This window comes from Cellulomonas gelida (assembly GCF_006538725.1).
Classification (GTDB): domain Bacteria; phylum Actinomycetota; class Actinomycetes; order Actinomycetales; family Cellulomonadaceae; genus Cellulomonas; species Cellulomonas gelida.
The window spans coordinates 1-57671 of sequence record NZ_BJLQ01000023.1; the positions used below are offsets into that span (position 1 = coordinate 1).

The window sequence follows — 57671 nt, forward strand, 5'->3', positions numbered from 1 at the left end:
GGGGTGCCGGAGGAGGAGCTCCGGCACCCCGCGCCCTGACTCGGGTCGGACCGCGACGCCCCGCGGGGCCGGGCGGTCCGGTCGGCTCAGGCCGTGGGCTTGAGCTTGGTCAGGATCAGCGCGGCCTGCGGGCCCGTGGGCTGCGGGTTCGCGTACGGGTCCTCGTCCGTGGGGAAGCCCGTGTAGTTCGCGGTCGAGTACTGCGCGACGGCCGGGCGCGACCAGATGACCAGGCCCGGGACGTCCTCGACGAAGCGCTTCTGCACGACCTGCAGCGCGGCCATGCGGTCCGCGTCGGTCGTGGCGGACTTGAACTCGGCGAGCGCGGCCGTGGCCTCGTCGTTCTGGTAGCGGCCGAAGTTCCAGTTCGCGGGCTGGCCGAGCTCGACGTACGACGCGCCGTCCATGATGTTCGAGTACAGGTTCCACGGCGTGGAACCGCCGTCGGTCCAGTGCAGCGACGCCTGGAAGTCGCCCAGGTTGATGACCTGGTTGAACCACGTGTCGGCGACGACGGGCTCAACGGTCGCCTCGGCACCCAGCTCCTTGGCACCCTCGGCGATGATCCCGAGCGCGTCGAGGTAGTCCGTCCAGCCCTGCGGGTTCGTCAGCGCGAAGGAGACCTTCTCGCCGTCCGGGTCGACGAGCGCGTCGCCGTCCCACGTGTAGCCCGCGTCGGTCAGCACCTGCTTGGCGCCGTCGACGTCGACCTCGAGCTCCTGGCCGGCGAACTCGTCGGAGATGAACGCGTCACCCGACGGCTGCGGCAGGCCGGTGACCGACGTGATCTGCGGCCACACGCCGTACCCCGCGGTCGCGGAGATGTCCGCGCGGTCGACGACCATGTTGAGCGCCTTGCGGAACGCGACGTCGTCGAACGGCTTCTTCTGGGTGTTGAGGTACAGCACGTCGACGCCGAAACCACCGCCCGCGACCTGGTGGAAGTGCTCCGGGTCCTGCGCGATGAACGTGTTCTCGAAGTCCGGGATGAACGTCCAGCCCCACTGCGCCTCACCCGACGTGAGCGCGGTCGTCAGGCCCGCGTTGTCCTTGAACGCGTCGTAGCGCAGCTCGCCGACGAGCGGCGCGTCGCCCCAGTACGTGTCGTTCGGGACGAGCGTGACGGCCTGCGGCGTGAAGCTCTTCAGCGTGAACGGGCCCGTCCCGATCATGGTGTCGGCCGTGTACGTGACCGGGTCCTCGTTCTCCCAGATGTGCTTGGGCACGATCAGGAGCCGGTAGAGCTTGGCGGCGTTGACGTACTGACCGGTCGTGAAGCCCACCGTGACCGTCGTGCCGTCCGTCGTGATCTCGCCGTACTGCTCCGGGAAGTCCACGTTGAGCTCGGGGTTGTCCTTGCGGATCTGGAGCGAGTAGGCGATGTCGTCGGCCGTGAACGGCTCGCCGTCGCTCCACGTGACCCCCGCACGCGGCGTGATGACCGCCTCGGTGTACGTGTCGTTCCACTCGACCTTCTCCGCGAGCCACGGCATGGGAGGGTCGGTGGGCTTGACGTCGTTGACCTGCATGAGCGACTCGTAGATCGCGTACGCGTAGCCGAACGAGGTGGAGCCCGAGCCGGGGGCGATCGGGTTCTGGTTCCCCGACGCCTCACCGTTGGGCATGCCCACGGTCAGGACCTTGTCGGAACGCTCGTCGCTCGTCGCCTGGGTCTGCCCCGAGGTCGGGTCGTCGCTGCCGTTGCCGCCGCCTGAGCAGGCGGTGGCGAGCAGCGCGACGACCGCCACGCTGGCTGCCGCCGTCGAGAGCTTGCGGATCCTCACGAGAGTGCCTCCTTGCACTGGGTGAACTGCGGGAGTGGTGGTGCTGGTCCTGCCGTGCTGGTCCTGCCGTGCTGGTCCGGCGGCACTGCGGAGGTCGCCGGGCCGGGGGCTCGGGGGTCGTCTGCGGGCAGGTCGACCCCCGGGCCGGTCTAGGTGCGGACGGTCACCTCGGTGCCCACCCGCAGGTCCTGCACCGAGCGGCCCGCGCGCAGCCGGTACGTGCCGAGGGGCACCACCCAGCCCGCGTCCCAGGTGCGCCACGTGCTCGCGGGCACCCGGACGGTCACGTCGCGCCGCTCGCCCGGGGCGAGCTCGGCGACGGCGAACCCCGCCAGCCAGCGCACGGGACGGTCCGACGAGGCCGCGGGCGGCTCGGCGTACACCTGGACCACCTCGCGACCCGCGCGGGGCCCGGTGTTGCGCAGCGTGACGACCAGGTCGTACGCGGCCGGCTCGTCGGCCACGGGCTCGGCGCGCACGCCGTCGTACGACCACGTGGTCCAGCCCAGCCCGTGGCCGAACGGCGCGGCGGGCGTGCGGCCCAGGCGCAGCCACGACCTGTACCCGACGTGGACGCCCTCGCGGTACTCGACGACGCCGTCGACGGGCACCGCGTCCGGGACGGGCACGTCGCTCTCGTGCGCGGGCAGCGTCCACGGCAGCCGGCCCGAGGGCTCTGTCACGCCCGTGAGCACGTCGCCCAGCGCCTCGGGCCACTCCTGGCCGCCGAGCCACGCCCAGAGCACGCACGGGACCTCGTCGAGCCACGGCAGCAGCACGGGCGCGCCCGCGTTGACGACCACGACCGTGCGCGGGTTGGCCGCGAGCACCGCCTTGACGAGCTGGTCCTGCGTGCCGGGCAGGGCGAGCGACGTGCGGTCGTACCCCTCGGACTCGACCTCCTCGTTGGTGCCGACGACGACGACCGCGAGATCCGCCGCCGCAGCAGCCGCGACCGCGTCGGCGAGCAGCTCGTCGGGAGACGTGCCGGGCGTGCGGTGCACGAGCTCGGCGCGCGCGAACGACGCGTAGCCGACGGGGTGCACGGCCTGGACGGTCGCGTCGAGCTCGATCGTCACCGGCTCCGCGTGGCCCGCGGCCGCGTGCGGCGTCTCGACGGCGAGCGTGACGGGCGTCGGCGCGTTCACCGACGAGTCGAGGATCACCTCGGCCCCCACCTCGTGCTCGCTCGTCGAGAGCACCTCGCCGCCCACGACGACGTGGTGCCGCCCGACCGTGCCCACGCCCACCTCGTGGCGTCCGGGCTCGTCGAGCGTGACGGTCGTGCGCAGCCGCACCGTGTGGGCGTCGGCGCGCACGTCCCGGAGCCAACCGGTCCACGCGGTGACGGTCCGCGCCTCGAGCACGGCGCCTGCCGCGTCCAGCACCTCGACGAGCACGCCGGGCTCTCCCGCGGGGCTGGTGCAGCGGTGCGCGAGGTCGAGCGCCGGGGGCAGCAGGCGGGAGACCGCGCCGGCGTGCACGGTGACCTCGGCGCCGGCGAACGCGTCGCGCACCGCGTCGTCGAGCTCGGCGCGCCGCTCGGGCCGCACGTACGCCGAGCCGCCGCCCTGCACGAACGGCGTCAGCGCGTTGGGCCCGACGAGCGCGACCCGGCGCACGTCGCCGCTCGCGAGCGGGAGCGCGTGCTCGTCGTCCTTGAGCACGACCATCGACCGCGCGACCAGGCGGCGCAGCGTGCCCCGCACGTCCACGTCGGCGACGCGGTCCCGCGACGCGCCCTCGGGAGCGAGTCCGTCGATCGCGCCGACCCGACGGGCGAGCAGCAGGATCCGCTCGACCTTCTCGTCGAGCGCGGCCTCGTCGACCTCCCCTGCGCGCACCGCGGCGAGCAGCCCGTCGCCCCAGACCCCGTCCGGGCCCGGCATCTGCAGGTCGAGACCGCCCTCGAACGCGCCGGCGACCGACCGCGTGGCGACCCAGTCGCTCACGACCACGCCGTCGAAGCCCCACTCGTCCTTGAGCACCCCGGTGAGCAGCGGCCGGTGCTCGAGCGCGGGTGCGGCCGTGGTGCCGTCGTCGATCCCCGAGTACGCGCCCATGACGGACCACGCGCGGGCCTCGTGCACGAGCTGCTCGAACGGCGCGAGATAGACCTCACGCAGCGTGCGCTCGTCGACACGCGAGAGGTACGTGGTGCGCTGCGTCTCGGAGTCGTTCGCGACGAAGTGCTTGACGCACATCCCGACGCCCCGCTCCTGCGCCGCGCGCACCACGTGCACGGCGATCCGGCCCGTGAGGGTCGGGTCCTCCGAGTAGCACTCGAAGTGTCGGCCGCCGACGGGCGTGCGCTGGAGGTTGACCTGCGGCGCGAGGACGACGTCGACGCCGTGCCGCCTGGCCTCCGCAGCGAACAGCGCGCCCAGCTCGTCGGCCAGGTCGACGTCCCAGGTCGCGGCGAGCGCACTCGGTGCGGGGAACGACGCGGAGGTCTCGGCCGCGTCCTCGGACACGCCGCGCACGCCCGCGGGACCGTCGGACACGTGGACGGCCCGCAGCCCGACGCGCGGGACCGCCGCGGTGGACCACAGGCCCGCGCCGACGAGCAGCGCGACCTTCTCCTCGAGCGTGAGACGCGCCCGCAGCGCGGCGATGGCGCGATCGGTGCTGCGTGCGGCCGGCGCGGCGGTGGCCGTGGCGCGCGGTCCGGCTGGTGCGGGCTGCGCGGGAGCGGGTTCGGTGGTGCCGAGAGACACGGTGGGGCTCTCCTCGTGGTCGACCTCGTCGTCGTGTGCGGTGATCGAACCACAATCCTTACTAACTTGTCAGTAAGTCCAATGATCACAGTATGGTTGCGGCCATGGACGACGACGCCAGCGGTGTGGACCGCCCCCGCACGGCCACGACGGCGGGGGCAGCGCTGCCCACGACGACCGCTCGCCGCCAGCGGCGCCCCCGCCAGGCCACCGCGGAGCGCCGCGCCGAGATCCTGCGCGCCGCCGCCCGCACGTTCGGCGCCAAGGGCTACAAGACGGGCTCGCTCGCCGAGGTCGCCGAGCAGGTCGGCATCACGCACGCCGGCGTGCTGCACCACTTCGGCTCCAAGGAGCAGCTGCTCGTCGAGGTGCTCGAGTTCCGCGACAAGGAGGACGTGCGCGAGCTCGAGGGCCAGCACATCCCCGACGGTCTCGAGCTGTTCCACCACCTCGTGCGCACCGCCCGCGCGAACGAGCTGCGCCCCGGGATCGTCCAGGGCTACACCGTGCTGACCGGCGAGTCCGTCACCGAGAACCACCCCGCGCGCACGTGGGTCACCGACCGGTTCCGGGTGCTGCGCGGCGAGATCGCCCACGCGGTCACGGTCGTCGGCGGCCCCGGCACCAGCGACGAGGCGGCCACGCGCGCGGCGAACGCCATCATCGGCGTCATGGACGGGCTGCAGGTCCAGTGGCTCCTCGACCCGTCGGCTGTCCAGCTCGCCGAGGGCACGCGCGTCGCGATCGAGGCGATCCTGACCGCCGCCTGCCCCGACACCACCATCCCCACCCTGGGCTGACCCCGCGGCTTTCCCAGCGATCTCCCAGGTCCGGCCCAGGCTGGTTCCAGCGGGCCCCGACAGCGTTGCGGCCATGACAGCCACGACCACCACTGCGACCGCCCCCGGGACGCTCGTCGTCGGCGACCTGCAGCTCGACGAGACGAGCGGCCAGGTCACGCGTGCGGGCGAGCCCATCCACCTCACACCCACCGAGCGGGACCTGCTCACGTACTTCATGCGCAACCCGCGCCGCGTCCTGTCGAAGCGGATGATCCTGGACCGCGTGTGGCGTGGCGACCGGGGCGGAGCCGACGGCGTCGTCGAGCTGTACGTCAGCTACCTGCGCCGCAAGATCGACAAGGGCCGCACCCCGATGCTCCACACCCAGCGCGGCCTGGGCTACGTCCTGCGCGCTTCCTGACGCCGCACCTCACACGCCGCCGACCCTGCGCAGGCCGACCGGCCGCCCGCACCTGCGGGTGGCCGGTCATGCTCGTGCGGGCTACAGCGGGAAGGCGCGGTACAGGTCGAGGAGGTCCTCGACCGGGGCCTCGATGCGGAACACCGCGGTGAGGTTGCGCCAGACGACGACGCCCGTGCCGTCCCCGAGCGCCACGGCCGTGTAGGTGCCGACCCGCTCGTCACCCACGCGCACCGCGCCGGTCTGCGGGAGCTTGTCGCGGCCCGACGCCGGGGCGCCGGCGCGGGTCGTGGCCGTCGCGTCGGCCGACGGCGTCGCGCCGAGCTCCTCGCTCGTGCCCTCGACGGCCGCCTCCGCGGTCGGCAGCTCGGCGACGAGCGCGTCGGTGAACGCGCGCGCCTCGTCCTGCGTGGCCCACTGGCCGGACAGGACCGTCGCGGTCAGGTCGCCACCGTCGGTGAACGACTCGGTGTAGGCCTCGAGCGCACCGGCGGTCACCCAGGTCGCCTCGGGGGCCGACGACGCGAGCGCGTACTGCAGCACCGACGAGGGCAGCGCGGTCGCGAACGGCGTCGTCGCCTCGCGCGCGACGGGCTCGATCGAGGGCGTCGGGGAGGGCAGGCGGATCGTCGTCGCGACGAGCGGCTCGGGCGACGCGGAGTCGTTGCCGCGGTTGGCCAGGACGATCCCGGCGGCCACCGCGCCGACGAGGAGCACGCCGCCGCCGATCGCGACGGGCAGCAGCCACTTCGGCCGCTTGTCACCGGACTCGGGCTCGGGGCCGCCCGTGCCCGGGCCGGAACCCTGACCCTCGCTCGTCGTCGGCTGCCCGGCGACGGGTGCACCCGTGGCCGCGAACGCCGCCGGGAAGGCGGGCGTCGCAGCGGCGGGGCTCGCGGGGACCGGGCTCGCGGGGACAGGGCCCGCGGGGACCGGGCCCGTGGGAGCGGCGGGACCGGCCGCGTGCGCGCCGTGGCCGCTGTGCGCGCCACCGGGTGCGCCGTACCCGCCAGGTGCTGCGTGGCCCTGCTGGCCGTACCCGCTCTGCGGCGGCCCGGCGTGCGCGCCGTGCGGGGCCGTCCCGCCGACGCGCGGCGTCACGGTCGGCGCGGCGGGCGGCGGCGTCGTGCGCCGCACGGGCAGCTGGCCCTGCTGGTCGCGGCGCGGCTCGACGGGCGGCCCGACCGGCGCCTGGGGCGCTGCCGAGCTCCCGGGCCAGCCGGGCTGGTCCTCGCGCGGCGTCCAGGCCGGACGCCGGTCCGGCGCGGGCTGGCGCGGCTCGTCAGGTCGTCCGGTGTCGCTCATCGATCCCCCTCGCCGTACGGTGCCCGTGGTCCGGGACGAGCCGCAGCCTACCCAGCGCGCACGGCGCCGAGCCCGCCGACCCGCGCGCCACCCCGCGAGGTCGCGCCGGCGCAGCCCGACCAGCCCGAGCGCGACGAGCAGACCCGCCACGAGGGTCACGAGCAGCACGTGCAGCCGGCTCATGGCCGCGGCCGCGGTCCGACGCGCAGAAGGGGTCGGGTGCCGGCCGTGTCGGACGCGGCGGATAGCGTGCGGGCCGTGGCGACCAAGAGCAGGACCCCCGTGCGCGCGGGCTTCCGGTGCACCGAGTGCGGGTGGACGACGAGCAAGTGGGTCGGCCGGTGCGGCGAGTGCCAGTCCTGGGGCTCGGTGGTCGAGGACGCGGGACCCGGTGGCGGCGCACCCAGGACCGCGGCTGCCGCACCCTCGCGCGGACCGGCGCGGCCGATCAGCGAGATCCCCAGCGAGACCGCGCAGGCCCGGCCGACGGGGGTCGACGAGCTCGACCGCGTGCTCGGCGGGGGTCTGGTGCCCGGTGCTGTCGTGCTGCTCGCGGGCGAGCCGGGCGTCGGCAAGTCGACCCTGCTGCTGGACGTGGCCGCACGCGCGGCCCGTGGCGGGCGGCGCGTGCTCTACGTGACGGGTGAGGAGTCGGTCGCGCAGGTCCGGCTGCGCGCGGACCGCATCCGCGCGCTCGACCCGAACCTGCTGCTGGCCGACGAGACCGACCTCGCGAGCGTGCTCGGGCACATCGAGCAGTCCGCGCCGGACCTGTTCGTCCTCGACTCGGTGCAGACCGTCGCGTCCACGCAGGTCGAGGGCTCGGCGGGCGGCGTCGCGCAGGTGCGCGAGGTCAGCTCCGCGGTGATCCAGGCCGCCAAGTCCCGCGACATGCCTGCCGTGCTCGTCGGGCACGTGACCAAGGACGGGTCGGTCGCGGGCCCGCGCACGCTCGAGCACCTCGTGGACGTGGTCTGCCAGTTCGAGGGTGAGCGGCACTCGCGCCTGCGGCTCCTGCGCGCGACCAAGAACCGCTACGGCCCCACGGACGAGGTCGGGTGCTTCGACCTGTCGGAGTCCGGCATCGTCGGCCTGCCCGACCCGTCCGGGCTGTTCGTCTCGCAGGCCCTGCACGCCGTGCCCGGCACGTGCCTGACCGTGACGCTCGAGGGCCGCCGCCCGCTCGCGGTCGAGGTCCAGGCGCTCGTCGCACCGTCGGCCTCCCCCAACCCGCGGCGCACGACGAGCGGCGTGGACTCCGCGCGGCTCGCGATGGTGCTCGCGGTGCTGCAGCGCCGCCTCGGCGCGCGGCTCGCGGACCAGGACGTCTACCTGTCCACGGTGGGCGGCGCGCGCGTCGTGGAGCCCGCGGGCGACCTCGCGCTGGCCCTCGCCGCGATCGGGTCGCGCGAGGACGTCGCGCTGCCGCGCGGGCTCGTCGCGCTCGGCGAGGTCGGGCTCGCGGGCGAGATCCGCGCGGTGCCCGGCGTGGGGCGGCGGCTCGCGGAGGCGGCCCGGTTGGGCTTCCGGCGGGCGATCGTTCCTGCCTCGTCGGTCGACGACCTGGTGCCCCCGGACGGCGTCCACGTGCTCGGTGCGACGGACCTCGCGCACGCCGTCCAGCTCGTCGGGGCCGTGGGTTCACCCGCGGCCGCCGGGCAGTCGGTCCGGGCCTGACCGGTCGCATCGTTACCATCGTCGCGTGGCCGCCTTGCACTCTCCCGACGACCTGCTGCGATCGACGCTCGCAGCGGTCGCGCCCGGCAGCGCCCTGCGCGACGGTCTTGAGCGCATCCTGCGGGGCCGCACGGGTGCGCTGATCGTGCTCGGCTTCGACAAGACGGTCGAGAGCATCTGCTCCGGCGGCTTCGTGCTCGACGTCGAGTTCTCGGCCACCCGCCTGCGCGAGCTGTGCAAGATGGACGGCGCCGTCGTGGTCGACCGCGACATCAGCCGCATCGTGCGCGCCGCGGTCCAGCTGCTGCCGGACGTCACGATCGAGACCTCCGAGTCCGGCACGCGGCACCGGACCGCCGAGCGGGTCGCGAAGCAGACCGGCCTGCCGGTGATCTCGGTGTCCGCGTCGATGCGGATCATCGCGCTCTACGTCGGCAACCAGCGCTACGTGCTCGAGGACTCGACCACGATCCTGTCCCGCGCCAACCAGGCGCTCGCGACGCTCGAGCGTTACAAGACCCGCCTCGACGAGGTGTCCGGCACGCTGTCCGCGCTCGAGATCGAGGACCTCGTGACGGTCCGCGACGTCTCCGCGGTGGTCCAGCGCCTCGAGATGGTCCGGCGCATCTCCGACGAGATCGAGAGCTACGTCGTCGAGCTCGGCACCGACGGTCGTCTGCTCGCGCTGCAGCACGACGAGCTCGTCGGGACGATCGGCTCCGACCGCGAGCTCGTCATCCGCGACTACCTCGACCAGTCCCGCGTCGGCCTCGACGCCGTGCTCAGCTCGCTGGCCGACCTCGACTCGACCGAGCTGCTCGACATCGCCCGGATCGCCCGCGTGCTCGGCCTGCCCGGGGGCGGTGACGCGCTCGACGCCGCGGTCGGGCCCCGCGGCTACCGCCTGCTCTCGCGCGTCCCGCGCCTGCCGGGGACGATCGTCGACCGGCTCGTCGCGCACTTCGGCGGCCTGCAGAAGCTGCTGGCCGCGGGCATCGACGACCTCATGGCGGTCGACGGCGTGGGCGAGCAGCGGGCGCGTGCGGTGCGCGAGGGCCTGTCCCGGCTCGCCGAGTCCAGCATCCTCGAACGCTACGTCTGACCCGTTCGCCTGACCCGCTCGCTCTGTCGGACGCGCGCCCGCGCCGGCCGCTCCGCGCCCGCGCCGTTCGCTCGGCGTCGGCTCAGCGCAGGTCGAAGACGGCCTTGCCGACGGTCTCGCCGCCGAGCCTGAGCTTCGCGGTGTACGTCCCGGCGCGCGGCGCGTCGCCGCCGGACGTGCACCCCTTCGCCGAGCGGACGCGCGGCCACGTGTAGACCTCGTCGCTGGGTGCACCGGGCCCGAGCAGGAGCGGGCGGCTCGCGGGCTCGGCGGGCAGGCAGTGGGAGCTCGACCAGACGAGGTCGTCGCCGGATGACACCGCCACGCGACGGTTGGCGTCGCCCGCCTCGAGCAGGCACGCCTCGTCGCCGGTGTTGGTCACGGTGATGCGGAACGCGGGCTTGTCCCCGCCCGAGTACGCGTCCGCGGTCGCCTCGAACTCGACGTCGAGGGTGTCGGGCACGCACACCGGCACGCCGGCCGCGCTGGCGGCCTCCTCGGCCGCGGACCGGACCTCGTCGTCCGACGTGGCGTCGTCGTCCTCGGACGAGCTCGCGCTGTTCCCCTTCGTCCCCTTGTCGGTCGCCTTCGTCGTGGCCTTCGTCGTCGCCTTCGCGGTGCTGGTCGCGGTGGTCTGCGCGCGTGAGGTCGTCCCGTCGGACGAGCTGCGGCCCAGGAACCACCAGACGACGAACGCGACGAGCACGAGCGGCACTGCGACGACGATCAGGCGGCGCACCACGTAGACGCGGCGCGGCAACGGCGCCCGCGGCGCACCGGGCCGTCGGCCTGCTCCACTGCCCTGAACCACGTCCTGCTCCTCGCCTGTGCCGTCGTCGTCGCCCACCGTACGAGTCGCGCCCACCCCCGCGGCGCCCCGGCCCCCGGCGCGCCGCGGATCGGACATCAGACTTTGGCAGGATGCGGGGATGACCCGCCCGGCCTCCTCGTCGTCGCGCGTCGGGGCGACCCTCGTCGCCACCGACGCGGGCACCGCAGCGGACCTCGTCGCGGACGTCGTCGGCTGGTACGACGAGCACGCGCGCGACCTGCCGTGGCGCGCACCCGACCGCACGCCGTGGGGCGTGCTGGTCAGCGAGGTCATGCTGCAGCAGACGCCCGTCGTCCGCGTCGAGCCCGCGTGGCGCGCGTGGATGGAGCGCTGGCCGACGCCGGCCGACCTCGCGGCCGCACCGACCGCGGACGTGCTGCGGGCCTGGGACCGGCTGGGCTACCCGCGCCGCGCGCTGCGCCTGGTGCAGTGCGCGCAGGCGGTCGTCGAGCGGCACGCGGGTCACGTCCCCGACGACGAGGATGCGCTCCTGGCCCTGCCCGGCGTCGGCGCGTACACCGCCGCGGCGGTGCGGTCGTTCGCGTTCGGCCGGCGTGCCGTGGTGCTGGACACCAACGTGCGCCGGGTCCTGGCGCGCGCGGTCGACGGTCACGCGCTCCCGGCCCCGACCCAGACGCGTGCGGAGGTCGCGCGTGCGGCGGCCCTGGTCCCCGCGGACGACGCGGGCGCCGCGCGCTGGGCGCAGGCGAGCATGGAGCTCGGCGCGCTCGTGTGCACCGCCAGGTCGCCGCGCTGCGAGGTCTGCCCGCTGGTCTCGTCGTGCGCGTGGGTCGCGGCCGGGCGGCCCGCCGACCAGCATGCGCACCGCCGCCGGACGCAGGCGTGGGCGGGCACGGACCGGCAGGTGCGCGGCCGGATCATGGCGCTGCTGCGCGAGTCGCCGGTGCACGTCCCGGAGCCGGTGCTGGACGAGGCGTGGCCCGCGACGCCGCAACGCGCGCGGGCACTGGCCGGCCTGCTCGCCGACGGGCTCGTGGTCGAGTCCCAGCCGTCGCCCGACGAGCCTCCGCTCTACGCCCTGCCCGCCTGAGCGCGCCGCGGGGCTACAGGTCGACGATCATCCGCGTGTTGCCCAGGGTGTTGGGCTTCACGCGGGCCAGGTCGAGGAACTCGGCGACGCCGTCGTCGTGCGAGCGCAGGAGCTCGGCGTACACCGTCGCGTCGACGGCCTGGCCCTCGACCGGGCGGAAGCCGTGCTGCGTGAAGAACTCGACCTCGAACGTGAGGCAGAACAGCCGCTGCAGCCCGAGCGCGCGGGCCCGCTCCATGAGCGCGGTGAGCAGCGCGTGCCCCACGCGGCGACCGCGGAACTGCCGCGAGACCGCGAGCGTGCGGATCTCGGCCAGGTCCTCCCACATGACGTGCAGCGCGCCGCACCCGACGACCTCGCCGGCGGTGTCCGGCTCGTCGGACACCGCGACGGCGAACTCCTGCACCGACTCGTAGTAGCCGACCCACTCCTTGGCGAGCAGGATCCGCTCGTCGGCGTACGGCTGCACGAGGGATCGGATGACCCGGACGTCAGCAGGGAGCGCTGGACGGACGTGCACAGGTGCGGCGGTCACGGGGACAACCTAGACCGCGCGGCTACGCGCTCGCCGCGCCCGTCCGCGCCCTGCCGCGCCGCAGGGGCGTGGGTTCGGCGGCCTCGAGGAGCGCCCCGGCGGTGACCTCGTCGACGACGAGGTCGGTGACGACTCCCGCGCGCAGCGCCGCGAGCAGGGGCGCGACCTTGTTGTCGCCGGCGACCACGCACACGCGGCGCGGCAGGCGCTGCAGCTCGGTCGGGGTGGGGCCCGTGGCGCGCGCGTTGAGCGGCACGTCCTGCCACGAGCCGTCGGCGCGCAGGAACACGGTGCACACGTCGCCCACGACGCCCTCGTCGTGCAGCACGCGCACGTCCGCGTCGTCGAGGTAGCCGGCCGAGTAGACGTGCGACGGGACGGCGCCCGCGACCGCGCCCACGGAGAAGACCGCGATGTCCGCGCGGCGCTGCATGTCCAGGACGCGGCGCACCGAGCGCTCGCGCCACATCGCGGCCTTGGTGTCGGAGAAGTCGAAGAACGCCGGGACCGAGAAATGGTGCACGGCCGCCCCGAAAGCGGTACCGAACGACGAGATCAGGTCGCTCGCGTAGTCCACGCCCGAGGTCCGCATGTTCGCGGCGCCGTTGAGCTGCACGACCGCGGCCCCGCGCGTGGGCTTGGGCACGAGGTACCGCGAGACCGACGCGAGCGTGGTCCCCCACGCGATGCCCAGCACCATGTCGGAGTCGAACCACGAGGTCAGAAGCTTGGCGGCGGTCATCGAGACCTGGTCCAGCCGCTCGATGTGGGACGACGAGTCCGGCACGGGGACCACGTACGCGTCGACGTGGAACGTGGCGCTCACCGAGCGGCCGAGGCCGGGCGCACGCGTGCTCGCGGGCCGCAGCGTGATCTCGACCAGACCGGTCTCGCGCGCGCGCTTGATGAGCCGCGACACGGTCGAGCGCGACGTGCCGAGGTGCCTCGCGATGACCTCCATCTTCAGGTCCTGCAGGTAGTACATCGACGCGGCGCGCAGCACGTCCTGCTCGCGGTCCAGCTCCATCTCTCCCCCTCGCACCGCCCCCGGGGCGTCGCTCCCGTTGCACGTATGTGCAGTCCGGTTGCGCATCTGTTCTGCTCGTGATGACCATAGCGAGCGCAACCGGATCGGGCGAGGGGACCTCCCACCGCACGGTCCGCCTCCGGCGGTGCCCGTGCTCGGTCGGGCGGCGCAGCGTCGGTGGGCCGGGTATCCGTGCACACAGGCACCCGGAGGACGACCAGCACGCTCGAGGAACAGCAAAGAGGAGAACGCGCCATGAGGACCGCTCCACTGACGGCCCAGGCACGGCAGGACGCACTGACGAGACTGCGCGACTCGGCCCGCCAGGGCGACGAGCTCGACATCCTCGTCATCGGCGGCGGCGTGACGGGCGCGGGGATCGCGGTCGACGCCGTGACGCGCGGCCTGTCCACCGCGATCATCGAGGCCCAGGACTGGGCGAGCGGGACCTCGAGCCGGTCGAGCAAGCTCGTGCACGGCGGCCTGCGCTACCTGCAGATGCTCGACTTCCACCTGGTCCGCGAGGCGCTCACGGAGCGCGACCTGCTCATCACCCGGCTCGCGCCGCACCTGGTCAAGCCCGTCTCGTTCCTCTACCCGCTCGAGAACCGCGTCTGGGAGCGCGCGTACGTCGGCGCGGGCGTCGCGCTGTACGACACGCTCGCCACGGTCTCCGGCACGCGCCGCGCGATGCCCATCCACCGGCACCTGACCCGCAAGGGCATGGAGCGCCTGTTCCCCGACCTGCGCCACGACGCCGCGATCGGCGCGGTCCGGTACTGGGACGCGAGCGTCGACGACGCGCGCCTGGTCTCCACGCTCGTGCGCACCGCGGTGAGCTACGGCGCGCACGCCGCGAGCCGCACGCAGGTGGTCGACCTGCAGACGACGACGGGCGGCGCCGTGACCGGTGCGGTCGTCGAGGACCTCGAGACGGGTGAGCGCATCGACGTGCGCGCGCGCCAGGTCATCAACGCGACCGGTGTGTGGACCGAGCAGACCGAGTCCCTCGCCGGCTCCGAGGGCGGCCTGCGGGTGCTCGCGTCCAAGGGCATCCACATCGTCGTGCCGCGCTCGCGGATCGCGGGCGACACGGGCCTGATCCTGCAGACCGAGAAGTCGGTGCTGTTCATCATCCCGTGGTCGCGGTACTGGGTGATCGGCACCACGGACACCCCGTGGGTCCAGGAGCTCACGCACCCCGTGGCGACCAGCGCCGACATCGACTACGTGATCGACCACGCGAACGCCGTGCTGTCCCGGCCGATCTCGCGCGACGACGTGATCGGGACCTGGGCGGGCCTGCGGCCGCTGCTGCAGCCCGGCACCAAGGAAGGCACCTCGTCGGCCAAGGTCTCCCGCGAGCACACCGTGGCCTCCCCGACTCCCGGTCTGACCGTGATCGCCGGCGGCAAGCTCACGACGTACCGCGTGATGGCCAAGGACGCGGTCGACTTCGCGATCGGCTCACGCGCGACCACGCTGCCCTCGCTCACGCACGACCTGCCACTCGTCGGCGCCGAGGGCCTGCACGTCTTCCAGCGGCAGGCCCGCGCGATCGGCAAGAAGTACGGGTGGGACCGGCCCCGCATGGACCACCTGCTGCACCGGTACGGCTCGCTGCTGGGTGAGCTGACCGACCTGTGCGACGAGCGTCCCGAGCTGGCGGCCCCGCTGCCGCACGCCCCCGCGTACATCGGCGCCGAGATCGTCTACGCCGCGAGCCACGAGGGCGCGCTGCACCTCGACGACGTGCTCATGCACCGCACGCGCCTCAACTACGAGCAGGCGGACAAGGGGGTCGGTGCGCTCGACGAGATCGCCGACCTCGTCGCCCCGGTGCTCGGCTGGGACGACGCGACGCGCAGCCGCGAGATCGAGGCGTACCGCGCGCGCGCCGAGGCCGAGGAGGCTGCGGCCGCCGAGCCCGACGACGCGTCGGCCGAGAAGGTCCGCCTGCGCGCGCTCGACCTCGCCCCGATGAAGCCTCTCGAGACCTGAGGCACCACTCCCCCGACGCCCGCGCGCCCGACGCGCGGGAGCACGTGACAACGAAGTCCGTCTGCCAGAAGTGAGGACCCCCATGGACGTCTCGCTCATGCAAGTGTTCGTCTCCGAGGTCATCGGTACCACGCTGCTGCTGCTGCTGGGTGCCGGGGTGGTCGCGAACGTGATCCTCCCCAAGACGAAGGGTTTCAACGGCGGTTGGCTCCTCATCAACTTCGGATGGGGCCTCGCCGTCTTCGCCGGTGTCTACGGCGCGTACAAGTCCGGCGCACACCTGAACTTCGCCGTGACGATGGGCCTGCTCGCCAACGACGCGGGTGAGTACGCGCCCGGTGTCGCGATCACGTTCGCCTCGACGATGGTCTACCTCGCGGGCGAGATGCTCGGTGCCTTCCTCGGTGCCGTGCTCGCGTTCCTCGCGTACAAGAAGCACTTCGACGAGGACGCCGACCCCGCCACCAAGCTCGCGGTCTTCTCGACCGGCCCCGCGGTGCGCAGCTACGCGTGGAACTTCGTGACGGAGGTGCTCGGCACGTTCGTGCTCGTGTACGTGATCCTCATGTTCGGCAAGACCCCGGCCCAGCTCGGGCCGCTCGCGGTCGCCCTGCTCGTGGTCGGTATCGGCGCGAGCCTCGGTGGCCCCACCGGGTACGCGATCAACCCGAACCGTGACCTCGGCCCGCGCATCGCGCACGCCGTGCTCCCGATCAAGGGCAAGGGCTCGAGCGACTGGTCGTACGCGTGGGTGCCGGTCCTCGGCCCCATCGTCGGCGGTGTGCTCGCGGGCCTGCTCGCCTCCTGGTCGCTGACCTACCTCGGCTGACCGCTACCGACGACCAACCCCCGACACGACGAGGTGAAGGAAGCAGATGTCTGACACGAAGTACGTCATGGCGATCGACCAGGGAACGACGAGCACGCGCGCGATCATCTTCGACCAGCACGCGAACATCATCGCGACCGGCCAGAAGGAGCACGAGCAGATCTTCCCCAAGGCGGGCTGGGTCGAGCACGACGCCGCGGAGATCTGGGTCAACGTCCGCGAGGTGGTCGGCCAGGCCCTGGGGCGCGCGAGCCTGCAGAACGGCGACATCGCCGCGGTCGGCATCACCAACCAGCGCGAGACCGCGGTGGTGTGGGACAAGCGCACGGGCGAGCCGGTGTACAACGCGATCGTCTGGCAGGACACGCGCACGCAGAAGATCTGCGACGAGCTCGGCGCGCTCGGGGGCGGTGCGGAGCGCTACAAGGACCGGGTGGGCCTGCCCCTGGCGACCTACTTCTCCGGCCCGAAGATCCGCTGGATCCTCGACAACGTCGAGGGCGCCCGCGAGAAGGCCGAGGCGGGTCACCTCGCGTTCGGCAACACCGACGCGTGGGTCCTGTGGAACATGACGGGCGGGCCTGACGGCGGCGTGCACGTCACGGACGTCACCAACGCGTCGCGCACGATGCTCATGAACCTCGACTCCCTGTCGTGGAACGAGGAGATCGCGGGCGAGATGGGCATCCCGATGTCGATGCTCCCGGAGATCCGCTCGTCGTCCGAGGTCTACGGGCAGGGCCGCGAGAAGGGCCTGCTCGCGGGCATGCCGATCGCGGGGATCCTCGGCGACCAGCAGGCCGCGACGTTCGGGCAGGCGTGCTTCGAGGTGGGGCACGCGAAGAACACGTACGGCACGGGCAACTTCATGCTCATCAACACCGGCACGTCGCCGGTGCCGAGCAAGAACGGCCTGCTGACCACCGTCTGCTACAAGATCGGCGACAAGGACGCGGTGTACGCGCTCGAGGGGTCGATCGCCGTCACCGGGTCGCTGGTCCAGTGGCTGCGGGACAACCTCGGGATCATCTCGTCGGCGCCGGAGATCGAGACGCTCGCGGCGAGCGTCGAGGACAACGGCGGCGCGTACTTCGTGCCGGCGTTCTCCGGGCTGTTCGCGCCGTACTGGCGGTCCGACGCCCGCGGAGCGCTCGTCGGGCTCACGCGGTACGTCAACAAGGGGCACATCGCTCGCGCGGCCCTCGAGGCCACGGCGTTCCAGACCCGCGAGGTGCTGGACGCGATGAACGCAGACTCGGGCGTCGACCTCACCGAGCTCAAGGTCGACGGCGGCATGATCGCCAACGAGGCGCTCATGCAGTTCCAGGCCGACATCCTCGGCGTGGACGTCGTGCGGCCGAAGATCGCCGAGACCACCGCGCTGGGTGCGGCCTACGCGGCCGGTATCGCGGTCGGCTACTGGTCGGGCGAGCAGGACGTCATCGACAACTGGGCCGAGGACAAGCGCTGGACCCCGCAGATGGACACCGACGAGCGCGACCGTCAGTACCGCCTGTGGAAGAAGGCCGTCACGAAGACGTTCGACTGGGTCGACGACGACGTGAAGTAGTCGACCGCCTCACGAAGGCGGAGGGCCGGGACGCAAGGCGTCCCGGCCCTCTGTCGTGGCACGCGCGTTCCGCCATCTGAGACGCCGCTCGGACGTACCGCCGTAACCCGGTCACCCGGGACTTACGTCCGCACTCGACGCTCAAGGTGCAGGTCAGAGCGTCGATACCCGACGCAGGCGCCAGGCGTGGGCGTCCATGTCGACGTGAGGAGCGCTCATGCGCGCGCGCAAGATCGCGGCCACCACCGCGGTGGCACTGACCACAGCAACCGCGTGGGTCGCGGCACCGGCCGCCGCCGCGACCGGCTCCGAGCTGACCGCGGCGGTGCTCTCGCCCACGACGCGCGCACTCGTGACGAGCTCGAACCTCACGTCGCCGGACGCGACCGCGACGGCCGTGCGCACGGACGCGCTCGCGGGCTTCCCCAGCCGCGCAGGAGGCTCGTACGCCGTGCTGGCCACCGGCGCGGCGAGCCACCTCGGCAACCCGCAGTACACCCCCGGCGAGTTCGGGTCGTCGTCGGCGGGCACGCGGGGCGCCGCAGCGTACGACGTGACGACGCTCGAGGTGAGGCTCGACGTCCCCGCGACGGCCAACTGCATGCTCGGCGTGACCTTCCGCTTCCTGACCGACGAGGCCCCCGGGGATCTGTACAACGACGGCTTCATCGCCGAGGTCGGCCAGAGCACGTGGCAGATCTCCGGCTCCACCATCAACGCGCCGAACAACTTCGCGTTCGACTCGGCGGGCAAGGTCGTCTCCGTCAACTCGGGGCTGTTCTCGAACCAGGCCGCCGCTGTCGCCGAGGCCGCCGGCACGTCCTACGCCTTCGCGAGCCCCCGCCTCACGGCCCAGGTGCCGCTGACCCCCGGGACGCAGCAGTCGCTGTTCTTCAGCATCTTCGACGCCGGCGACGCCTCGGTCGACTCGGCCGTGATGATCGACAACCTGCGCATCGGGACCGTCGCCGACCCCGCCACCGAGTGCGTGCGGGGAGCCACGGTCAGAGGGCCCGAGGACCTCGTGTCCGCGGTCGCGCCGACGACGGTCGACCTGTCCGGCACCGCGGACGACACGTACACGATCCCGACGACCGACGGCGTCGTGTACTCGGTCGACGGTGCCGTGAAGCCCGCCGGCACGTACCCGGGCACGGGAACGGTCGTCGTGACCGCGACCGCAGCGTCCGGCTTCGCGCTCTCCGGACCGACGCAGTTCACGCTGCAGTTCTCGTCGGCGGCGCACGTCACGGCCACGGAGCCGACGTGGACGGACACGTGGGGCACGCAGGACGACACCTACACGATCCCGTCGGTCACCGGCGTGCAGTACTCCGTGGGCGGCAGCCCCGTCGCCGCCGGCACCCACCCCGCGACCGGCACCGTGACCGTCACCGCCTCGGCCGCGAGCAGCGCCTACGTGCTCAACGGTGCGACCGAGTTCAGCCACACGTTCACCGACGTCCGCCAGGCCACCGCCTCCGAGCCCACCTGGACCGACACGTGGGGCACGCAGGACGACACCTACACGATCCCGTCCGTCACCGGCGTGCAGTACTCCGTGGGTGGCAACCCCGTCGCCGCCGGTACCCACCCTGCCACCGGGACGGTCACGGTCGACGCAGCCGCCGTGCCCGGATACGTCCTGACGGGCCCGGCGCAGTTCACGCACACGTTCACCGACATCCGGCAGGTCACCGCCGTCGAGCCGACCTGGATCGACCCGCTGGGGACGGCCGACGACCGGGTGGTGATCCCGTCGGTCCCCGGCGTCCGGTACTACAGCAACGGCTACGTGGTCAGCGCGGGCACGTACATGATCGCCTCGGGCACCGCCGAGCTCAGCATCACGGTGCAGGCCACGTCCGGCTACGTCCTGGTCGGCCCCACCGCGTTCACGTACACGTACACGAACGGCCAGCAGGTCAGCGCGACCGCACCCTCGGTCCACGACCCGTACGGCACCGACGAGGACGCCTACACGATCCCGTCGACCGCAGGCGTCGAGTACCTGATCGACGGCGAGGTGGTTCCGGCGGGCACCTACTCCGTGTCCACGCCCACGACCTTCACGGTCACCGCACGGCCCCTGCGCGGCAACGAGCTGACCGGTCCGTCGACGTGGGAGCTGGCGACCACCGACATCCGCCTCGCGACGGCGGTGGAGCCCACCTGGAACGACGGGTACGGCACCGACGACGACACGTACGTCATCCCGGACGTCACCGGCGTGCAGTACTCGGTCGGCGGCAGCCCCGTGGCTGCGGGCCCGCACCCCGCCGCAGGCGAGGTCACGGTCACCGCGACCGCCACCACGGGCTACGTGCTGTCCGGACCGTCGCAGTTCACGTACACGTTCACCGACATCCGCCTGGTGACCGCGACCGCGCCCACGTGGGCCGACGCGTACGGCACCCAGGACGACACGGTCACGATCCCGTCCGTCGAGGGCGTGCAGTACTCCCTCGACGGTGACCCGGTCGACGCCGGCGTCGCCCACGGGGTCGGGACGGTCGTCGTGACCGCCGCCGCGACCGCGGGCTACGAGCTGACCGGCGCGTCGCAGTTCACGTTCACGTTCACCGACATCCGGCTGGTGACCGCGACCGCGCCGACGTTCGCCGACCCGTGGGGCACCGAGGACGACACGGTGACGATCCCCACCCTCGAGGGCGTGCAGTACGCGATCGACGGCTCGACCGCGGCGGCCGGCGAGCACCCCGCCGCGGGCACGGTCGTCGTGACCGCGGCCCCGCAGGCGGGCTACGAGCTGACCGGCCCGACCCAGTGGACGTTCGCGTTCACCGACATCCGCCTGGTCACGGCGTCCGCACCGACGCAGTCGGACCCGTACGGCACCGAGGACGACACGTACACGATCCCGTCGGTCACGGGCGTGCAGTACTCGGTCGGCGGCGAGGTCGTCGCACCGGGCACGTACCCGGGCTCCGGCACGGTCGTCGTCACGGCGACCGCCACCGCGGGTCACGCCTTGTCCGGGGTGTCGCAGTTCACGCTCGTGTTCACGAACATCGTCCTCGCGACGCCCGTCGCGCCGACCTGGACCGACGTGGACGGCACCGCGTCCGACACGTACACGATCCCCGCGGTCGACGGGGTCGTGTACACGGTCGGCGGCGGGGTCGTCGCGCCGGGCACGCACCCGGCCTCCGGCACGGTCACGGTCGTCGCGACCGCCGCGCCGGGCTACGAGCTCACCGGCACGACGGTGTTCTCGCACGCGTTCACGGACCTCACCCACGTGAGCGCGCTCGCGCCGACGACGCGCGACGAGCCCGGCACGGCACGTGACCGCGTCACGATCCCGGCGGTCGCGGGCGTGACGTACCTGCTCGACGGCACGACGATCCCGGCCGGCTCGCACGCGCTCACGGGCGACCTCGTCGTCACCGCGCAGGCGGCGGACGCCCGCCACGTGCTCGTCGGCACGTCGCGGTTCGAGCTGCACCTGTCCGACGCGGACGTGCCCGGTCAGCCCGTCGTCTCGGCGACGGCCGGCTCGGGCTCGGTCGACCTGACGTGGCCCGTGCCCGCGGGCGCACCCACCGGGTACGACGTCCAGAAGTCGTTCGACGGCAAGACCTGGACGGCGGCCGCGAGCACGACCCGACCGAGTGCGACGGTCGCGGGCCTCGACGACGGTCGCACCGTGGCGTTCCGGGTCCGGGCGGTCAACGGGCTCGGCGCCGGCGCGTGGAGCACCTCCGTCACGGCGACGCCGGTCAGCCTGCCCGGTGCTCCGACGATCACCGCGGTCGAGTCGGGCAACCGCACGCTGCAGGTCACGTTCGACGCCCCCGCCTCGGACGGCGGCGCGGCGGTCGAGCGGTACGAGTACACACGCGACGGCGGCGCGACCTGGACCGCGGCCGACGGCTCCCCGGTCGAGCTGACCGGGCTCGTGAACGGGACCGAGTACGTCGTGCAGGTGCGCGCCGTGACCGTCGTCGGCACCGGCCCCGCGAGCGCGCGGGCCACCGGGACGCCGCGTCCGGCACCTGTCCAGGTGCCCGGCGAGGACGGCTCGCCGGCGCGCCCGCGGGTCGACCCCGGCGTGGTGCGGGGCTGGGTCGGCGACGAGACGACGCCGCTCGTCGTCGGTGTCCGGGACGGCCGGCGCACGGTCTCCGGACCCGGCTTCGACGTGGTGCTCGGCGGCTCCGACGCGGCGGGCGTGCAGCTCCCGGTGGACCCCGAGGGCCGGATCATCGTCGGTGCGGGCGGCTTCGTCGATGTCGCCGGCTCGGGCTTCGCGCCGGGTGAGCAGGTCGACGTGTGGCTGTTCTCGACGCCGGTCCTGCTCGGCACCGTCGCGGTCGACGCCGACGGCGCGTTCGACGACCGCCTGGCCCTCCCGCTGGGCGTCCTGCCTGGCGTGCACACGCTGCAGCTCAACGGCGCGCGCGCCGACGGCGAGCTCGTGAGCATCGCCGCCGGGATCGTCGTGCGGGCGGCGGCCGACGAGCCGGTGGCCCCCGGGGCGTCGCGGCCGGAGGACGACACGCTCGCGGTCACCGGTACGTCGACCGGTCCCGGCGCGCTGCTGGCGCTCTGGCTGCTCGTCGTGGGCGGTGGCGCGGTGATCGTCGCGCGGCGCCGCACGCGTCAGCGCTGACGCACCGACGCACGCAAGGGCCGCCGCGGACCAGTCCGTGGCGGCCCTTGCGTCGTGCGCCGTCAGCCGTGGGCGAGGCGCATCGACCCGTCGTCGTCGACCTCGAGCCGGGCCATCCGCACGCTGCGCAGGTGGTCGCGCCCGGAGCGCTCGGCGTCGTGGTACAGCAGGTACCACTCGCCGCCCCACTCGACGATCGACCCGTGCGTGGTCCAGCCGGTGACGGGACCGAGCAGCACGCCGCTGTAGGTGTACGGCCCGTACGGCGAGTCGCCCGTCGCGTAGACGAGCTGGTGCGAGTCGCCGTTGGAGTACATGAAGACGTAGCGACCCGCGACCTTCGCGATCCAGGCACCCTCGAAGAACCGGTTGACGTCACGCGCCGCGAGCGGTCGGCCCTCGTCGTCGACCAGCACGACGGGACGCGTCGGCTCGGCCAGGGAGAGCAGGTCGTCGGACAGGCGCGCGATGCGCGGGGCGAGGGCGGGCTCGTCGAGCGCCGGGTACGCGTCGACGCCCGTGTACTCGTCGTCGCGCCAGCGCTGCAGCTGGCCGCCGAGGATGCCGCCGGTGACGAGGTACGACGAGCCGTCGTCGTCGGTGAACACCGCGGGGTCGATGCTGTACGCGCCCGCGATCGGCTCGGGCTGCGCCTCGAACGGCCCGCCGGGGTGCGCGGAGGTGGCGACGCCGATGCGGAACACGCCCTCGTGGTCCTTGGCGGGGAAGAACAGGTAGTAGGTGTCGCCGCGGCGTGCGGCGTCCGGCGCCCAGAGCTGCCGGGAGGCCCAGGGCACGTCCTCGACGGCGAGAGCGACCCCGTGGTCGACGACCTCGCTGTCGAGGCTCGCGAGCGACAGCACGTGGTAGTCGCGCATGTCGTAGTGGCTGCCCTCGTCGTCCGCGGCGGCGCCGGTGTCCTCGTCGTGCGAGGGGTAGATCCACAGCGTGCCGTCCCAGACGTGCCCCGAGGGGTCGGCGGTCCAGATGCCGTCGACCAACGGGCCGGCGAGCGCTGCCGGTTCCTCGCCGTGGTCGAGCGGGGCGACGAGCCGACCGTCGTGCGTCGTCGTCGGGGTGGCGACCGCCGTGGCACCGCGAGCGTGCATGCGCCCATCTCCTCAGTTTCGTGCTGGTTGCCGAAACTCTAGCGGTCGAGTATCGCTCTGTGTGCAGGACGTCTCATGGGACCTCGCGCGGGTATGTCCGTGTGCGCCGGTAGCCTGCCCGCCATGCGCGTCGCCACCTGGAACATCAACTCGATCCGTGCCCGGACCGAACGCGCGGTGTCGTTCCTGGAGCGCAGCGGTGTCGACGTGCTCGCGCTGCAGGAGACCAAGTGCAAGGACGAGCAGTTCCCGCACGGGGCGTTCGAGGCGCTCGGCTACGAGGTCGCGCACGTCGGCTACAGCCAGTGGAACGGCGTGGCCGTGGTGTCCCGAGTCGGGATCGACGACGTCGAGATCGGTTTCCCTGGCATGCCGACGTGGGGCGACCCCGCGGCCGCCGAGGCGCGCGCGATCGGCGTGACCGCGGGCGGCGTGCGCGTGTGGAGCCTGTACGTGCCGAACGGTCGCGAGATCGACGACCCGCACTACGTCTACAAGCTCGACTGGCTCGCGCGGCTGCGCGAGGCCGCGGCCGGCTGGCTCGCGGCCGACCCCGCCGCGCAGATCGCGCTCGTCGGCGACTGGAACATCGCCCCGCTCGACACCGACGTGTGGGACCCCGCGTGGTTCGCCGGCCGCACGCACGTGACCCCCGCCGAGCGCGAGGCGTTCACGGCGATCGCCGAGGTCGGCTACACCGAGGTCTCGCGCGTGCACCTGCCCGCCGAGCACACCTACACGTACTGGGACTACCAGCAGCTGCGCTTCCCCAAGAACAAGGGCATGCGCATCGACCTCACCTACGCCTCCCCGGCGCTGGCCGCGCGCGTCACAGGCGTGACGATCGAGCGCGACGAGCGCAAGGGCAAGCAGCCGTCCGACCACGTGCCCGTCGTGCTCGACCTGGCGGACTGACCCGAGTCACTCCCCCGGGTAGACCACCCCGAGGCGGCGGCGGATCTCGTCGGCCGTCTCCAGGACCGTGACCACCTCGTCCAGCGGGTGCAGCGGCGACTCGGTCAGGCCGGCCCCGACGTAGCGCGCGAGCGCCGCGGCCTGGAAGCACAGCCCGTCGAGGTCCTCGATGCGGTTGTCGTCCCACGTCGCCGTCTCGTCGCCCACGTGCAGGTGCACGCTCGTCGGGCCGCGGAACTGCGGACCCGTGGCGACCCAGCCCGCCTCACCGTGCACGCGCGCCTCGTCGTCCGCGGGCGTCAGCATCGAGGTGAACAGCTGGGCCTGCAGGCCCGGGTACGCGACCTGGAACGCGACCTGCGCGTCGACGCCCGTCGGCGCGAGCGAGCCCATGACCTGCAGGTCCGTGGGCGTGGTCGGCAGACCGATCGTCGTCGCGACGAACGAGGCGAACGACAGCGGGTAGATCCCGATGTCGAGCAGCACCCCGCCCGCGAGCGCCGGGTCCATCAGCCGGTGCGTGTCCGGCACGACCGTGCGCGTCGCGAACGAGCCCGTGACCCAGCGCGGCTGACCGATCACGCCGTCCTCGAGCACCTGGCGCAGCACGTCGATGTGCGGCAGGTATCGCGTCCACATGGCCTCCATCGCGAAGACCCCCGCCGCACGCGCCGCCTCGACGATCAGGCGTGCCTCGGCCGCGTTGCGCGCCATGGGCTTCTCGACGAGCACGTGCTTGCCCGCCGCGATCGCCGCGAGCGCCTGTGCCGGGTGGTGGCTGTGCGGGCTGGCGACGTACACGACGTCGACCTCGGGATCGTTCACGAGCTCGTCGTACGACGACAGCGCGCGCTCGACCCCGAACTCGTCGGCGAACGCCTGCGCACGCGACGCGTCCCGGCTCGCGACCGCGACCACGCGCTGGTTCGTGTGCCGGTTCAGCGACCCGACGAAGTGCCCCGCGATCCACCCGGGCGCCAGCACCCCCCACCGCAGCACGGGCGCATCACGCGGGTCGGGAAACCGGGGCTCAGGCAGTCGCAGCGTCACGCCCACACTCTCGCACGCGCCCAGGTCACGACGGTCCGGCGTCCCGGGCGCGGTTGCCGGTGCGCGGCCCGACGAACCGCCTAGCGAGGGACGCGGCCACCGCGCAAACCACGCTCGCCTCGTCGTCCTGACCACGGTGCACCGTGCCCACGGCGCCGACGCACGCGCGTCGAGTGCGCCGCACGGGGCGGAGCACGGCCTGTGGAGAACACAGGACGGCGTCGCTACCGTCCGGCCTCATGCTGACCGACCGGGACCCCACGCCAGAAGCACCCCCCATCCTCTCGGCGCGGTCGGCGGCGATTGCGCGACAGCTTGATCGCCCTTGCCGTCCTCATGGTCCGGGCACCCCTGGGCTGTCGCACCCCCGATGCTCGGGTCAGTGTCACGACGCCGAACCGCACGTCCTGGTCGGCAGTGGGCCCGTGCAGCACGAACCGGCCGCACGCGCGCAACCGACCCGTGGGAGGAGCGGCGCCGCCTGCTCGACGCACGACCGCCAGGATCGCTGTCGCGGCCCGGGCGCACCAGGAGGCGCTCGACCGGCGGTCAGTCGGGATCACTGACCCTCGGTCAGACGCCCGTCGTCGAGCACCTGCAGCAGCACGTCGAACACTTCACGGGGCGGCGAACGGCCCGCCGATCCGCGCGGTCCATCGCGCCTGGTCGCCGTCCAGCCCACCGGCGAACGCGCGGTCCGGGCCTAGCGCGTAGCCGGTCGCCACCGCGAACCCGTCGTCCGCGCGACGACGGTCGCCGAACATCTCTACGGCCTCGCCCGCGACGATCCGCCGCACCACCTCGGCGACGTCACCCATGTCCCCGTCAGACGCCGCAACGAACCGAACCAGCAGCCCCGATCCCGCGATGACCCAGATCTCGTCGTCACCCCGCGCGGACAGGCGCACCGTGATCTCCGTGTCCGACGACCACACCATCGCCTCACGGTCCGCCCCGGCGCACAGATACGCCCCGAACTCTTGCGAGAGTTCGTCCACGACCGCGCGCAGGGCGGGTCCTGCAACGTCAGACATAGAGCATACCCAGGAGAACGAGATCGGCGATCGCATGGACAGCGACACACAGAAGGATACTGCCTCGACAGCAGAATCGCAGCGCGGCCATTGCGAGCCCGAAGCAAGCTGTTGCCACAACGCCAGTCCACCCGCCGGGCGTTCCGTAGAGATGAGACAGGCCAAAGCCGAGAGAGACCATAATCAACCAAGGCGCAGCAGTGGAGTCACGAGGCGCAAGCATGTCGGCCATTCCGGCCCGCCAGAGGAGCTCCTCAAAGAGACTGTTGACGGCACCATACTGGCCGGTCGTCTTGTTCGACACACACGCCAGGCTTTGCCGCGCTGCCCACACGAGTAGCCCGTGGAGTAGCCACATTTGCACACGGGCGAGCCAACGGAACCAAGGCTCGCACGGTCGACCGTGGCGACTCTGGCGGGACGTGGTTTTTCGGAACGAAGGCGATGGGCATTACCTCGGGCTTTGGAAAGAATGAGGGCCTGTTCAGCGGGATCGGTTCCCTAAATCTGCTGGCCGCTGGCATCGGGCTCCTCATTTGGGCCGCCGTCGGTCCCGACGCGCACGTGACGAGCGACCAGGTGACGCTGGGTCCGGGGAGGGCTTACGCGATGGGAGAGCCCGCGGTGTTCGGACGCGAGAACGTCGACGGCGTCGCTCCCGACGAGGTCCTCACGAGGTGCACGAGAACAAGCTCCGTCTACGGCGTCGGATAGCGCGGCGCGTCCTGCCGCGAACCTCGGGCGACGCCGATCGCACGGCGTCCGGCGCCGGGCAGTACCGCATCAGTACCGCTCGGCGCCGGGACCGGCCGGGCTGGTCAGGCGCCCGTGATGCTCAGGCCGGTGTCGTCGCGGTCGACGACGACCGTCTGGCCGTCGTGGATCTGGCCGGACAGCAGGGCGCGGGCCAGGTTGTCGCCGATCTCGCGCTGGACGAGGCGGCGCAGCGGGCGGGCGCCGTACGCCGGGTCGTAGCCCTCGATCGCGAGCCACTCGCGGGCGGCCGGGCTGACCTCGAGGGTGAGCCGGCGGTCGCGCAGGCGCTTGGCGAGCAGCTCGACCTGCAGGTCGACGATGTAGCCGATCTGCTCGAGGGACAGCGGGTCGAAGAGCACCACGTCGTCGAGCCGGTTGAGGAACTCGGGCTTGAACGACGAGCGCACCGCACCCATGACGGCCTCGCGCTTCTCGGTCTCCGAGAGCATCGGGTCGACCAGGAACTGCGAGCCGAGGTTCGACGTCAGGATGAGGATGACGTTGCGGAAGTCGACCGTGCGGCCCTGGCCGTCGGTGAGACGGCCGTCGTCGAGCACCTGCAGCAGGACGTCGAACACCTCGGGGTGCGCCTTCTCGACCTCGTCGAGCAGGACCACCGAGTACGGGCGTCGCCGCACGGCCTCGGTGAGCTGGCCGCCCTCCTCGTAGCCGACGTACCCGGGAGGGGCCCCGACGAGCCGCGCCACCGAGTGCTTCTCGGCGTACTCCGACATGTCGATGCGGACCATCGCGCGCTCGTCGTCGAACAGGAAGTCCGCGAGCGCCTTTGCGAGCTCGGTCTTGCCGACGCCCGTGGGGCCGAGGAACAGGAACGAGCCCGTGGGACGGTCCGGGTCGGAGATGCCCGCACGGGCGCGGCGCACGGCGTCGGAGACCGCGCCGACGGCCTTCTTCTGGCCGATCAGGCGCTCGCCGAGCACCTCCTCCATGCGCAGGAGCTTGGCGGTCTCGCCCTCGAGCATGCGGCCCGCGGGGATGCCGGTCCACGCCGAGACGACCTCGGCGATCTCGTCGGGCCCGACCTTCTCGGCGATCATCGGCGGGCCGTCGACGACGTCCTGCTGGCTCTCGCTCGCCTCGGCGTCGGCGATCTGCCGCTCGAGCGTGGGGATCTCGCCGTACAGGATGCGCGCGGCCTTCTCGAGGTCGCCCTCGCGCTGGAGCCGCTCGGCGTCCGAGCGCAGCGCGTCGAGGCGTGCCTTGAGGTCGCCGACGAGGTTGTGGCCGGCCTTCTCCTTCTCCCACCGCGCGTTGAGCGCCGCGAGCTCCTCGCGACGGTCCGCGAGGTCCTTGCGCAGCCGCTCGAGCCGGTCGAGCGAGGCGGGGTCGTCGGACTCGGACAGGACGACCTCCTCCATCTCGAGGCGCGTCACGGCACGCTGCAGCTCGTCGATCTCGATGGGCGAGGAGTCGAGCTCCATGCGCAGGCGCGAGGCGGCCTCGTCGACGAGGTCGATCGCCTTGTCGGGGAGCTGGCGGCCCGTGATGTACCGGTCCGACAGCGCGGCCGCAGCCACCAGGGCGGCGTCCGAGATCGTCACCTTGTGGTGCGCCTCGTAACGCTCCTTGAGCCCGCGCAGGATCGCGACCGTGTCCTCGACCGACGGCTCGCCCACGTAGACCTGCTGGAACCGCCGCTCGAGCGCGGGGTCCTTCTCGATGTGCTCGCGGTACTCGTCGAGCGTCGTCGCGCCGACCAGGCGCAGCTCGCCGCGCGCGAGCATGGGCTTGAGCATGTTGCCCGCGTCCATCGCGCCCTCGCCGCCGGCACCCGCGCCGACGACCGTGTGGAGCTCGTCGATGAACGTGACGACCTCACCCTCGGACGCGGTGATCTCCTCGAGGACGGCCTTGAACCGCTCCTCGAACTCGCCACGGTACTTGGCGCCCGCGACCATCGAGGCCAGGTCGAGCGACACGAGCTTCTTGCCGCGCAACGACTGCGGCACGTCGCCGGCGACGATGCGCTGCGCGAGCCCCTCGACGACGGCGGTCTTGCCGACGCCGGGCTCGCCGATGAGCACGGGGTTGTTCTTGGTGCGGCGCGAGAGTACCTGCACGACACGCCGGATCTCGGCGTCGCGGCCGATCACCGGGTCGAGCTTGCCCTCGGCGGCGCGCTGCGTGAGGTCGAGGCCGTACTTCTCGAGCGCCTTGTACGTGCCCTCAGGATTCGCCGAGGTCACGCGGCCGTTGCCGCGCACGGTCGGCAGCGCGGCGAGCAGCGCGTCGCGCGAGGCGCCCGCGGCGCGCAGGGCGTCGGCGACGCCGGACTGGCCCGCGGCCAGCCCGATCAGCAGGTGCTCGGTCGAGACGTAGTCGTCACCGAGCGCGCGGGCCTCGTCGTTCGCGGCGAGCAGGGCCGCGGTCGTCTGCCGCGAGGCGGGCGGCTGGGAGACCGTCGAGCCCGACGACGACGGGAGGTTGACCAGGACGCCACGCACCGAGCGACCGAGCGCTCCCCGGTCCGCGCCGACGGCGTCGAGCAGCCCGTTGGCGACGCCCCCCTCCTGCTGGAGCAAGGCGTCCAGGATGTGCGCCGGCTCGAGCTGCGGGTTGCCGGCAGCGCTCGCGGACTGGAAGGCGCTGCCGAGCGCCTCCTGCGAGCGGGTGGTGAACTTGGCGTCCACGTGACCTCCTAGCGCGAACGACTCGCGCATCGCTGATTGTGTCGTCCTCTTCGCCTCAACGCGACAAAGTTGAGTGTATTCCGCTCAACTTCATCCGCTCCACCCCGATTCGTCGCGGCGACAGCACGCGAGGGCGCCGTCGCGCACTGCCCGGTGGTCGCACCCGCGCGACGGCAGCGAGCGCCGACGGACGTGCGCGACGAGCGCGCCGAGGGGACCGAATCGATTTTCTCCATCGAAGTAGAGCCGCCTCCCTCGACACCCGACCGAGCCGTCGCGACGGTGGAGTCGCGCAGCTCTGCCCGGCGCGCCACCCGGCCGCCGACCGCGCGACGACTGACGACCTGGGAGGTTGGACGATGAGACGACTTGCACGGGCGGCATGTGCCGGCGCCGTCGCGATCGGCACGCTGCTCGCCACGGCCGTGCTGGCGATCCCGGCCTCTGCGGCCGCGGGTGGGTCCGGTCCGTACCCGGCGGACTACGAGACCTCGAGCTCGCTGGCGAACCACACCATCTACCGGCCCGCGAACCTGCCCTCGGCGAAGATGCCGATCCTGGTGTGGGGCAACGGCGCCTGCTCGGCCAACGGCACGTCCGCGTACAACTTCCTGCGCGAGATCGCCTCGCACGGGTTCCTCGTCATCTCCAACGGCGCTCCCAACGGCTCGGGCTCGACGAACTCGGCGATGCTCACCCAGTCGATCGACTGGGCCGTGGCCGAGAACGCGCGCAACGGCAGTCCCCTGCGCGACCGCCTCGACACCAGCAAGATCGCGGTCGCCGGGTTCTCGTGCGGCGGCATCGAGGCCTACGCCGTCTCCGGCGACCCGCGCGTGACGACGACGATGATCTTCAGCAGCGGCCTGCTCAACGACGGCGACGACTACCAGCTCCGGCGGCTCGACCACCCGATCGCCTACTTCATCGGCGGCTCGGGCGACATCGCCTACCCCAACGCGATGGACGACTGGGGCAAGCTCCCGTCCGGGCTCCCGGCGTTCATGGGCAACCTGCCGGTCGGCCACGGAGGGACGTACGACCAGCAGAACGGCGGGGAGTTCGGCCGTGCCGCGGTGCTGTGGGTGAAGTGGCAGCTCAAGGGCGACAACGACGCCGGGCGGGTCTTCGTCAACCAGGGCTGCGGGCTGTGCGCCAACGGCGCGCAGTGGTCGGTGCAGCGCAAGAACCTCGTCCTGACCACCCCCACCCCGACCCCCACGCCGACGCCCACGCCGACGCCCACGCCGACGCCCACTCCGACGCCCACTCCGACACCCACCGCGACTGCGACGCCCACGCCCACCTCGACGCCGACGTCGACGCCGGGCGGCGCCTGCACCGCGATCTACTCGGTCGTCAACCAGTGGCCCGGCGGCTTCGTCGCACAGGTGGACGTCAAGGCGGGCCAGGCGCTCAGCGGGTGGGTCGTGCAGGTGACGCTGGCCAACGGCGCCACGGCGAGCAACACGTGGAGCGGCGTGCAGTCCGGCCCGAGTCAGTCGCCGACCGTGCGCAACGCGCCGTGGAACGGCTCACTGGCACCGGGCCAGAGCACGAGCTTCGGGTTCCAGGGTGTCGGCACGGGCGCCGGTGCCACGGTGACCTGCCAGGCAGCCTGAGGGACTCGCCCGGGCACGCGGCCCGGTGCCGGTCGCGCGGACACGGCACCGGGCGCTGGCGCCCAGGCGCAGCAAGACGACGAGGCGCCCGACTGGGGGTCGGACGCCTCGTCGTCGGGCGCCTGCGCGCTCTGCGGGTGGACCTGGTCACGCCTGGCGTGACCTTCTCCACCCGATGCGGCGCCTGCGCTGTGGGTGGAGCTCAGCCGGCGAGGAAGTCGAGGAGGGCCTTGTTGACCTCGGCGGTGTGCGTCGTGAGCATGCCGTGCGGCGCACCCTCGATCTCGACGTAGGTCGCCGAGGGCAGCGCCTGGGCGAACCGGCGGCCCGTCGCGTCGACCGGCAGGATGCGGTCACCCGTGCCGTGCACGATCAGCGCCGGCACGTCGATCTTGGGGATGTCCGCCCGGAAGTCCGTGCCCCACGTGAGCGGCGCGGCGGCCGACGCGTACGGGCCCGAGTCCGCCGCGACGTCCCACGCGTGCCGCACCTGCTCCTCGCTGATGCGGCTGCCGAGGAACTCGTCCAGGTTGAAGAAGTCCTGGTAGAACGCGGTGAAGTAGGCGTACCGGTCCTTGCGGACGGTCGCGGCGATGTCCTCGAAGAACGAGGCCGGGGCCGCGCCGTCGGGGTTGTCGTCGGTCTTGGTGAGGTAGGGCTCGAGCGAGCCGAGGAACGCGGCCTTGGCGACGCGCGCCGAGCCGTAGGTGCCGAGGTACCGGCCGACCTCGCCGGTGCCCATCGAGAAGCCGACGAGCACGACGTCACGCAGGTCGAGCGTCTCGAGCACCGTGTTCAGGTCCGCGGCGAAGGTGTCGTAGTCGTAGCCGACCGACGGCTGGCTCGACTGGCCGAACCCGCGACGGTCGTACGTGACGACGCGGTAGCCCGCGTCGAGCAGCGCGGCCGTCTGGCCCTCCCACGAGTTGCCGTCGAGCGGGAAGCCGTGGATGAGGACGACGGGCTGACCGGTTCCCTTGTCCTCATAGTGCAGCTCGATGTCGACCGAGTTCTCCGTACCGACCTTGATGCGACCCATGATGCGCCCCTTCTCGAGTCCGGAGAACGATCGTTCTCCGCCGATGTGGACTACAGTAGAGAACGAGCGTTCTCGGCGCAAGTGCTGGGGCGGAGCAATGTTCAGGAGAGCAGTCGACGATGGCGAGCACGGCACAGGGGACGGCGGCGACGGCGCCGACGAACGACGAAGTGCGCGCGCGCATCGTCGACGCCGCGGACGCGCTGTACTACGCGCGCGGCATCCAGTCCGTCGGGATGGACGAGGTGCGCTCCGCCGCGAGCGTGTCGCTCAAGCGCCTCTACAGCGAGTTCCCCGGCAAGGAGCAGCTCGTGCTCGCGGTGCTCGCCTCGCGGCACCGGCAGTGGGAGGCCGGGCTGGCGCAGGCCGCGGCCGGGCTCGAGGACCCGCGCGCGCGGCTGCTCGCGGTGTTCGACTTCCTCGAGCAGTGGTTCGGCAACGACGCGTTCCGCGGCTGCGGGTTCATCAACGCGTTCGGCGAGCTGAGCGCGACGTCACCCGCCGTGGCCGAGGCGGCGCGTGCGCACAAGCAGTCGTTCCAGGAGTACGTCGCGCGGCTCGCGCAGGAGCTCGGCGGCGACCCGGAGCTCGGGGCCCAGCTCGCGCTGCTCGCCGAGGGCGCGCAGACGACCGCCGCCATCGCCGGGCGCCCGGACGCCGCCGTGCACGCGCGCCGCGCGGCCGAAGTGCTGATCGACGCGGCCCTCGCCCGCCGCTGACGGCCGGCGCGCCACGCGCCGGAACGTGCATCGACCCGACACCCCGCCGTCGCCGCCTCGTCATGTCCCGCGCCTAGCGTCGGCAGCGACCGATGACGACGAAAGGGCGACGATGACCCTCACACTCACGCTCGTGCGGCACGGGCGGACCCACTTCAACGCGCGCCGCGTCCTGCAGGGCCGGTGCGACTCCCCTCTCACCCGCGAGGGTCGTGCCGGCGTGCGCACCACCGCGCGGCACCTGGCCGGCACCCCGTTCACCGCGGCGTGGTCCTCGCCGTCGGGGCGCGCGATCGCCACGGCGGTCGAGCTCCTGCGACACCACGACGACCTCCGGCTGCGCACCGACGCCGACCTGCGCGAGTACCACTTCGGGATCTACGAGCGTCGGCCCGAGACGAGCCTCGACGCCGTGGTCGCGTGGCCGACGCTCGTCGGACAGGTGCTCGCCGGCACGCATCCCGGCCTGCCCGGCGGAGAGCACGCCGCAGACTTCATGGCCCGCACGACGCGCGTGTTCGGCCGGCTCGTCGAGCGGCACCTCGGCACCGACGAGCACGTGCTCGTCGTCGGCCACGGGCTCGCGCTCGGCGCCTACCTGGCCACGCTCGAGCCGATCGGTCTCGTCGCGCTGCCGAACGCCTCGGTCACCACGGTCGAGGTCGACGAGACAGGCGCAGCCCGCATCACGGCCCTGGCCCGGGACGTCGCGGGCCAGGGCCACCTCGCATCCCGCCCCGCCCCCGCCCTGGCTCCGGTGGCCTGACCCTCCCTGCCCGGTCTGAGCCGCGACCGGGTGGACTTGCGCTCGCTCAGCGAGCGGAACTCCACCCGGTCCCGCCTCCACCCGGTCCCCGCGGGAGGTGCGACGATGCCCGGATGGGCGACGACACGGGCAGCGGCGGGGGCACGACGAGCGCGGCGGGCGCGGGGCGGGCCGGCGCGGCGGTGTGGGACGACGAGCGGGCCGACCTGCTCGGGGAGCCGTGGGTCGCGCGGACGCTGCACCTGCCGCCGGATGCGGAGACGGCCCGCGAGGGCGTCGAGCCCGTGGCGACGCTCGTGCACCGGCCCGCGCGGCATCGTCGGGCCGTGCTCTACCTGCACGGCTTCGTCGACTACTTCTTCCACACCCACGTCGCGGACGCCCTCGACGCCGCCGGCTGGGACCTGTACGCGCTCGAGCTGCGGGACTACGGGCGCTCGATCCGGCCCGGCCGGCCCGCCAACCACACACGCGAGCTCGCCACGTACGCCCAGGAGATCGACGCCGCCGTGGCGCTGCTGCGCACCGACCACGACCATGTCGCCCTGCTCGGCCACTCCACGGGCGGCCTGGTCGCCGCGCTGTGGGCGCACGCGCGCCCCGGCGGGGTGGACGCGGTCGTGCTCAACTCCCCGTGGCTCGACCTGCGCGGGTCCTGGTTCGAGCGGCACGTCCTCACGCACTGCCTGGGCCCGCTGAGCAGGGTCGCGCCCGACCTCGTGCTCGGGCACATCGCGCCGCACTACGGGCGCGCGCTGCACCAGGACACGGGCGGCGAGTGGGACTTCGACCTCGCCTGGAAGCCGCACGAGGGCTTCCCCGCGCGGGCCTCGTTCGTCCGGACCATCCGGGTGGGGCACGCGCGCGTGGGCCGTGGGCTGGCGATCGCCGAGCCCGTGCTGGTGCTCACGTCCGACGCGACCGGTCCCGACGACCGCGAGCACGACGCGCTGCTGACCACCGACTCCGTGCTCGACGTCGACCACATCGCCGCGCGGGCGCCGCTGCTCGGCCCGGACGTCACGCTCGTCGTCGTGCCCGGCGGCTCGCACGACCTGGCGCTGTCCCCCAGCCCCGCCCGCGAGCGCTACGTGGCCGAGGTCGTCCGGTTCCTCGACGAGCGCGTACCGCCGCAGGGGTAGCCGTGGCGGGCGGGGTCGCGCGGGGGGCGGCAGCGGCACGGGCCTGGGGGCTGCGTCGCTGGGACGCCACGCGCGGCACCCCGACCGGTCGTCTGCTCGAGCGCATCGTGCGCGAGCTCGTCGCGATCGAGGTGTTCGACCGCGCCATGACGCTCGCCGCGCAGGCGTTCACCTCGATCGTCCCGCTCATGCTGGTGACCGCCGCGTTGCGGCCGGACGACGAGGGGGTCGGCAGCTGGGTCTCGGGCTCGCTCGGCCTGTCCGACGAGACGCGCGCCGCGCTCGCGGGCTCGGTGCCGGACTCGAGCCAGATCGCGAGCACCATCGGGATCCTGGGCATCCTCGTCGCGCTGATCTCGGCGACGTCGTTCGCGCGTGCGCTCGAGCGGGTCTACGTCCGTGTCTGGGGCGCCCGGCGTCCCGGGCTGCGCAACGCGTGGCGCTGGCTCGCGACCGTCCTGGCCGTCGCGCTCGCGACATCGATCGTCGCGTTCACGCGTGACGTGGTGACGTCGTCGTGGCGGGGCGTCACCCAGCTCGCGGTGCAGGCGCTCATCTGGTCGGCCGTGTTCACGCTCGTGCCGCAGCTGCTGCTGCGCCGCCAGCTCCCGCGCCGCCCGGTCGTGGTGACGGGTGTGCTGACGGGCGTCGCCATCGCGCTGCTCGGTCAGGCCGGGTCCGTCTACCTGCCGCTCGCGCTGACGGCCGGTGCGCGCCAGTTCGGCGTGCTGGGGCTGGTGTTCGCCTACCTCGGGTGGCTGTTCGCGCTCGCGCTCGTGGTGATCGCGTGCATGGCGATCGGGCACGCGTGCGCGTCCGACGACGGCCCCGTGGGCCGGTGGGTCCGCGGCACCGGCCCGGACGCTCGTGCGCCGACGACCGACGGCCCGCGTCCCTCGCCGACGGCTGCGGACGCCGACCTCTGACGACGGACGCCTGGCCGCGGCGTCAGTGCGGGGCCCGGCGGGGTGTGAGCCCCGGGTCCTCGGGCTCCGCGAGCGACAGGAGCGCACCGACGACGCCGGGCGTCGCACGGATGCGACGCTCGAGCGCGGCGAGCTGGTGCGAGGCCGCTGTCTCGTCGGGCTCGCCCACCAGGTCCACGGCACCGGACAGGAACACCTTCCGCGCCCCGACGAGCTCGAGCCTCAGCTCGCTGACGCGCGCGACCTCGGGCTGGGCCTGCAGGGTCGCGAGCGCGGCGTTCCACAGGCGGTCGTCGGCGACCTCGCCGACGAGGAACCTGCGGTTGCGCTCGATCAGGACCACCGCGACCACGCCGAGCAGGATCCCGACGAGGATCGAGCCGATCGCGTCGGGCACGGTCGACCCCGTGATCTCGTGCGCCGCGATCCCCGCGGCGGCGATGACGATGCCGACGAGTGCGGCCGCGTCCTCGAAGAACACCGCGCGCACGGTCGGGTCCGACGTGCGCAGCACGTGCTCGAGCAGCCCCTGGTCGCGGCGCCGCGCGGCGGTGCGCACCTGCCGGTTGGCCTGCAGGAACGAGACACCCTCCAGGACGAACGCGACCCCGAGCACGGCGTAGGCGACGCCGAAGTCGGTGGCCGGCTCGGGGTGGGCGAGCTCGGAGATCCCGTGCGTGATCGAGACCCCGGCGCCCACCGCGAACAGCCCGATCGCCGCGAACAGCGACCACACGTAGACCTCGCGGCCGTACCCGAGCGGGTGGGTGCGGTCGGCGGGGCGGGCGGCCTTGCGCTGCGCGATGAGCAGGAACACCTCGTTGCCCGTGTCCGCCCACGAGTGCGCGGCCTCGGCGAGCATCGACGCTGCGCCCGTGACCATGGCCGCGATCGACTTGGCGACCGCGATGAGCAGGTTGGCCCCGAGCGCGATCGCCACCGTCAGCGCGGACTCGTCCCGCGTGTCGTCGGACCCGGTCAGGACGGGCAGTGCGCCGGGCGCGCCGGGCTCCACGGGTGACGGCCCGCTCATGGCCGCTCCCCCGCGTCGGGCGGGTCCGGCGTCAGCTCGGCCCCGGCTGCGGCCGCCGGTCGGGGGACGCCCGGCTCGGGGACGCCCGGCTCGGGGACGCCCGGCTCGGGGACGCCCGGTTCGGAGACGCCCGGTTGGAGGGCGCCCGGCGCGGGCACGCTCGGCGCAGGCACGGGCAGGGCGGTCCCGGCGGGGGCGGCCGCCATCGCCGCCTCGTCGGCGTCCGCCCGTCGTCGGCCCAGGAGGTCGCGGTGGTCCAGGACCGCGGACCCGAGCCACGCCGCGACGGTCGCGATCACCGCGACGGGCACCGCGTCGAGCCCGGGACGCCCGACGAGGAGCGCGGCGAAGAGCACGGGCGAGACGACCATGCGCGTCATCGCCGCCATGCCCGCCCCGGCGCCCACCGCGATCGCCACGGTCGGCGACAGGTCGACCGTCACGACCGCGAACGACGCGAACGCGACCCCCATGAAGATCGCCGGGAAGATCGGCCCGCCCCGGAAGCCCGCCCCGAGGCTCACGGCGTAGGCCAGCACCTTCGCGACGAGCACGACGAGCACGGCGGCGACCGATCCGCTGGCGACGAGGTCCGGGATCGACGACTGCCCCGAGAACAGGACTTCCTGCGGGTCCGCACCGAGCGCGTCCGCGACGAGCGCCAGCACGCCGACCGCGAGCCCGCCCAGCAGCAGCAGGGGCCCCCGACCGAGCCGAGGCTCGAGGCCCGCGAGCGACGTGGCGGCCCGTCGCACGAGCCGCGCGACGACGGCCGCGAGCACCCCGACGAGCACCGCGACGACCACGTCACGCACCAGGACGGTCTCGTACTCCGGGAGTCCGGGCATCGCGAGCCCGCCGACCGGGAGCCCGGCCCACGAGCCGAGGCCCGTCACGAGCGTGTACGCGACGGCGGCGGACACGAGCGCCGGCACGAGCAGCGGGATGACGAGCGCGCCGGCCCCGACGCCGCCCTCGAGCAGCATGAGCCCCGCGACGAGCGGCCCCCCGAACAGCGTCGACATCGCCGCGCCGGACCCGGCCGTCGCCACGACGGTCCGGCCCTGGTCCGTCATCCGCGCCCACGACGTGACCCACGTGCCGACGATCGCCCCCAGCGCGATCAGGGGCGCCTCGGGGCCCAGCACCATGCCGAACGGCAACGTCGCGACCGCGGCCAGCGCGACTCCCCAGGCGTCCGGCGGCCGCGGCGCGCCGCCCAGGTGCAGCCCGTGGATGGGCGACGCCCCGCCGTCACCGGGCAGCATCCGGGCGAGATGGACGAGCAGGCCGCCGAGCACGGGCAGGGCGAGCACGAGGTACCAGGGCGGCGCGTCGGCGCCGAGCAGCACCGGCAGGTCGTCCCACAGCCAGGACTCGAGCTCGTGCACCAGGCCGATGAACGCGAAGGCGACGAGACCGGCGGGCAGGCCGACGAGCGCTCCCAGCAGCGCGAGGCGTGCCAGGTCGCGGGGCGGCACGTGCGAAGCGGGCTCACCGGCCTGCGGCATGAGGCCGACAGTAGCCACGCGACGGCGGGGCCGCGCGGGGTCCGTAGGCTGCTGTGCGTGAGCCAGCCGCCCGACGCGTTCCGCCACGAGGCTGCGCGCCCGCACGAGCCGTTGCGCACGTTCCATCCGCGGCGCGCGGCGCTCGGCCGCGACCGCACGGACGCGCTGACGCGCCTGTTCCCCCGGTTCGGCTTCTCCGTGCACGACGAGGCCTCGCCGTTCCCCCGCACGCCAGACGGTCTGCTCGACGCCACCGCGCTGTTCGGCCGCCGCGCGCCGCTCGTGCTCGAGATCGGGCCGGGCATGGGCGAGACGACCGCGGCGATGGCCCAGGCCGACCCGGACCGCGACTACCTCGCGGTCGAGGTGCACCTGCCGGGCCTGGCGAACCTGCTCGTGCTCGTCGAACGGCTCGGCCTGACGAACCTGCGCGTCGCGCACGGCGACGCGCTCGACCTGGCCCGGCACGCGATCGGCGAGTCGACGCTCGACGCCGTGCACGCCTTCTTCCCCGACCCGTGGCCCAAGGCCCGCCACCACAAGCGCCGGCTCGTCCAGCCCGAGCACGTGGCGCTGCTGCGCTCGCGCCTGCGGCCGGGCGGCACGCTGCACGTCGCGACGGACTGGGCGCCGTACGCCGAGCAGATGGTCGAGGTCCTCGCGGCCGACGAGGGCCTCGACTCGGCCGGCGCGGTCCCCCGACCGCCGCACCGCCCGGTCACCAAGTTCGAGGCCCGTGGGCTGGCGACCGGCCGCCCCTCCACCGACGTGATCGCGAGGCGCACGGCATGAGCGAGCAGGACCCCACGCACGGCCCGGCGTCGGACGCCTCGTCGGCGGACACCTCGCCGCCGGCGTTCCGGCTCGGCATGGTGCCGGGCGTGAACCCGGGCCGGTGGGTGCGCGTCTGGGAGGAGCGGATCCGGGACGTCGCGCTCGACCTCGTGCCGGTCGCCGCGGCCGACGCCGTGGACGCTCTGCGGGCGGGCGACGTCGCGGCGAGCCTCCTGCGCCTGCCCGTCGACCGCGCGGGCATCGACGCGATCCCGATGTACACCGAGGCGACGGTCGTCGTCGTGCCCAAGGACCACCTGTTCACCGCCGCCGAGGAGATCACGGCCGCGGACCTCGCCGACGAGACGCTCGTCGTGCCCGTCGACGACGTGCTCGGCTGGGCGGACGCGCCCGGCGAGCGGTTCGCGGGTGCGGTCGCGACGACGAGCGACGCGGTCGACCTCGTCGCCGCGGGGCACGCGGTGCTCGTCGCGCCGCACTCGGTCGCGCGGCTGCACCTGCGCCGCGGCCTGACGACGCGTCCGGTCACCGACGCGCCGGGCTCCGCCGTGGGCCTCGCGTGGCTGACCGAGTCCTACGACGACCTCACCGAGGAGCTCATCGGCATCGTCCGGGGGCGCACCGCGACGTCCTCCCGCGGCCGGGGCGCGACGGCCGAGGCGCCGACGAAGGCGTCGGGCAAGGGCAGCGGCAAGGGCGGGGCAGGGAAGAGCGGGGCCGGGAAGGCCGGCGGCGCGAAGAGCGGCACCGGCAAGGGTGGTGCCGGCAAGGGTGGTGCCGGCAAGGCGACGAAGGGCGCTGCCGCCGGTGGGCGACGCGCCCCGAGCCCTCGCACGTCAGGCGGTCGCAAGCCCGGGACGAACCGCGGCCGCAAGCGCTGACCGCACGCGACGCGTCAGGACTTCTCGCGGCGAGCCTGCTCGGCGCGGCGGTCGGCCTCGCGCGCCTCCAGCCGACGCTCCTCGCGGCGGACCTCCTCGAACGTCTGCCGCTCGCGCACGAGCCACTCGGGCGGCTCGGCGATCAGCGCGTTGATCTCGTCGGTCGTCAGCGCGTCCGTGACCCCGGCACGCGCGAGCCCGGACGTCGAGACGCGCAGCCGCGCGGCGACGACGTTGCGCGGGTGGGGTCCGTTGCGACGCAGGTCGACGAGCCACTGCGGCGGGTCCTGCTGCAGCTCGGCGAGCTCGTCGCGCGTCACCGTGCCGGTGCGGAACTCCTCGGGCGTCGCCGGCAGGTACACGTCGAGCTTCGCCGCCGCCGTGGACGGCTTCATCTCCTGCGTCTTCTTGGCCACGGCGACACCCTACGCGCGAACGGGGGGCGCCCCGCGCGCCGTGCGACGCCGACCACCCCTCAGGCGTCGCCCCCGTAGTGGGCGATCTTGCCGTCGAGGACGTCGATCGCGGCCCGGATGCGCACGGCCTGATCCTCGAGCTCGGCGCGACGACGGCGCAAGAACGCGACGCGGTCGTCCTGCCCTGCCTCCGAGCGCAGGAGCTCGGTGAACCGGCGCAGGTCTGCGATGCCGAGGCCCGCCTCGCGCAGGCACGTGACGATGCCGATCCAGGCGACGTCGTCCTCGTCGTACCGGCGCTGCCCGCCCGCCGAGCGCCCGACCGGCCCGACCAGCCTTTCCCGCTCGTAGTAGCGCAGCGTGTCCAGGCTCAGGCCGGTGCGCTGCGCGACCTCACCCGGTGCGTACCCCGTCATGGCCGTCATGCTCCCACCGACCTCTGCCGCCCCCGCGTCAGGCCGGCTCGTCGAGGCGCGTCCGCGTCTCATCGGTCACGGCGACCTCGCGCGCCGCCATCGCCTCCGTGAGCTGGTCGACTGAGCTGACGCCCAGGATCGGGTGGATGCCCTGGTCCAGCAGCCACGCGAGCACGACCTGGTTGCGCGTCGCGCCGAGCTCGTCGGCCACCTGCGCGAGCACCTCGAGGCGGCGGTGGGTGCCCGGGTGGTCGTAGCCCGGCGACAGCGGGCGGTCGCTGCGCACGTACGCACCGGTCAGCAGGGGCGAGTACGCCCACAGGTCGAGGCCCTGCGAGCGCGCGTGGTCGAGCTGGTCGCGCTCGGCGTGCACGTGGCCGCCCTCGGGCAGCGTGACCCCCGGCCGCGGCACGACGTACGAGTAGCGCAGCTGCACGGCGGTCCACGGCTCCACGCCCTGCTCACGCGCGATCGCGCGCGCCTGCTCGACGCGCCACGCGGCGTGGTTGGACGCCCCGAGCCGTCCCGCCCGGCCGTCCGCGACGAGCTCGCCGAACGCCGCCACCGTCTCGTCCAGCGGCACCGACCGGTCCTCGGCGTGCGCCCACAGCAGGTCGACGGAGTCGAGCCCGAGCCGGTCGAGCGAGGCCGCGAACCCGCGCTCGATCGCCTCCGCGGACAGCCCCTCCGCAGACGAGGGCCACTCGTGCGGGACGAGCGGCTGGTGGCGCACCTTCGTCGCGAGCCGCACGCGTTCGCGCATCCCCGGGCGTGCCGCGAACCAGCGTCCGAGCACGCGTTCGCTCTGCCCGCCGACGCCCGACGGGTCCTCCCAGAAGGCGTAGCAGTTCGCGGTGTCGATCCACCGGCCGCCCTGGTCGACGAACGCGTCCAGGAGGTCGAAGGAGAGCGCGTCGTCGGCGCGCGTGCCGAAGTACATGGCACCGAGCACGGGCTCGGCGGTGCGGGTCGTCGTCAGGTCCTGGTCCATGACGACGAGCCTGCAACCTGGAGCGCACTCCAGGTCAAGCCCCCGGTGCGTGCGCGTGCCGGCCCGACGGGACGCGGGCTCGTCGTCGGACGACGAACGCCCCTGCGCCCGAGGTGGGCGAGGGGCGTTCGTCGGTGTGGCTCAGGCCTCCGGCGCGACCGGGTAGGTGTGCCAGATGCGGTCGATGTAGTCGCGCATCGACCGGTCGGACGAGAAGAACCCGCCGCGCGCGACGTTGAGCACCGCGCGCCGCGTCCAGTCCTCGGAGTCCGCGTAGGCCACGTCGACCCGGGCCTGCGCGTCGACGTACGCCTGGAAGTCGGCCAGCGCGAGGAAGCGGTCCTCGTTGAGCAGGTTCGAGACGATCGGCTCGAACGTCGCCCGGTCGCCGCCCGAGAACGCCCCCGAGGCGATGAGGTCGAGCGCGTTGCGCAGGTCCAGGTTCGTCTCGTAGTACGCCGACGGGTGGTAGCCGCGCTCGACGACCTCTGCGACCTGCGGCTCGGTCAAGCCGAACAGGAAGAAGTTCTCGTCGCCGACGAGCTCGCGGATCTCGACGTTCGCGCCGTCGTCCGTGCCGATCGTCAGGGCGCCGTTGAGCATGAACTTCATGTTGCCCGTGCCCGACGCCTCCTTGCCCGCGAGCGAGATCTGCTCGGACAGGTCAGCCGCCGGGATCAGCGTCTCGGCGAGCGTGACGTTGTAGTTGGCCGGGAACGCGATGCGCAGGCGACCCTCGAGCGCGGGGTCGTCGTTGATCGTGCGACCCACGGCGTTGATCAGGGCGATGATCTGCTTCGCCAGGACGTAGCCGGGCGCCGCCTTCGCACCGAACGCGAACGTGCGCGGCGTGACGTCGGCGACCGCGATCTTGCCGGTCGTGATCTTCTCGTACAGCGACACGATGTGCAGGAGCTTGAGCGTCTGGCGCTTGTACTCGTGCAGGCGCTTGACCATGACGTCGAACAGCGTGTCCGGGTTCACGACGATCCCGTCGCGCTGCTCGAGCACGGAGGCGATCCGCAGCTTGTTCGCGTACTTGATCTCGCGGAACCGGCGGCGGAACTCGGCGTCGTCGGCCAGCGGCTCCAGGCCCTTGAGCTGGTCGAGGTCCGTGACCCAGCCGTCGCCGATCGCCTCGGTGATGAGCCCCGAGAGCCCCGGGTTCGACAGCTTGAGGAAGCGGCGCGGCGTGACGCCGTTGGTCACGTTGGTGAACTTCTCGGGCCAGTAGCCCGCGAAGTCGTCGAGCACCTTGTCGCGCAGCAGCTGGCTGTGCAGCGCCGCGACGCCGTTGACCTTGGTGCCCGCGACCGTCGCCAGGTAGGCCATGCGCACCGCGCGCACCGGGTACTCCGCGATGATCGACATGCGGCGCACGCGCAGCTCGTCGTGCGGGTAGGCGACCCGCAGCTCGGCGAGGAACTCGTCGTTGATGCGGTAGATGATCTCGAGGTGCCGCGGCAGCAGCCGGCCGAGCAGGTCGACCGGCCAGACCTCGAGCGCCTCGGGCAGCAGCGTGTGGCACGTGTACGCGAAGCACTGCTTCGTGACCGCCCACGCCTCGTCCCAGTCCCAGCCCTTCTCGTCGACGAGCACGCGCATGAGCTCGGGGACGGCGATCACCGGGTGGGTGTCGTTGAGCTGGAAGACGATCCGGTCCGGCAGCTTGTGCAGGTCGAAGTCCTGCGGCAGCACCTGGTCGACGAAGTCCTTGATGGAGCACGCGACGAAGAAGTACTGCTGCTGCAGGCGCAGCTCCTTGCCCTGCGGCGTCGAGTCCTCGGGGTAGAGGACCTTGGAGATGTTCTCCGCGAACGTCTGCGCGCGCACGGCCTCGGCGTAGTCGCCCGAGTTGAAGATCTCCAGGTCGAACGCGCGCGTGGCGCGGGCGCTCCACAGGCGCAGCGTGTTGACGCGGCCCTCGTCGTAGCCCGGGACCATGTAGTTGTACGGGACGCCGAGCACGGACCAGCCCGGGACCCAGCGGCGCTTCACGACGCCGTCGTCGTCCTGGTACTGCTCGACGTGCCCGCCGAAGTTGACCTTCACCGCGGCCTCCGGGTGCGGGAACTCCCACGGCGAGCCGAGGCGCAGCCAGTCGTCGGGCTTCTCGACCTGCCAGCCGTCGACGAACGTCTGCTTGAAGATCCCGTACTCGTAACGGATGCCGTACCCGATCGACGGCACGTTCATGGTCGCGAGCGAGTCGATGAAGCACGCCGCGAGACGGCCGAGGCCGCCGTTGCCGAGCCCGGGCTCGATCTCGGCCTGGCGCAGCTCCTCCAGGTCGATGCCGAGGCTCTCGAGGCCCTCGGACACGATGTCCTCGAGGCCGGACGCCAGCAGCGCGTTGTCGAGCTGGCGACCGAGCAGGAACTCCGCCGAGAGGTAGGCGACCGACTTGGCCTGCAGCTTGGCCTGACTGCGCAGCGTCGAGAGCCAGCGGGTCATGAGGTAGTGGCGCACGGTGCGCGCCATCGCCAGGTACTTGTCGTTCACCGACGCCCGGGTCAGGTCCACGCCCTGCCCGAAGTTGAGCTCGCGCAAGAACTCGCGCACGAAGCCGTCGACGGTGTGTTCGCGCGTCGCGATGGGGGGTGTCGTCTCTGCCGTCACCAGTCCACCGTAGCCACGGAGTGTGTCCCGTGAGTGACGCAATCCCTTGCAATTCTTGCGAAACGCTTCGAGAAGTGGCTCACATTCACCCGTACGGGTGACCTTAGTCCCGGACGAACCGCCCGCTACGGCCTCCGCGACAGCGTCCGGGCGCCGACGAAGAAGCGGCCCCCACCGGAGAACCGATGAGAGCCGCTTCACGATGCGCGCCCGAAGGGACTCGAACCCCCAACCTTCTGATCCGTAGTCAGATGCTCTATCCATTGAGCTACGGGCGCACGACCCTTGCGGGCCGGAAGAGACGATACAGGGCGCGGACCGCGACGCCCAAACCGGGACCGCGTGACGCTGGCCACCGCACCCGGCGCGAGCGCGGTATCCACTGGCCGACGCGGCGCCACGCGGGGGACGATGAGCGCATGAGCACCCCGACGCTGGACCGCCTGACCGCCGACCTCACCACCGCGATGAAGGCCCGCGACACCGCCCGCACCAGCGTGCTGCGCCAGCTGATCGGCGCCGTGCGCGCCGAGGAGAAGTCGGGCCCGACGGTGCGCGAGCTCGGCGAGGACGACGTGCTGGCCGTGCTGGCCCGCGAGGTGAAGAAGCGCCGCGAGAGCGCGCAGATCTACACCGACGCGCACGCTCCCGAGCGCGCCGCGAACGAGACCGCCGAGGCCGACGCGATCGAGACGTACCTGCCGGCACGGCTGTCGGACGACGAGCTGCAGGCGCTGGTCACGGCCGTGGTCGCCGACCTGGGCGCGACGAGCATGAAGGACATGGGCGCGGTGATGAAGGAGGCCACGTCCCGCGCGGGCCTCGCCGCCGACGGCAAGAAGCTCTCCACCCTGGTCCGCACGGCCCTGACCCGCTAACCCCGGCCCGCGCGTCGGCTCGGCGGCGCTTGTGGGTGGAGAAGCGATCGCTGGGCGGGCGTTTCTCCACCCACAACGGGTCCGACGGCCGGCCCGCGAGGGTCCGGCGTTGGTGGGAAGCGGTCAGGGGGTGAGGAGGGCGCGGGCGCGGGGGGCGACCTCGGTGCCGTAGAGGTCGATCGCGCGCAGCAGGTGCTCGTGCGGCAGGGGGCCGTGGGCGTACTTGAGGTCGAACCGCTGCACGCCCAGCGTGCGCACGGTGTCCGCGATGCGTCGCGCCACGGTGTCCGGCGAGCCGACGAAGAGCGCGCCCTCGTCGGCCTCGGCCTCGAAGTCGTCGCGGGTCATGGGCGGCCAGCCGCGCTCGGCGCCGATCCGGTCGCGGTTCGCCTTGAAGTGCGGGAACAGCAGGTCGCGCGCGTCCTCGTCGGACTCCGCGACGAACCCCGGCGAGTGCACGCCCACGGGCGGCACCACGGCGTCGGCGCCGTGCAGCTCGCGCACCGCGCGCCCGTACAGCTCGACGAACGGCGCGAACCGCGCGGGCGCACCGCCGATGATCGCGAGCATGAGCGGCAGCCCGTGCCGCGCGGTCCGCACCACCGACTCGGGCGTCCCGCCGACCCCGACCCAGACCGGCAGCGCACCACCGGCGGTCGTCGGCCAGGCCCGGCGCCCGTCGAGCGGTGCGCGCGTGCGGCCCGTCCACGTGACCGGACCCTCGGAGCGCAGGCGCACCAGGAGGTCGAGCTTCTCCTCGAACAGCGCTTCGTAGTCGGCCAGGTCGTACCCGAACAGCGGGAACGACTCGACGAACGACCCGCGCCCCACCTGGATCTCCGCGCGCCCGCCCGAGATCCCGTCGAGCGTCGCGAACCGCTCGTAGACGCGCACGGGGTCGTCCGACGAGAGCACCGTCACGGCCGAGCCGAGCGTCACGCGCTGCGTGCGGGCGGCGATCGCGGCGAGCACCACATCGGGCGCCGAGACCGCGAAGTCGTCGCGGTGGTGCTCCCCCACCGAGAAGTGGTCGACGCCCGCGCGGTCGGCCGCCACCCCCTGCTCGACCACGTCGCGCAGCACCTGGTGCTGCGGCACCGGCCGGCCGTCGCTCGTCGTCGTGACGTCCCCGAACGTGTCGAGGCCGAACGTCACCTGCTGCGCCTGAGTCGCGTTCACCCCCACCAGAACCACCCCCGGCCGCCGCCGATTCCGCACCGCCGGGCACGGGTGCGGGGACGGAGGCAGCGGCCACGCTCGACGAGCGCGTCGACTGCCTCCGTCCCCGCCGGGCGCTGCCCGCGGTCCCCCGCGGGCCTCAGCGGCGGATCGTCACCGCGGCGCTCGTGCGGGTGTGCGTCTCGTAGCCCGCGCGCGTCCCCGTGACCTGCACCGTGACGCGCGTGCCCGCGAGCGCCGCCCCGGGCGTGAACCGCCAGCTCGTCGCGCCGGAGATCTGGCGACCGTCCGCGAACCACGCGTAGGTGAACCGCGTGCCGGGCGTCCACGTGCCACGCGAGACCGTGAGCGTCCGGCCGACCTTCGGCGTGCCCGTGATCGTCGGCCGCGCGCTGGTGAGCTGCGCCTGGGCGACCTTCGCGGTTGCACGCGACACCACGCTCGTCGTCGCGTACCCCGTGCGCGTCCCCGTGACGCGCACGGTGATCCGCTTGCCGGCCTGGGCGGGTGCCAGGCGGTACGACGACGAGGTCGCGCCGCGGATCGCGGAGCCGTCGGCGTACCACCGGTAGGCCAGCGTGACCGGCGCGGGACCCCACGACCCCGGCCGCGCCGTGAGCGTCCGGCCCACCGTGGCCGCCCCGACGACCACCGGGGTCGCCGTGCGCAGCGCGCCGGCCGCGACCGACGGCGTCGCCGCGGACGTGCGGACCACCTGCGGGTGGCCCGCGAGCGTGCCGGTGACCTGCACCGAGATGCGCTTGCCGCGGTGCGCGGGAGCGAGTGCGAGCGACGACGAGGTCGCGCCGGCGATCCGCGTGCCGTCGGCGAGCCACTGGTAGCGCAGCGTGGTCCCCGAGGTCCACGTGCCCGGCACCGCACGCAGCGCCTCGCCGACCGCTGCGGTGCCCGAGATCGTCGGGACGGGCGACAGCGGGATCGTCGTCGGTGCCGCGGCGACGAACGTGCGCACCGCGGACCGGTGCACGCCGCCGTGCGGGCCGGTGGTCAGGACGTACCAGCCGTGCTCGCCCGCGGGGACGTCGCGCCACACGGCCGAGACCGTCGCGCCCGACGGCACCGAGGCGAACGACGCGATGGTGCGGGACGTGAGCACGTCCACGCGGAACGAGTCGGTCGCCAGCGTCTTCGTCGTCGGGGTCAGGCCCACCGCCGCGTACGGCACGGTGAACTCCTGCATCCCCGGCGGCGAGTTGAGGGACGCGTCGTCGGAGTCGAAGTCGTCGAGCGACGGCGAGTACGTCCGCACGACGATCCGGCCCTCGTCGTTGTCGAAGTGCAGCAGGCGCAGGTAGCCCTGGCCGCCCTCGGTCAGGCCCTGGTAGTCGAAGAGCATCGAGTAGACCGTGCGGTCGGCGGTGCCGTCACCGTCGTCGTCGAACTCGTCGGTGCGCGTGTAGGCGTCGTGGTAGTGGCCCGAGCTCACCGCGAACACGTTCGGGTTGGTCGCGACGACCTCGTCCATGACCCGCTGCGGGATCGGCCCGAGGCCGCCCGTGGTGAGCATGAACTCGTGCAGCGCGATCCACACCTTGCGCTCGGGGTAGGCCCGCGCGACCTCGTTCATCCACGCGATCTGCTCGTCGGCCGGACCCCAGCCCATGTACAGCACCAGCAGGTCGATGCCGTCGGCCGTGATGAGGTCGTAGTGGCCGCGGTTGTCCTGCAGCTGCCCTCCGTACCAGGGGTTGCCCTCGAACCGTGCGGCGCCGAACCGCGCGCTGTACTGGGAGTAGTCCTGCGCGGCGTGCCCGACGTCGTGGTTGCCCGCGAGCACGCCGTACGGCAGCCCGGCCTGGTCGAGCTGGGCGTACGCCGCGTCGGCGCGCTCCCACTGCTCGGGCTGGTCGTAGTCGTCGACGATGTCGCCCGTGTGCACCAGGTACTGCAGGTTGAGGGCGTCGCGCTGCTCGAGCAGGAACCGGTGGATCGCGAGCTGGTGCGGGTAGAACGCGGGGTTCTCGTTGTAGTACTGGGTGTCCGACTCCCACGCGACGGTGAAGTCGTACTCGTCGCGCGGCGTCGCCGCGGCGTGGAACGGCGTGACCGCGGACTCGCGCGTCGAGCGGACCTCGCCCGCGAAGCCCTCGGAGTGCTGGACCAGCACGGTCACCGTGCCGTCCGCGAGGTGGTCCGCGACGGGCACGAGCGCACCGAGCGTGAAGTCGGTGGCCCCGCCGTCGGTCGTCAGGTGCCGGTCCACCTCGTCCCAGCGGTTCGCGGTGGTGTTCCGGACGTACAGGAGCACCTTGGCGTCGGCGTTGGCCGAGCCGCTCCACGCGACCCGCACGTGCGCGTCGGCGCCCGCGTCGGCCGGGACCGCCACCGTGAAGAGCTGGTACGGGAACTGCGTCGCGGAACTGACCTGCGACGCCAGGCCGTCGGTGCTGGCGAGCTTGGCGAGCTCGTCGGCGGACAACAGGGTCGGGTCGAGGTCGTCGCCCGCCGCGACGCCCGTGACGCCCGAGGCGGCCGTCACCTCGTCGTCGCCCGCCGTGAAGGCGTAGCCCTCGCGGAGCGCGACGCCGAGGGCGTCGCCCTCGGGACTCGTGGGCGTGGCCCGCAGGACCACGTCCCCGGCCGGGACCTGCGCACCGTCGAGCGGCGAGAGCAGGTCCGTCACCGGGGTCTCGTCGGCCGTGCGGAACGTCAGCGTGCGGCGCGTGGTGCTGCCGAGCGTGTCGCGCGCCTCGAGCACCGCGACGTGCTCGCCCGGCGTCAGGTCGAGCGACGAGGTGACGTGCGGCAGCGTGACGGGCGCTCCGTCGAGCGTCGCGGTCAGGGACGCGACGCCCGAGCCCGCGTCGGTGGCCTGCGCGTCGACCGTCAACGGCCCGCGGTACAGGGTGCCGTCGACGAGCGGGGTCGTGACCTGCGGCGCGGTGTTGTCGACGACGACCGTGCGGGTCACGCTCGTCGTGCCGGCCGTGGCGGTCACGCTGTGCTCGCCGTCGGCGACCGCTGTGGTGTCCCACACGTGCGCGAGGGAGCCGAACGCGTCGTCCGGGATCGTGAACGTCGCCGTGAAGTAGACGAGCGTCGCGTCCTTGAAGCCGATGCTCGCGGACGGGTCCGGGCACGGCACCGCCGCGTGCTCGGCGCCGGCGGCCTCACCCGCGACGCCGCACGAGGTGGGCCGCAGCACGCGGCCGTCCGGCAGGGCCAGCCGCACGTTCGACGCGGAGAAGTCGTCGTTGTTCTCGTTCACGTCCGGCTGCGGCCACGCCTTGGTGCCCGCGTAGATGCCGATCGTGAGCTCACGCCCGCGCAGCACCTGGTCCACCGGGACCTCGGCCGTCACCGTCTCGACCCGCGAGTAGAAGCCCTCGTCGAAGATCGTCAGGACCTGGTCGCCCAGCTTGACGCCGTTGCGGAAGAACGCGTCGGTGCTCGTCGCCTCGAACGCGAACACCGGCGCCTTCTCGAGCGAGGGCACGACGCTGCCGACGGGCTCGCCGTCGATCGCCAGGCCCAGGTCGGCGGGGTCGCCTTCGGTCGTGGCGGCCACGCGGGTCCGCCCGCCGACGAACTGGCCGTCGCGCACGTCGAGCCGCACCGCGTCGGGCTGGCCGTCGCCCAGCTCGAGCCGCACCGACTCGCTCGTCGTCGTGTGCGTGCCGTCCGAGGCGCGAACCGTGTACTCGACCCACCGCTTGCCGAGCAGGTCGACCGCCGGGATCGAGTACCCGAACCGGTGCGGCGCGCTCGCCGTGAGCAGGTGCGTCACGGGCGCGTCGACGTTCGTCGTCAGCGTGAGCGCGACCGTGCGGACCTGACGGTCGTCGGTCACGTCGAAGAGCAGGTCGAGCGAGTCGGCGTCCGGGCTCTCGGAGCCGCCGGTCAGGTCGCGCACCACGGGCGCGGTGGCGTCCACGGGCGGCACGACGAGGTTCGTGGGCACCTGCGACGCGGAGACTCGGCCCGGCGTGGGAGCGGCCAGCCCGACGAGCGTCTGCGCCGGGCCCGCCGGGTCGGCGGGCGTCCACAGGTGGTCACCCGGTCCCGGGTTCCACGCGTACTGGATCGCGGTGGTCGGCGTGGTCTGCGCGTCGGTGAACCAGTACGCGGAGCTGACCTCCTCGCCCGTGTTCGTCGCGACCCGGATGCCGCGCGGCCCGGCGTTGGCCATGCCGCCCGAGGCGATCTCGACGAGCTGCGTGCCCGCCGCGAGGTCCGTGCCGTACTGCGCGTTGAAGTCGGCCGCCGTCAGCGCGCGGCTCGCGTCGTTCTTGATCCAGAGCACGAGCGTGCCGCCCGCGGGGATCGCCGGGTCCGTAGGGGTCGCGGGCCACAGGGCCGCGCTCGTCTGCACCGCATTCGCGTCGACGTACAGGTAGCTGATCGTGAAGTCGTCGAACGAGACGGGCGCGGCGGAGCCGTTGTAGACCTCGATGAACTCGTAGGCGTCGGCGCCGGCCAGGTTCGGCGTGTCCGGCGCGAGCTCCGTGACCTGCAGGATCGGCGCGACCGCGCCGGGGGGCGTGGTGGGGCCGGTCGTGGGCTCCGTCGTCGGCTCCGTCGTCGGCTCGGGCGTCGGCGTCGGCGTCGTCGTCGGCTCGCTCGTCGGCGTGCCCGACGGGTCCGGGCTCGGGGCGACCAGCTGGTCCGGCGTGACGCTGCCCGGCGACGGGACCGCGGCCTGCGCGTGCACGCCGGCCGCCGTCCCGGAGGTCGGCCGACGGTAGTGCGCGCTCCGCTCGGCGGCGGTGTCGGTGCCAGCGGTGTAGGTCGACGACGCGATCGTCTGCCCGCCCGAGCGCAACGTCACCCCGCGCGTGCCGCTGTTGGCGAACCCGGCCTGACCGGTCACGTACGCGACCGGGACGCCGGCGTCGAGCCCGTAGTGCGCGCGGAAGTCGTTCGCGTCGAACAGGAACGCGTTCGGGCTGCCCGACGAGTACCCGTCGGCCGTGCCCGAGGAGTACCGCAGCCACAGCGTCAGCGCGCCGCCCGCGGGCACCACCGCCGGGCTGGGCGAGTCGGCCGCGAGGCTCAGCGACGTGACGTTCGTGCCGTTCGTGTACGCGACGCTCACGCCCGACGCGACGAGGTCCACGTCCTGTGCGCCGGGGTTGGCGATCTCGACGAACTCGAAGTTGTCCTGCGTGCTCGGGTGCCCGTCGACGACGTGCGCGCCGTTGTCGGGGTTGATCTCGGAGACGAGGAGCGTCGGGAGGGCGGGATCGTCGGCGGCGGCGGGGGCCGCGACCGCGAGGGCCGTGCCGACGACAGCGGCGGAGACGAGGGCGGCGACCGGCCGCACCCCGGGGGCGTGCACACGCATGAGGTCTCGCTTCGGGTCGGGGGTGATCCGGGGCGAGCCTCACGCGCGTGGGTGAACACCGGTCCCACCTCGGGCGACGCCGAGGTGTCCGATCGATGCCGAGCGCGTCCGACCTGCACGAACGGGTGTCGGGCCTCACCCGTCCGGCCGCAGGGCGGTGCGCCGGGAGCGGGGCACGTCAGGACGGAGGGCGGTCGGTGGGGTGCAGCGCGATGAGCCAGGACAGGTAGTGCTCGGTCACGGTGCCGCCGAGGTCCCGCACGGCGCGCGCGGCGGCGTCGACCTCGTCGGGCGTCCAGTCGCTGAAGGTCGTGAACAGGCGGTGCACCTGCTGCGCGTCCAGGTCCACGGACCAGCGGAACGTGCGGACCTCGTCGGCGCGGAACAGGCCCGAGCGCGTGAGCTCTACGACCGTCACGGACGCGTCCTCCGCATCGGGACCCGGGCGCGGCGGGCGCGTCCGGGCGTGGACGATCTCGTCGGTCCGCGCGCGGAACGGCGTGGGCACGTCGGGGTCGCCGAACACGTTCCGCCAGACGAGGAAGGTGCCGTCCGGGACCAGCGCGCGCCGCACCTTCGGCAGCACCACGTCGAGGTCGAGCCAGTGGATCGACGTCGCCGCCACCGCGAGGTCGAACGCGTCCTCGCCCAGGTCCGCGTCCTCGGCGCGCGCGACGACGACCTCCGCGGCCGGGTGCGCCGCCCGCAGGCGTGCCGCGAGCTGCGGCCCGGGCTCGACGGCCGTGACGTGCAGACCCGCGGCCAGCAGCGGACCGGTGGCCTGCCCGCTGCCCGCGCCGAGCTCGAGCACCCGACGCCCGGGCACGAGGTAGCCGGCGCGCGTCAGCTCGTCCCAGAGCGCGCGCGGATAGGGCGGGCGCGCGTCGTCGTAGATCGCCGCGTGCTGCTCGAAGTGCCGCGGGTCCACCATCCCGCCGAGCCTACGACCGTCGCCCCGCGAGCACTCCGCCGCGCACGACGCGCACCGGAGCCCGGAGACTAGAACGTGTAGGTCACGGCCCAGCGGGCCTGGGCGCCAGGAGCGAGGGTGGCGACGTGGAACGGCTCGGCGGACACCGTGTAGTGGTTCCCCCAGACGACGAACCGCTCGGGGACGTAGCTCGTCGTCATCGTGATGCTGCCGACCGCGTCGTGCCGGTGGACCAGGGTCAGCGGGCCGCTCGCCGCGTGGTCCAGCTCCTGGTAGTGCCCCACGTGACCGGGCGCCAGCACGCGCCGGTGCACGCTGCCGTCCTCGGCGACCCGGTAGCCCTCACTCTCGGGGAGCGTGACCGCGGCGCTCGTCCGGAACAGCTCGTCGGCCGCCGGCTGCGGGAAGAACGGGTGCGGGAACCACCGCACGGGCAGCGCACGACCGTCGTCCGCGTTGATCAGCTCGGTGACCGAGCGCAGCGTCCGCCCGACGAGCGTGAGCGTGCGCTCGAGCGTGCACGCGAACCCGCCCCACGCGTGCGCGGTGCGGAACGTCAACGAGGTGGGCGCCTGCGCGACGTCCCACACGCACCGCTCGACGACGGTCCCCGCCTCGAGGTCGCACACCCCGACACCGAGCAGCAGCGCGTCGCCGTCGTCCGCTCCGGGGGCCCGCAGAGGCTCGAGCGCGAACGAGTCGGGGATGCCCTGCCCGTCGAACCAGTTGAAGTCGTCGGGGTAGGTCGGCCCGGACATGAGCGGGCCGTGGCGCGCGTCGTGCACCTGGAAGACGTATCCGCCCGTGCAGTACCGCGGGCCGGTCAGTGCCGCGTCCGCGACCGGGTCGAGCACCTCGACCCGCAGCTCGTCCGTGAGCAGCTCGTACATGCGCCTGCCTCAGCCCGTGGTTCGGTCGGTGGGCACGCTACCGGCACCGACCCACCGACGACGGCGACGCTCCCGGACGCGCGAGAGGCCGGACCAGCCTCGGCCCGGCCTCACGGCGCAGCGACGTGCACTCGGCGGAGACGGTGGGATTTGAACCCACGGAAGGGTTGACCCCTTCACGGCCTTAGCAGGGCCGCGCACTAGACCTGGCTATGCGACGTCTCCAAGTGCGCACAGGCTACCCGTGCAGGTCGCCGGGAACCAAAGCGCGTCCGCGACGAGTCGCCTCAGCGGTCGAACGCCCAGGTCCGGTCGGTGAGCATCCGGGCGACCGCGAGCCCGATCGACAGCGCCACGACCACGAGCGCGGCCTGCACGCCGTACGCGAGGGCCTGCAGCGTCTGGCCGTCGGACAGGTGGAAGATCGCTCGGTAGGCCAGCACGCCGGGCACCATGATGACGACCGCGGGCACCGCGACCGTCACGCGCGGCACGTCGAGCCGCGGCGCCAGGTAGGCGGCCAGCAGGCCGACGACGAGCGCGGCGCAGGCCGCGGCGCCCTGCGTGACCACGCCGACCTCGACGAGCAGCAGACGCCCGACGTTCGCGACCATCCCGACCGTCGCCGCGAGCACTGCCATGCGCCACGGGCTGTTGAACATGAGCGCGAACCCGATCACGCCGAGGAAGCTCGCGACGAACCGCAGCCCCCACAGCGCGAACGGGTCGAGCGCGGGCGGCGGGGGCGGGTCCGGCTGCAGGCCGACGAGCGAGGAGACCGCCCAGACCGCGAGCGCGGCCGACGTCAGGACCATGAGCGCGTACGTGAGCCGGGACAGGCCGGCGGAGAAGTCGAGCCGCGCGAGGTCCAGCGCGCCGGCGACGAGCGGGAACCCCGGGATGAGGAACAGCACCGACGAGACGTAGCCGGCCTCGTGCCGCATCGACAGCGCACCGAGCTCGTGCAGGCCGGTGACCAGGCCGAGGTAGGTGAAGCACGCGAGCGCCGCGGCCAGCATGGTCACGCCGAACGGGTTGTAGCCGCGGTGCAGCATCGCCCGCCGCAGGAGCTGGCCGAGCCCTGCGGCGACGAACACGCCGCCGATCTCGACGGGTCCGCCGTTGTTGAGGAACGCGAACGCGGCGCACGCGATCGCGGACCACAGCGCGTTGAGGAGCGCGTTGTACAGCGGCGGGCGGGCGGCGATGGTGCGGACCTCGGCGAGCACGTCGTCGACCGGGACCGGCACGCCGGTCTCGTCGTGCCGACGCTCGAAGCGCGAGACCATGCGCTCGATCAGGGCGAGCCGGTCGGCGTTCACGCCGACCGCGCGCACCTCGGTGACCTCGGTGCGGAACGACCGCTCGCGGTGCGACGTCGTCGTGATCTCGGTGAGCGTCACGTGCGCCTCGTGCCGCTCGACGCCCATCGCGCGCGCGATGCGCGCCATCGACGCCTTGACGCGGTAGGAGCCGGTACCGCCGGACAGGCTGAGCTTGCCGACCTGCAGCGCCGCTCCCGAGCGACGGATCAGGTCGAGCTCGTCGTCGTCGGGCTGGATCGAGGACGTGGACACCTGCACATCTTGGCGTGCCCGTGCGCGCGCGGCTGGGTCGATCGGTCCCAGGCGGCGGGTCGCGCAGGACGACCTTCGTCACACCCGGGCGGGTCACACGCTCGTCGTGACGTCCCCGTCGACGTACTGCCAGCCCTCCGGGCCGCGCACGAACCGGCTGACCTCGTGCAACGACCCACGGCCGCCCGGGCCGCGGTGGAACGCCTCGAACTCGACGGTGCCGGCGGTGTCGAACGCTCCCCCGCCGCTCGTCGCGCGCACGTCGAGCCGGTACCACTGCACGTCGTCGTCGAGCGTGAGGTCCGCCGGGCGCGTGCTCGGGTGCCACGAGCTCAGCAGGTAGGCGGCGTCGCCCACGGCGAACGCGCTGAACCGCGAGCGCATGAGCTGCTCGGCCGTGCCGGCGGTGCGGGTCCCGTGGTGCAGGGGTGCGCAGCACTCGTCGTACGTGAGCCCGCTCGAGCACGGGCAGCGGGTGGGGGCCACGCGTCCAGTGTGCGCGACCGGGCGCGGACACTGGACGCGTCGCGTGACTGTGCGCGTCCCCGTCAGGCGCGGCGGTCACCCGCCCCGGCGCCGAACAGCATCCTCGCGAGCATGAGCAGCCACGGGCCCGACGCGGCGACGAGCACCAGCCACGCCCACGCCCAGCCGCCCGCGAACCCGACGGCCAGGAACACGGCGGCGGCGACCGTCCAGAGGGCGGCGGTGTAGATGCCGAACCGGGCGGCGGCGGCCGGGTCCTGCTCGAACCGGTTGTCGGCGACGTAGGCCTGCTCGGCGTCGCGGGCCCAGGCCTTCTTGCGGTTGGTCTGGGTCGCGCCGAGGGCCGAGAGCAGGCACACCCCGACGACGAGCAACAGCCCGGCGGGGACGTACCAGCCGGTGGCGAGCGGCCGGAGCGCGGTCGCACCGGCGAGCGCGGCTCCGCCGACCGTCAGGCCGGCGCCAAGACCGTAGCCCGCGGCGCGACGGGCGGGCAGCGGGTGGTTGGTCGTCGTCTCCTGAGCCAGCGAGGCGCCGGTGAGCCAGCCGACCGCAGCCGCTGCGACGACGAGGGCGGCCAGGAGCGCCGCGTCGGCGACGTCGACGGTGCCGAGCGCACCGAGGGTCGCGACGACGAGTGCGCCCGCGCCGACGAGCGACGCCAGGACCACGCCGACGACGAACCCGGGGCGGGGGCGGACCTTCTGCAGCCGTGCGGCCTGCGCGGCGCGCTGCACCGCAGTGACCTGCGGCCGGGCGCCGTCCGGCGAGCCGACTGTGACGGGGGCGGCGCCTGCGGCGTCCGCGACGAGGGCCCGGACGTCGCCGAGCTCGTCGAACGCGCGCCGCGGGGCCTCGTCGGGCGAGACGCCGGCCAGCTGGAGCTCGAGCGCGCGGGCCTCGAGGTTGCTGCGGATCTCCTCCTTGAGGTCCTGGACCTCGGGCGTGAGGTCGACCCCGGCGAAGGCGTCGTCGAGCAGGCGGTGGACGGTCGACATGGGTCGGAGCCCTTCGTGGACGGAGCTCATCGGTCGGAGCCCTTCGTGGCGGGAGAGGTGCGGGGGGCGGGCTGGTCGAGCAGCGAGTCGATGACGTCGCGCGTGGCCACCCAGGCCGCGACGTTGCGCCGGTAGACGGCCCGCCCGGCGTCGGTGATCCGGTAGTACTTGCGGCGGCCGCCCTGGGACTCGTCGCCCCAGTACGCCTCGACCAGGCCGTCGGAGGTCAGGCGCCGGTACGTGGCGTAGAGCGTCGCCTCCTTGATCTCGTGCGTGCCGCCGGTGGCGTCGCGGATCGCCCTGTAGATCTCGAAGCCGTAGCGGTCGCCGTGGCGCAGGGTGCCGAGCACGATCGTGTCGGTGTGGCCGCGCAGCAGGTCGGCCGAGAAGGCGTCGCCTGCGGTGTCGAGCGTCGGTCGTTGCATCACGACGGGTACTGTATCTGATCTACTACCTGATGACAACGAACCGCCGTCGCTCACCGCACTCGCTCTGCCCTAGACCCCCAGGTCGATCACGACCTCCTCGCGCTTGAAGGTCGGCGGATCTGCCGGCAGGTCGGCGGTCATCGAGTACGGCACGCCGTAGTTGTTGGCCATGTCCATGACGAAGTGGAACCGGTGCACGCCGGAGGCGGACGTCGTGTACTTCTGGTTCCAGAACGCGAACAGGGCCCACGCGAGGGCCTCGAGCGTCTCGACGTCGGCACCCGCGCCGTGCGCCAGCTCCATGAACCGGCCGGTCGTGAAGCTCGGGCCCATCTGGAT

General features: G+C 73.3%; 44 protein-coding genes, 2 tRNA genes and 1 pseudogene (1 of these 47 running past the window's edge). 18 read left to right on the top strand and 29 right to left on the bottom strand.

Translation table 11 applies throughout. The annotated features are described in order from the left end of the window. Window positions 1–86: 86 nt before the first annotated feature. On the bottom strand, window positions 87–1784 hold the full coding sequence (locus CGE01nite_RS11005) for an ABC transporter substrate-binding protein (RefSeq protein WP_048342579.1): 1698 nt from the start codon (window positions 1782–1784) through the stop codon (window positions 87–89). A gap of 149 nt (window positions 1785–1933) precedes the next feature. Continuing rightward, complete coding sequence (locus CGE01nite_RS11010) at window positions 1934–4501, bottom strand: beta-d-glucosidase (RefSeq protein WP_229747296.1); 2568 nt, start codon at window positions 4499–4501, stop codon at window positions 1934–1936. 104 nt (window positions 4502–4605) lie between these two features. Here CGE01nite_RS11010 and CGE01nite_RS11015 point away from each other — a divergent pair, with 104 nt between their 5' ends. Both CGE01nite_RS11015 and CGE01nite_RS11020 read left to right on the top strand, forming a co-directional pair. Then, window positions 4606–5301, top strand: a complete 696-nt coding sequence (locus tag CGE01nite_RS11015; RefSeq protein ID WP_141370929.1) for a TetR/AcrR family transcriptional regulator — start codon at window positions 4606–4608, stop codon at window positions 5299–5301. A gap of 109 nt (window positions 5302–5410) precedes the next feature. Beyond that, a pseudogene (locus tag CGE01nite_RS11020) lies at window positions 5411–5704 on the top strand (winged helix-turn-helix domain-containing protein); the annotation flags it as partial. An 81-nt stretch (window positions 5705–5785) separates the two neighbouring features. Here CGE01nite_RS11020 and CGE01nite_RS16985 read toward each other — a convergent pair. Beyond that, window positions 5786–7192 carry an SUI1 family translation initiation factor gene (locus tag CGE01nite_RS16985; RefSeq protein ID WP_170210948.1) on the bottom strand — a complete coding sequence of 469 codons (1407 nt, stop codon included), beginning with the start codon at window positions 7190–7192 and terminating at the stop codon, window positions 5786–5788. Between the two features lie 75 nt (window positions 7193–7267). Here CGE01nite_RS16985 and radA point away from each other — a divergent pair, with 75 nt between their 5' ends. Further along, on the top strand, window positions 7268–8686 hold the full coding sequence (gene radA / locus CGE01nite_RS11030) for a DNA repair protein RadA (RefSeq protein WP_141370931.1): 1419 nt from the start codon (window positions 7268–7270) through the stop codon (window positions 8684–8686). 25 nt (window positions 8687–8711) lie between these two features. Beyond that, window positions 8712–9788 (top strand): DNA integrity scanning diadenylate cyclase DisA, encoded by a 1077-nt coding sequence (gene disA, locus CGE01nite_RS11035; RefSeq protein ID WP_048342719.1) that lies wholly within the window; start codon window positions 8712–8714, stop codon window positions 9786–9788. Window positions 9789–9870: 82 nt separating this feature from the next. On the opposite strand, the gene CGE01nite_RS11040 is transcribed toward disA, so the two are convergent. After that, window positions 9871–10635 carry a hypothetical protein gene (locus CGE01nite_RS11040; RefSeq protein WP_141370933.1) on the bottom strand — a complete coding sequence of 255 codons (765 nt, stop codon included), beginning with the start codon at window positions 10633–10635 and terminating at the stop codon, window positions 9871–9873. An 82-nt stretch (window positions 10636–10717) separates the two neighbouring features. Here CGE01nite_RS11040 and CGE01nite_RS11045 point away from each other — a divergent pair, with 82 nt between their 5' ends. Continuing rightward, entirely contained in the window at window positions 10718–11671 is a 954-nt protein-coding gene (locus tag CGE01nite_RS11045; RefSeq protein WP_141370935.1) for an iron-sulfur binding domain-containing protein, read from the top strand. Window positions 11672–11684: 13 nt separating this feature from the next. Here CGE01nite_RS11045 and CGE01nite_RS11050 read toward each other — a convergent pair whose 3' ends face one another. Both CGE01nite_RS11050 and CGE01nite_RS11055 read right to left on the bottom strand, forming a co-directional pair. Beyond that, window positions 11685–12206 carry an amino-acid N-acetyltransferase gene (locus tag CGE01nite_RS11050; RefSeq protein WP_141370937.1) on the bottom strand — a complete coding sequence of 174 codons (522 nt, stop codon included), beginning with the start codon at window positions 12204–12206 and terminating at the stop codon, window positions 11685–11687. A gap of 22 nt (window positions 12207–12228) precedes the next feature. Next, window positions 12229–13233 carry a sugar-binding transcriptional regulator gene (locus CGE01nite_RS11055; protein WP_048342716.1) on the bottom strand — a complete coding sequence of 335 codons (1005 nt, stop codon included), beginning with the start codon at window positions 13231–13233 and terminating at the stop codon, window positions 12229–12231. A gap of 255 nt (window positions 13234–13488) precedes the next feature. On the opposite strand from CGE01nite_RS11055, the gene CGE01nite_RS11060 reads away from it, so the two are divergent. The 4 genes from CGE01nite_RS11060 (at window position 13489) to CGE01nite_RS11075 (ending at window position 22269) form a co-directional block, all read left to right on the top strand. Continuing rightward, window positions 13489–15234, top strand: coding sequence for a glycerol-3-phosphate dehydrogenase/oxidase (locus CGE01nite_RS11060; RefSeq protein WP_048342715.1), 1746 nt, complete (start codon window positions 13489–13491; stop codon window positions 15232–15234). Between the two features lie 82 nt (window positions 15235–15316). After that, window positions 15317–16063 (top strand): MIP/aquaporin family protein, encoded by a 747-nt coding sequence (locus CGE01nite_RS11065; RefSeq protein WP_048342714.1) that lies wholly within the window; start codon window positions 15317–15319, stop codon window positions 16061–16063. A 46-nt stretch (window positions 16064–16109) separates the two neighbouring features. After that, on the top strand, window positions 16110–17633 hold the full coding sequence (glpK, locus tag CGE01nite_RS11070; RefSeq protein WP_141370939.1) for a glycerol kinase GlpK: 1524 nt from the start codon (window positions 16110–16112) through the stop codon (window positions 17631–17633). Window positions 17634–17850: 217 nt separating this feature from the next. Beyond that, the gene (locus CGE01nite_RS11075) at window positions 17851–22269 is read left to right on the top strand and encodes a fibronectin type III domain-containing protein (RefSeq protein ID WP_141370941.1); all 4419 of its coding nucleotides are present in this window, start codon (window positions 17851–17853) and stop codon (window positions 22267–22269) included. A 62-nt stretch (window positions 22270–22331) separates the two neighbouring features. Here the strand turns inward: CGE01nite_RS11075 and CGE01nite_RS11080 are convergent, their stop codons facing one another. Further along, window positions 22332–23378, bottom strand: a complete 1047-nt coding sequence (locus CGE01nite_RS11080; RefSeq protein ID WP_141370943.1) for a glycoside hydrolase family 43 protein — start codon at window positions 23376–23378, stop codon at window positions 22332–22334. A gap of 123 nt (window positions 23379–23501) precedes the next feature. Between CGE01nite_RS11080 and CGE01nite_RS11085 the strand changes: the two genes are divergently transcribed. Beyond that, a complete protein-coding gene (locus tag CGE01nite_RS11085) occupies window positions 23502–24293 on the top strand; it encodes an exodeoxyribonuclease III (RefSeq protein ID WP_141370945.1) in 792 nt (263 codons plus the stop codon). A 6-nt stretch (window positions 24294–24299) separates the two neighbouring features. On the opposite strand, the gene CGE01nite_RS11090 is transcribed toward CGE01nite_RS11085, so the two are convergent. The 4 genes from CGE01nite_RS11090 to clpB form a co-directional block, all read right to left on the bottom strand. Then, window positions 24300–25343: a Gfo/Idh/MocA family protein gene (locus tag CGE01nite_RS11090; RefSeq protein WP_141370947.1), complete on the bottom strand. Its 1044-nt coding sequence runs from the start codon at window positions 25341–25343 to the stop codon at window positions 24300–24302. A gap of 617 nt (window positions 25344–25960) precedes the next feature. Next, window positions 25961–26377, bottom strand: a complete 417-nt coding sequence (locus tag CGE01nite_RS11095; RefSeq protein ID WP_141370949.1) for a hypothetical protein — start codon at window positions 26375–26377, stop codon at window positions 25961–25963. Beyond that, window positions 26370–26735 carry a CPBP family intramembrane glutamic endopeptidase gene (locus CGE01nite_RS17550; protein ID WP_141370951.1) on the bottom strand — a complete coding sequence of 122 codons (366 nt, stop codon included), beginning with the start codon at window positions 26733–26735 and terminating at the stop codon, window positions 26370–26372. The genes CGE01nite_RS11095 and CGE01nite_RS17550 overlap by 8 nt, the downstream gene beginning before the upstream one ends. A gap of 460 nt (window positions 26736–27195) precedes the next feature. Then, a complete protein-coding gene (gene clpB / locus CGE01nite_RS11105; protein WP_218022620.1) occupies window positions 27196–29784 on the bottom strand; it encodes an ATP-dependent chaperone ClpB in 2589 nt (862 codons plus the stop codon). A 359-nt stretch (window positions 29785–30143) separates the two neighbouring features. Between clpB and CGE01nite_RS11110 the strand changes: the two genes are divergently transcribed. Continuing rightward, a complete protein-coding gene (locus CGE01nite_RS11110) occupies window positions 30144–31406 on the top strand; it encodes a cellulose binding domain-containing protein (protein WP_141370955.1) in 1263 nt (420 codons plus the stop codon). Window positions 31407–31608: 202 nt separating this feature from the next. Here the strand turns inward: CGE01nite_RS11110 and CGE01nite_RS11115 are convergent, their stop codons facing one another. Then, window positions 31609–32445: an alpha/beta fold hydrolase gene (locus CGE01nite_RS11115; RefSeq protein ID WP_141370957.1), complete on the bottom strand. Its 837-nt coding sequence runs from the start codon at window positions 32443–32445 to the stop codon at window positions 31609–31611. A gap of 119 nt (window positions 32446–32564) precedes the next feature. Between CGE01nite_RS11115 and CGE01nite_RS11120 the strand changes: the two genes are divergently transcribed. From CGE01nite_RS11120 to CGE01nite_RS11135, 4 genes are all read left to right on the top strand, one after another. After that, window positions 32565–33164 (top strand): TetR/AcrR family transcriptional regulator, encoded by a 600-nt coding sequence (locus tag CGE01nite_RS11120; protein WP_048342702.1) that lies wholly within the window; start codon window positions 32565–32567, stop codon window positions 33162–33164. A gap of 112 nt (window positions 33165–33276) precedes the next feature. Then, complete coding sequence (locus tag CGE01nite_RS11125; RefSeq protein ID WP_141370959.1) at window positions 33277–33930, top strand: histidine phosphatase family protein; 654 nt, start codon at window positions 33277–33279, stop codon at window positions 33928–33930. 113 nt (window positions 33931–34043) lie between these two features. Continuing rightward, window positions 34044–35072, top strand: coding sequence for an alpha/beta hydrolase (locus CGE01nite_RS11130; protein ID WP_141370961.1), 1029 nt, complete (start codon window positions 34044–34046; stop codon window positions 35070–35072). 2 nt (window positions 35073–35074) lie between these two features. Next, window positions 35075–35998 carry a YhjD/YihY/BrkB family envelope integrity protein gene (locus CGE01nite_RS11135; RefSeq protein ID WP_048342700.1) on the top strand — a complete coding sequence of 308 codons (924 nt, stop codon included), beginning with the start codon at window positions 35075–35077 and terminating at the stop codon, window positions 35996–35998. 22 nt (window positions 35999–36020) lie between these two features. Here CGE01nite_RS11135 and CGE01nite_RS11140 read toward each other — a convergent pair whose 3' ends face one another. Next, window positions 36021–37031, bottom strand: a complete 1011-nt coding sequence (locus CGE01nite_RS11140; RefSeq protein WP_141370964.1) for a cation diffusion facilitator family transporter — start codon at window positions 37029–37031, stop codon at window positions 36021–36023. Further along, a complete protein-coding gene (locus tag CGE01nite_RS11145) occupies window positions 37028–38542 on the bottom strand; it encodes a chloride channel protein (RefSeq protein WP_141370965.1) in 1515 nt (504 codons plus the stop codon). The genes CGE01nite_RS11140 and CGE01nite_RS11145 overlap by 4 nt, the downstream gene beginning before the upstream one ends. Before the next feature lie 57 nt (window positions 38543–38599). Here CGE01nite_RS11145 and trmB point away from each other — a divergent pair, with 57 nt between their 5' ends. Together trmB and CGE01nite_RS11155 are read left to right on the top strand one after the other, a co-directional pair. After that, the gene (gene trmB, locus CGE01nite_RS11150; RefSeq protein WP_141370967.1) at window positions 38600–39334 is read left to right on the top strand and encodes a tRNA (guanosine(46)-N7)-methyltransferase TrmB; all 735 of its coding nucleotides are present in this window, start codon (window positions 38600–38602) and stop codon (window positions 39332–39334) included. Continuing rightward, entirely contained in the window at window positions 39331–40218 is an 888-nt protein-coding gene (locus CGE01nite_RS11155; protein WP_141370969.1) for a LysR substrate-binding domain-containing protein, read from the top strand. The genes trmB and CGE01nite_RS11155 overlap by 4 nt, the downstream gene beginning before the upstream one ends. 14 nt (window positions 40219–40232) lie before the next feature. On the opposite strand, the gene CGE01nite_RS11160 is transcribed toward CGE01nite_RS11155, so the two are convergent. The 5 genes from CGE01nite_RS11160 to CGE01nite_RS11180 form a co-directional block, all read right to left on the bottom strand. Then, window positions 40233–40613 (bottom strand): DUF5997 family protein, encoded by a 381-nt coding sequence (locus tag CGE01nite_RS11160; protein ID WP_048342727.1) that lies wholly within the window; start codon window positions 40611–40613, stop codon window positions 40233–40235. An 80-nt stretch (window positions 40614–40693) separates the two neighbouring features. Then, the gene (locus CGE01nite_RS11165; RefSeq protein ID WP_141370971.1) at window positions 40694–41059 is read right to left on the bottom strand and encodes a MerR family transcriptional regulator; all 366 of its coding nucleotides are present in this window, start codon (window positions 41057–41059) and stop codon (window positions 40694–40696) included. 28 nt (window positions 41060–41087) lie between these two features. Further along, the gene (locus CGE01nite_RS11170) at window positions 41088–42041 is read right to left on the bottom strand and encodes an aldo/keto reductase (RefSeq protein ID WP_218022621.1); all 954 of its coding nucleotides are present in this window, start codon (window positions 42039–42041) and stop codon (window positions 41088–41090) included. A gap of 141 nt (window positions 42042–42182) precedes the next feature. Beyond that, a complete protein-coding gene (locus tag CGE01nite_RS11175; RefSeq protein ID WP_048342695.1) occupies window positions 42183–44660 on the bottom strand; it encodes a glycogen/starch/alpha-glucan phosphorylase in 2478 nt (825 codons plus the stop codon). A 205-nt stretch (window positions 44661–44865) separates the two neighbouring features. Beyond that, window positions 44866–44938: transfer RNA gene (locus tag CGE01nite_RS11180), tRNA-Arg, on the bottom strand. A 141-nt stretch (window positions 44939–45079) separates the two neighbouring features. Here CGE01nite_RS11180 and CGE01nite_RS11185 point away from each other — a divergent pair. Next, window positions 45080–45538, top strand: a complete 459-nt coding sequence (locus tag CGE01nite_RS11185; RefSeq protein ID WP_170210950.1) for a GatB/YqeY domain-containing protein — start codon at window positions 45080–45082, stop codon at window positions 45536–45538. A 123-nt stretch (window positions 45539–45661) separates the two neighbouring features. Here the strand turns inward: CGE01nite_RS11185 and CGE01nite_RS11190 are convergent, their stop codons facing one another. The 10 genes from CGE01nite_RS11190 to CGE01nite_RS11235 form a co-directional block, all read right to left on the bottom strand. Next, window positions 45662–46723, bottom strand: coding sequence for an LLM class flavin-dependent oxidoreductase (locus CGE01nite_RS11190; protein WP_255318502.1), 1062 nt, complete (start codon window positions 46721–46723; stop codon window positions 45662–45664). Between the two features lie 133 nt (window positions 46724–46856). Continuing rightward, the gene (locus CGE01nite_RS11195; protein WP_141370975.1) at window positions 46857–52022 is read right to left on the bottom strand and encodes a metallophosphoesterase; all 5166 of its coding nucleotides are present in this window, start codon (window positions 52020–52022) and stop codon (window positions 46857–46859) included. Window positions 52023–52200: 178 nt separating this feature from the next. After that, window positions 52201–52953, bottom strand: coding sequence for a class I SAM-dependent methyltransferase (locus CGE01nite_RS11200; RefSeq protein ID WP_141370977.1), 753 nt, complete (start codon window positions 52951–52953; stop codon window positions 52201–52203). Between the two features lie 68 nt (window positions 52954–53021). Continuing rightward, window positions 53022–53843 carry a hypothetical protein gene (locus CGE01nite_RS11205; protein WP_141370979.1) on the bottom strand — a complete coding sequence of 274 codons (822 nt, stop codon included), beginning with the start codon at window positions 53841–53843 and terminating at the stop codon, window positions 53022–53024. 135 nt (window positions 53844–53978) lie between these two features. Then, a tRNA-Ser gene (locus CGE01nite_RS11210) sits at window positions 53979–54068 on the bottom strand. Window positions 54069–54130: 62 nt separating this feature from the next. Beyond that, window positions 54131–55420 carry a threonine/serine exporter family protein gene (locus tag CGE01nite_RS11215; RefSeq protein ID WP_141370981.1) on the bottom strand — a complete coding sequence of 430 codons (1290 nt, stop codon included), beginning with the start codon at window positions 55418–55420 and terminating at the stop codon, window positions 54131–54133. Window positions 55421–55513: 93 nt separating this feature from the next. After that, window positions 55514–55906: a YchJ family protein gene (locus CGE01nite_RS11220; protein ID WP_141370983.1), complete on the bottom strand. Its 393-nt coding sequence runs from the start codon at window positions 55904–55906 to the stop codon at window positions 55514–55516. Between the two features lie 62 nt (window positions 55907–55968). Then, window positions 55969–56904 carry a permease prefix domain 1-containing protein gene (locus CGE01nite_RS11225; protein ID WP_141370985.1) on the bottom strand — a complete coding sequence of 312 codons (936 nt, stop codon included), beginning with the start codon at window positions 56902–56904 and terminating at the stop codon, window positions 55969–55971. Between the two features lie 26 nt (window positions 56905–56930). Continuing rightward, on the bottom strand, window positions 56931–57329 hold the full coding sequence (locus CGE01nite_RS11230; protein ID WP_141370996.1) for a PadR family transcriptional regulator: 399 nt from the start codon (window positions 57327–57329) through the stop codon (window positions 56931–56933). 72 nt (window positions 57330–57401) lie between these two features. Then, window positions 57402–57671 carry the final stretch of an eCIS core domain-containing protein gene (locus CGE01nite_RS11235; protein ID WP_141370987.1) on the bottom strand. The gene runs 1395 nt beyond the window's last position, so only the last 270 of its 1665 coding nucleotides appear in the window; its start codon lies off the right edge, out of view; the stop codon is at window positions 57402–57404.

Coding starts and splice junctions, on each gene's coding strand:
- CGE01nite_RS11080 (WP_141370943.1), bottom strand. CDS start 23,378: ATGCACGCTCGCGGTGCCACGGCGGTCGCCACCCCGACGACGACGCAC.
- CGE01nite_RS11095 (WP_141370949.1), bottom strand. CDS start 26,377: ATGTCTGACGTTGCAGGACCCGCCCTGCGCGCGGTCGTGGACGAACTC.
- CGE01nite_RS11195 (WP_141370975.1), bottom strand. CDS start 52,022: ATGCGTGTGCACGCCCCCGGGGTGCGGCCGGTCGCCGCCCTCGTCTCC.
- CGE01nite_RS11155 (WP_141370969.1), top strand. CDS start 39,331: ATGAGCGAGCAGGACCCCACGCACGGCCCGGCGTCGGACGCCTCGTCG.
- CGE01nite_RS17550 (WP_141370951.1), bottom strand. CDS start 26,735: ATGTGGCTACTCCACGGGCTACTCGTGTGGGCAGCGCGGCAAAGCCTG.
- CGE01nite_RS16985 (WP_170210948.1), bottom strand. CDS start 7,192: ATGAGCCGGCTGCACGTGCTGCTCGTGACCCTCGTGGCGGGTCTGCTC.
- CGE01nite_RS11165 (WP_141370971.1), bottom strand. CDS start 41,059: ATGACGGCCATGACGGGGTACGCACCGGGTGAGGTCGCGCAGCGCACC.
- CGE01nite_RS11045 (WP_141370935.1), top strand. CDS start 10,718: ATGACCCGCCCGGCCTCCTCGTCGTCGCGCGTCGGGGCGACCCTCGTC.
- CGE01nite_RS11225 (WP_141370985.1), bottom strand. CDS start 56,904: ATGTCGACCGTCCACCGCCTGCTCGACGACGCCTTCGCCGGGGTCGAC.
- CGE01nite_RS11060 (WP_048342715.1), top strand. CDS start 13,489: ATGAGGACCGCTCCACTGACGGCCCAGGCACGGCAGGACGCACTGACG.
- CGE01nite_RS11130 (WP_141370961.1), top strand. CDS start 34,044: ATGGGCGACGACACGGGCAGCGGCGGGGGCACGACGAGCGCGGCGGGC.
- CGE01nite_RS11075 (WP_141370941.1), top strand. CDS start 17,851: ATGCGCGCGCGCAAGATCGCGGCCACCACCGCGGTGGCACTGACCACA.
- CGE01nite_RS11015 (WP_141370929.1), top strand. CDS start 4,606: ATGGACGACGACGCCAGCGGTGTGGACCGCCCCCGCACGGCCACGACG.
- CGE01nite_RS11085 (WP_141370945.1), top strand. CDS start 23,502: ATGCGCGTCGCCACCTGGAACATCAACTCGATCCGTGCCCGGACCGAA.
- CGE01nite_RS11125 (WP_141370959.1), top strand. CDS start 33,277: ATGACCCTCACACTCACGCTCGTGCGGCACGGGCGGACCCACTTCAAC.
- CGE01nite_RS11110 (WP_141370955.1), top strand. CDS start 30,144: ATGAGACGACTTGCACGGGCGGCATGTGCCGGCGCCGTCGCGATCGGC.
- CGE01nite_RS11185 (WP_170210950.1), top strand. CDS start 45,080: ATGAGCACCCCGACGCTGGACCGCCTGACCGCCGACCTCACCACCGCG.
- CGE01nite_RS11065 (WP_048342714.1), top strand. CDS start 15,317: ATGGACGTCTCGCTCATGCAAGTGTTCGTCTCCGAGGTCATCGGTACC.
- CGE01nite_RS11230 (WP_141370996.1), bottom strand. CDS start 57,329: ATGCAACGACCGACGCTCGACACCGCAGGCGACGCCTTCTCGGCCGAC.
- glpK (WP_141370939.1), top strand. CDS start 16,110: ATGTCTGACACGAAGTACGTCATGGCGATCGACCAGGGAACGACGAGC.
- CGE01nite_RS11145 (WP_141370965.1), bottom strand. CDS start 38,542: ATGCCGCAGGCCGGTGAGCCCGCTTCGCACGTGCCGCCCCGCGACCTG.
- CGE01nite_RS11055 (WP_048342716.1), bottom strand. CDS start 13,233: ATGGAGCTGGACCGCGAGCAGGACGTGCTGCGCGCCGCGTCGATGTAC.
- CGE01nite_RS11160 (WP_048342727.1), bottom strand. CDS start 40,613: ATGAAGCCGTCCACGGCGGCGGCGAAGCTCGACGTGTACCTGCCGGCG.
- CGE01nite_RS11200 (WP_141370977.1), bottom strand. CDS start 52,953: ATGGTGGACCCGCGGCACTTCGAGCAGCACGCGGCGATCTACGACGAC.
- CGE01nite_RS11170 (WP_218022621.1), bottom strand. CDS start 42,041: ATGGACCAGGACCTGACGACGACCCGCACCGCCGAGCCCGTGCTCGGT.
- CGE01nite_RS11205 (WP_141370979.1), bottom strand. CDS start 53,843: ATGTACGAGCTGCTCACGGACGAGCTGCGGGTCGAGGTGCTCGACCCG.
- CGE01nite_RS11115 (WP_141370957.1), bottom strand. CDS start 32,445: ATGGGTCGCATCAAGGTCGGTACGGAGAACTCGGTCGACATCGAGCTG.
- CGE01nite_RS11140 (WP_141370964.1), bottom strand. CDS start 37,031: ATGAGCGGGCCGTCACCCGTGGAGCCCGGCGCGCCCGGCGCACTGCCC.
- CGE01nite_RS11120 (WP_048342702.1), top strand. CDS start 32,565: ATGGCGAGCACGGCACAGGGGACGGCGGCGACGGCGCCGACGAACGAC.